General features: G+C 69.9%; 49 protein-coding genes and 1 riboswitch (1 of these 50 running past the window's edge). Of the genes, 19 read left to right on the forward strand and 30 right to left on the reverse strand.

Annotated elements, in window-relative coordinates; genetic code table 11:
- The coding region (locus tag GV790_RS21990) for a DNA polymerase IV (RefSeq protein WP_163815573.1) at window positions 1-910 on the reverse strand (910 nt) is incomplete at its 3' end.
- 456 nt (window positions 911-1,366) lie between these two features.
- Here GV790_RS21990 and GV790_RS21995 point away from each other — a divergent pair.
- Entirely contained in the window at window positions 1,367-2,242 is an 876-nt protein-coding gene (locus tag GV790_RS21995) for a UTP--glucose-1-phosphate uridylyltransferase (protein WP_036535374.1), read from the forward strand.
- Between the two features lies 1 nt (window position 2,243).
- On the opposite strand, the gene GV790_RS22000 is transcribed toward GV790_RS21995, so the two are convergent.
- The 23 genes from GV790_RS22000 to GV790_RS22110 form a co-directional block, all read right to left on the reverse strand.
- Window positions 2,244-2,789 (reverse strand): C40 family peptidase, encoded by a 546-nt coding sequence (locus GV790_RS22000; protein WP_375139413.1) that lies wholly within the window; start codon window positions 2,787-2,789, stop codon window positions 2,244-2,246.
- 427 nt (window positions 2,790-3,216) lie between these two features.
- Window positions 3,217-6,366 carry an isoleucine--tRNA ligase gene (ileS, locus tag GV790_RS22005; RefSeq protein ID WP_163815575.1) on the reverse strand — a complete coding sequence of 1,050 codons (3,150 nt, stop codon included), beginning with the start codon at window positions 6,364-6,366 and terminating at the stop codon, window positions 3,217-3,219.
- A 330-nt stretch (window positions 6,367-6,696) separates the two neighbouring features.
- Window positions 6,697-6,897: a DUF2207 domain-containing protein gene (locus GV790_RS22010; protein WP_163815577.1), complete on the reverse strand. Its 201-nt coding sequence runs from the start codon at window positions 6,895-6,897 to the stop codon at window positions 6,697-6,699.
- A gap of 48 nt (window positions 6,898-6,945) precedes the next feature.
- Window positions 6,946-7,794, reverse strand: a complete 849-nt coding sequence (wag31, locus tag GV790_RS22015; protein ID WP_163815579.1) for a DivIVA-like cell division protein Wag31 — start codon at window positions 7,792-7,794, stop codon at window positions 6,946-6,948.
- Window positions 7,795-7,863: 69 nt separating this feature from the next.
- Window positions 7,864-8,166 (reverse strand): YggT family protein, encoded by a 303-nt coding sequence (locus tag GV790_RS22020; protein WP_036535351.1) that lies wholly within the window; start codon window positions 8,164-8,166, stop codon window positions 7,864-7,866.
- Between the two features lie 89 nt (window positions 8,167-8,255).
- On the reverse strand, window positions 8,256-9,020 hold the full coding sequence (locus GV790_RS22025; protein WP_163815581.1) for a cell division protein SepF: 765 nt from the start codon (window positions 9,018-9,020) through the stop codon (window positions 8,256-8,258).
- A 253-nt stretch (window positions 9,021-9,273) separates the two neighbouring features.
- Window positions 9,274-10,020 (reverse strand): YggS family pyridoxal phosphate-dependent enzyme, encoded by a 747-nt coding sequence (locus GV790_RS22030; protein ID WP_163815583.1) that lies wholly within the window; start codon window positions 10,018-10,020, stop codon window positions 9,274-9,276.
- The gene (gene pgeF / locus GV790_RS22035) at window positions 10,017-10,754 is read right to left on the reverse strand and encodes a peptidoglycan editing factor PgeF (protein WP_163815585.1); all 738 of its coding nucleotides are present in this window, start codon (window positions 10,752-10,754) and stop codon (window positions 10,017-10,019) included. The genes GV790_RS22030 and pgeF overlap by 4 nt, the downstream gene beginning before the upstream one ends.
- 57 nt (window positions 10,755-10,811) lie before the next feature.
- Window positions 10,812-12,053, reverse strand: coding sequence for a cell division protein FtsZ (gene ftsZ, locus GV790_RS22040; protein ID WP_163815587.1), 1,242 nt, complete (start codon window positions 12,051-12,053; stop codon window positions 10,812-10,814).
- Window positions 12,054-12,417: 364 nt separating this feature from the next.
- A complete protein-coding gene (locus tag GV790_RS22045; RefSeq protein WP_163815590.1) occupies window positions 12,418-13,110 on the reverse strand; it encodes a cell division protein FtsQ/DivIB in 693 nt (230 codons plus the stop codon).
- Window positions 13,111-13,116: 6 nt separating this feature from the next.
- Window positions 13,117-14,622, reverse strand: a complete 1,506-nt coding sequence (gene murC, locus GV790_RS22050) for a UDP-N-acetylmuramate--L-alanine ligase (protein WP_163815592.1) — start codon at window positions 14,620-14,622, stop codon at window positions 13,117-13,119.
- Window positions 14,619-15,665: an undecaprenyldiphospho-muramoylpentapeptide beta-N-acetylglucosaminyltransferase gene (gene murG, locus GV790_RS22055; RefSeq protein ID WP_256673454.1), complete on the reverse strand. Its 1,047-nt coding sequence runs from the start codon at window positions 15,663-15,665 to the stop codon at window positions 14,619-14,621. Before murG ends, murC begins: the two co-directional genes overlap by 4 nt.
- A gap of 125 nt (window positions 15,666-15,790) precedes the next feature.
- Window positions 15,791-17,236, reverse strand: a complete 1,446-nt coding sequence (ftsW, locus tag GV790_RS22060; RefSeq protein ID WP_163815593.1) for a putative lipid II flippase FtsW — start codon at window positions 17,234-17,236, stop codon at window positions 15,791-15,793.
- Window positions 17,233-18,675, reverse strand: coding sequence for a UDP-N-acetylmuramoyl-L-alanine--D-glutamate ligase (murD, locus tag GV790_RS22065; RefSeq protein ID WP_163815657.1), 1,443 nt, complete (start codon window positions 18,673-18,675; stop codon window positions 17,233-17,235). Before murD ends, ftsW begins: the two co-directional genes overlap by 4 nt.
- A 49-nt stretch (window positions 18,676-18,724) precedes the next feature.
- Window positions 18,725-19,801 (reverse strand): phospho-N-acetylmuramoyl-pentapeptide-transferase, encoded by a 1,077-nt coding sequence (gene mraY / locus GV790_RS22070; protein ID WP_138446661.1) that lies wholly within the window; start codon window positions 19,799-19,801, stop codon window positions 18,725-18,727.
- A complete protein-coding gene (locus GV790_RS22075; protein WP_163815596.1) occupies window positions 19,798-21,312 on the reverse strand; it encodes a UDP-N-acetylmuramoyl-tripeptide--D-alanyl-D-alanine ligase in 1,515 nt (504 codons plus the stop codon). The genes mraY and GV790_RS22075 overlap by 4 nt, the downstream gene beginning before the upstream one ends.
- Window positions 21,309-22,895: a UDP-N-acetylmuramoyl-L-alanyl-D-glutamate--2,6-diaminopimelate ligase gene (locus tag GV790_RS22080; protein WP_163815598.1), complete on the reverse strand. Its 1,587-nt coding sequence runs from the start codon at window positions 22,893-22,895 to the stop codon at window positions 21,309-21,311. Before GV790_RS22080 ends, GV790_RS22075 begins: the two co-directional genes overlap by 4 nt.
- Before the next feature lie 168 nt (window positions 22,896-23,063).
- Window positions 23,064-24,941 (reverse strand): peptidoglycan D,D-transpeptidase FtsI family protein, encoded by a 1,878-nt coding sequence (locus GV790_RS22085; RefSeq protein ID WP_195021074.1) that lies wholly within the window; start codon window positions 24,939-24,941, stop codon window positions 23,064-23,066.
- Window positions 24,938-26,260 carry a hypothetical protein gene (locus GV790_RS30585; protein ID WP_175585975.1) on the reverse strand — a complete coding sequence of 441 codons (1,323 nt, stop codon included), beginning with the start codon at window positions 26,258-26,260 and terminating at the stop codon, window positions 24,938-24,940. Before GV790_RS30585 ends, GV790_RS22085 begins: the two co-directional genes overlap by 4 nt.
- A gap of 131 nt (window positions 26,261-26,391) precedes the next feature.
- Window positions 26,392-27,366 carry a 16S rRNA (cytosine(1402)-N(4))-methyltransferase RsmH gene (gene rsmH, locus GV790_RS22095; protein WP_163815662.1) on the reverse strand — a complete coding sequence of 325 codons (975 nt, stop codon included), beginning with the start codon at window positions 27,364-27,366 and terminating at the stop codon, window positions 26,392-26,394.
- A gap of 262 nt (window positions 27,367-27,628) precedes the next feature.
- Window positions 27,629-28,060, reverse strand: a complete 432-nt coding sequence (gene mraZ, locus GV790_RS22100; protein ID WP_036535307.1) for a division/cell wall cluster transcriptional repressor MraZ — start codon at window positions 28,058-28,060, stop codon at window positions 27,629-27,631.
- 473 nt (window positions 28,061-28,533) lie between these two features.
- On the reverse strand, window positions 28,534-28,959 hold the full coding sequence (locus GV790_RS22105) for a DUF3040 domain-containing protein (protein ID WP_163815600.1): 426 nt from the start codon (window positions 28,957-28,959) through the stop codon (window positions 28,534-28,536).
- A gap of 111 nt (window positions 28,960-29,070) precedes the next feature.
- The gene (locus GV790_RS22110) at window positions 29,071-29,526 is read right to left on the reverse strand and encodes an SAV_6107 family HEPN domain-containing protein (protein ID WP_228807086.1); all 456 of its coding nucleotides are present in this window, start codon (window positions 29,524-29,526) and stop codon (window positions 29,071-29,073) included.
- Window positions 29,527-29,698: 172 nt separating this feature from the next.
- Here GV790_RS22110 and GV790_RS22115 point away from each other — a divergent pair, with 172 nt between their 5' ends.
- The 12 genes from GV790_RS22115 (at window position 29,699) to GV790_RS22170 (ending at window position 43,740) form a co-directional block, all read left to right on the forward strand.
- Entirely contained in the window at window positions 29,699-30,310 is a 612-nt protein-coding gene (locus GV790_RS22115; protein ID WP_163815602.1) for a GNAT family N-acetyltransferase, read from the forward strand.
- A gap of 7 nt (window positions 30,311-30,317) precedes the next feature.
- Window positions 30,318-31,880 carry a phytoene desaturase family protein gene (locus tag GV790_RS22120; protein WP_163815604.1) on the forward strand — a complete coding sequence of 521 codons (1,563 nt, stop codon included), beginning with the start codon at window positions 30,318-30,320 and terminating at the stop codon, window positions 31,878-31,880.
- Between the two features lie 77 nt (window positions 31,881-31,957).
- Entirely contained in the window at window positions 31,958-32,740 is a 783-nt protein-coding gene (locus tag GV790_RS22125) for a carotenoid biosynthesis protein (RefSeq protein ID WP_309139027.1), read from the forward strand.
- A gap of 169 nt (window positions 32,741-32,909) precedes the next feature.
- The gene (locus GV790_RS22130; RefSeq protein ID WP_163815608.1) at window positions 32,910-34,106 is read left to right on the forward strand and encodes a TerC family protein; all 1,197 of its coding nucleotides are present in this window, start codon (window positions 32,910-32,912) and stop codon (window positions 34,104-34,106) included.
- Window positions 34,107-34,184: 78 nt separating this feature from the next.
- Window positions 34,185-34,952 carry an LppM family (lipo)protein gene (locus GV790_RS22135; RefSeq protein WP_416382007.1) on the forward strand — a complete coding sequence of 256 codons (768 nt, stop codon included), beginning with the start codon at window positions 34,185-34,187 and terminating at the stop codon, window positions 34,950-34,952.
- A 35-nt stretch (window positions 34,953-34,987) separates the two neighbouring features.
- Window positions 34,988-36,205 carry a glycosyltransferase gene (locus GV790_RS22140; RefSeq protein WP_163815610.1) on the forward strand — a complete coding sequence of 406 codons (1,218 nt, stop codon included), beginning with the start codon at window positions 34,988-34,990 and terminating at the stop codon, window positions 36,203-36,205.
- Window positions 36,206-36,393: 188 nt separating this feature from the next.
- Window positions 36,394-36,487, forward strand: a riboswitch (SAM riboswitch).
- A 77-nt stretch (window positions 36,488-36,564) separates the two neighbouring features.
- On the forward strand, window positions 36,565-38,193 hold the full coding sequence (locus GV790_RS22145; protein WP_163815612.1) for an ABC transporter substrate-binding protein: 1,629 nt from the start codon (window positions 36,565-36,567) through the stop codon (window positions 38,191-38,193).
- On the forward strand, window positions 38,190-39,170 hold the full coding sequence (locus GV790_RS22150) for an ABC transporter permease (protein WP_163815614.1): 981 nt from the start codon (window positions 38,190-38,192) through the stop codon (window positions 39,168-39,170). The genes GV790_RS22145 and GV790_RS22150 overlap by 4 nt, the downstream gene beginning before the upstream one ends.
- Window positions 39,160-40,050 carry an ABC transporter permease gene (locus GV790_RS22155; RefSeq protein ID WP_163815616.1) on the forward strand — a complete coding sequence of 297 codons (891 nt, stop codon included), beginning with the start codon at window positions 39,160-39,162 and terminating at the stop codon, window positions 40,048-40,050. Before GV790_RS22150 ends, GV790_RS22155 begins: the two co-directional genes overlap by 11 nt.
- Window positions 40,047-41,741 (forward strand): dipeptide ABC transporter ATP-binding protein, encoded by a 1,695-nt coding sequence (locus GV790_RS22160; RefSeq protein WP_163815618.1) that lies wholly within the window; start codon window positions 40,047-40,049, stop codon window positions 41,739-41,741. The genes GV790_RS22155 and GV790_RS22160 overlap by 4 nt, the downstream gene beginning before the upstream one ends.
- A gap of 38 nt (window positions 41,742-41,779) precedes the next feature.
- Complete coding sequence (locus GV790_RS22165; protein WP_163815620.1) at window positions 41,780-42,592, forward strand: DUF1684 domain-containing protein; 813 nt, start codon at window positions 41,780-41,782, stop codon at window positions 42,590-42,592.
- Window positions 42,589-43,740 carry an LLM class flavin-dependent oxidoreductase gene (locus tag GV790_RS22170; RefSeq protein ID WP_163815622.1) on the forward strand — a complete coding sequence of 384 codons (1,152 nt, stop codon included), beginning with the start codon at window positions 42,589-42,591 and terminating at the stop codon, window positions 43,738-43,740. The genes GV790_RS22165 and GV790_RS22170 overlap by 4 nt, the downstream gene beginning before the upstream one ends.
- Before the next feature lie 36 nt (window positions 43,741-43,776).
- Here GV790_RS22170 and GV790_RS22175 read toward each other — a convergent pair whose 3' ends face one another.
- Window positions 43,777-44,799, reverse strand: a complete 1,023-nt coding sequence (locus GV790_RS22175; protein WP_375139414.1) for a methylenetetrahydrofolate reductase — start codon at window positions 44,797-44,799, stop codon at window positions 43,777-43,779.
- 149 nt (window positions 44,800-44,948) lie between these two features.
- On the opposite strand from GV790_RS22175, the gene GV790_RS22180 reads away from it, so the two are divergent.
- From GV790_RS22180 to GV790_RS22195, 4 genes are all read left to right on the forward strand, one after another.
- On the forward strand, window positions 44,949-46,085 hold the full coding sequence (locus GV790_RS22180) for a polyprenyl synthetase family protein (RefSeq protein ID WP_163815625.1): 1,137 nt from the start codon (window positions 44,949-44,951) through the stop codon (window positions 46,083-46,085).
- Window positions 46,086-46,191: 106 nt separating this feature from the next.
- The gene (gene crtI, locus GV790_RS22185; RefSeq protein ID WP_163815627.1) at window positions 46,192-47,778 is read left to right on the forward strand and encodes a phytoene desaturase family protein; all 1,587 of its coding nucleotides are present in this window, start codon (window positions 46,192-46,194) and stop codon (window positions 47,776-47,778) included.
- 60 nt (window positions 47,779-47,838) lie between these two features.
- Window positions 47,839-49,527 carry an alpha-(1->6)-mannopyranosyltransferase A gene (locus tag GV790_RS22190; protein WP_375139415.1) on the forward strand — a complete coding sequence of 563 codons (1,689 nt, stop codon included), beginning with the start codon at window positions 47,839-47,841 and terminating at the stop codon, window positions 49,525-49,527.
- Window positions 49,514-50,560 carry a phytoene/squalene synthase family protein gene (locus tag GV790_RS22195; protein ID WP_163815629.1) on the forward strand — a complete coding sequence of 349 codons (1,047 nt, stop codon included), beginning with the start codon at window positions 49,514-49,516 and terminating at the stop codon, window positions 50,558-50,560. The genes GV790_RS22190 and GV790_RS22195 overlap by 14 nt, the downstream gene beginning before the upstream one ends.
- A 7-nt stretch (window positions 50,561-50,567) precedes the next feature.
- On the opposite strand, the gene GV790_RS22200 is transcribed toward GV790_RS22195, so the two are convergent.
- Window positions 50,568-50,768 carry a cold-shock protein gene (locus tag GV790_RS22200; protein ID WP_014350101.1) on the reverse strand — a complete coding sequence of 67 codons (201 nt, stop codon included), beginning with the start codon at window positions 50,766-50,768 and terminating at the stop codon, window positions 50,568-50,570.
- 101 nt (window positions 50,769-50,869) lie between these two features.
- Entirely contained in the window at window positions 50,870-52,804 is a 1,935-nt protein-coding gene (gene pknB, locus GV790_RS22205; RefSeq protein ID WP_163815631.1) for a Stk1 family PASTA domain-containing Ser/Thr kinase, read from the reverse strand.
- A 159-nt stretch (window positions 52,805-52,963) separates the two neighbouring features.
- On the opposite strand from pknB, the gene GV790_RS22210 reads away from it, so the two are divergent.
- Complete coding sequence (locus GV790_RS22210; RefSeq protein WP_163815633.1) at window positions 52,964-53,332, forward strand: Rv2175c family DNA-binding protein; 369 nt, start codon at window positions 52,964-52,966, stop codon at window positions 53,330-53,332.
- Between the two features lie 73 nt (window positions 53,333-53,405).
- On the opposite strand, the gene GV790_RS22215 is transcribed toward GV790_RS22210, so the two are convergent.
- On the reverse strand, window positions 53,406-54,794 hold the full coding sequence (locus GV790_RS22215) for a class II 3-deoxy-7-phosphoheptulonate synthase (protein ID WP_163815635.1): 1,389 nt from the start codon (window positions 54,792-54,794) through the stop codon (window positions 53,406-53,408).
- A 169-nt stretch (window positions 54,795-54,963) separates the two neighbouring features.
- Here GV790_RS22215 and GV790_RS22220 point away from each other — a divergent pair, with 169 nt between their 5' ends.
- Entirely contained in the window at window positions 54,964-55,452 is a 489-nt protein-coding gene (locus GV790_RS22220) for a polyadenylate-specific 3'-exoribonuclease AS (RefSeq protein ID WP_163815637.1), read from the forward strand.
- A gap of 96 nt (window positions 55,453-55,548) precedes the next feature.
- Here the strand turns inward: GV790_RS22220 and qcrB are convergent, their stop codons facing one another.
- Window positions 55,549-57,192, reverse strand: a complete 1,644-nt coding sequence (qcrB, locus tag GV790_RS22225) for a cytochrome bc1 complex cytochrome b subunit (protein ID WP_163815639.1) — start codon at window positions 57,190-57,192, stop codon at window positions 55,549-55,551.
- Window positions 57,189-57,671, reverse strand: partial view of a cytochrome bc1 complex Rieske iron-sulfur subunit gene (gene qcrA / locus GV790_RS22230; RefSeq protein WP_138458984.1) — the end only. The gene runs 699 nt beyond the window's last position; 483 of the gene's 1,182 nt are visible here — the last part of the coding sequence; its start codon lies off the right edge, out of view; its stop codon occupies window positions 57,189-57,191. The genes qcrB and qcrA overlap by 4 nt, the downstream gene beginning before the upstream one ends.

Below are 57,671 nucleotides of genomic sequence, written 5' to 3' on the forward strand. Positions count from 1 at the left end.
CGGTGCGGGCGGCGCGGCCGTCGCGGGCCAGGCGGCGATGCGCGGATGCGGCCATGTCGTCGATGGCCGGACGCAATCGATCCAGGGTGACGATGTCGTGTTCGAACGTGGTCTCGGCGCTGATCTGTTTGGCCTCGGCCCGCTCGGTGACCGGCCGGTCGTCGATGCCGCGCGCCAAGCGGTGCAGCGCCGCGCCGACACTGCTGCCGAGGATCGACACCGCCTCCGCCTCCGGTAGCGCCGCGAACGCGCCGACGGTCTCGATGCCGAGCGAGCGCAGTTTCGCATCGGCCACCGGGCCGATCCCCCAGAGTTTGCGCACCGGCAGGGCGGCGAGCAGCTGCTGTTGTTCGGCGGGCGAAACCACCCGGATGCCATCGGGTTTGGCCAGGCCGGAGGCGATCTTGGCGAGCTGTTTGCCGGTACCGGCGCCCACCGAGGCGACCAGCCCGGTGCGTTCGCGCACCAGCGCCCGCAGCTCGGCGCAGAATTCGTGCACCTGAGCAACGGATGCGCCGGCCAGTTCGGCGGGTTCGCCGAACGCTTCGTCGAACGACAACGTCTCGAGCACCGGGATGCGGCTGCGCAGCGCGTCGAACACCCGCCCGCTCATCACGCCGTAGACGGCGCCGCGCGGCGGCACGACCACCGCCGTCACCCCGACCAGCCGCCGCGCCTGATGCATCGGCATCGCCGAGCGCGCCCCGTACACCCTGGCCTCGTAGCTGGCGCCGGCGACCACGCCGCGACCGCCGGTGCCGCCGACGAGCACCGGCCTGCCGCGCAGGGTCGGCCTGGTCAGTTGTTCACAAGAGGCGAAGAAGGCGTCCATGTCGATGTGCAGTACCCAGCGGCGGGAAGTGACGGCGGCCGGATCGGCAGCGTGGGCCGGATGCTGCGGGCTCACCATCGGGTCGCCGGGCGTTGGCTGAGACGGTCCGGCAGCTGTCCCGGGCATTCCGATCATGAGCGCGCCCGGGTCGACCGGTCATCGGCACCGGTGCGGGTTTCGGACGCACCACGGTCTGCGTGCACCGCCCCGGAATCCAGCGGCCGACACCGGGCTGCTGCGCCGCTCCCCGCTCGAAGAAGAACGCCATACGCGGTGACGGTCCCAGGACTGGCGCACATGGGCAGGAACTTACGCGTGCGCACCGACAGGTTCGGCGCAGTCGCGCACCACCGGGCCCGGCGCGGCCCGGATGCCTGCTCGTCGCTGCCGGTTTGCCTGCGGATTCCTCCCCGGCCCAGCTACCGCCGCAACGGCGCTGACCTGCCATGATCAACCGGGCCCCGGCACCGGTGAACCGCCGATCCGGCCCGGGGATCGGACTCGGCGCGGCGCCGGATATGTGATGATCGGTCCATGATGATCCGCAAGGCTGTGATTCCCGCCGCCGGTATCGGTTCCCGCCTGCTGCCGCTGACCAAGGCGATCCCCAAGGAGATGCTTCCGGTCGGCGACAAGCCGGTGATCGAGCACACCGTGCGCGAACTGGTCGCCTCCGGCATCACCGATATCACCATCGTGGTCAGCGGCGGTAAATCGCTGATCCAGGACCACTTCCGCCCCAATCCGGCGCTGGTGGCGCAGCTGCGCGCGGACGGGAAGACCGCCTACGCCGATGCCGTCGAAGAGGTCGGCGAGCTGTCGCGGGCAGGCCACATCACCTACCTGGACCAGCACGGCCCCTACGGCAACGGCACCCCGGTGCTCAATGCCGCCCGCGCCCTGGGCGACGAGCCGATGCTGGTGCTGTGGCCCGATGACGTCTTCGTCGCCGAGACCCCGCGCGCCCAGCAGCTGATCACCGCCTACGAGACCACCGGCTGCCCGGTGCTGGCGCTGATGCCGATGGATCCGAACGAGTCCCAGCGCTACGGCGTGCCGATGGTGCACGAGGATCTCGACAACGGGTTGCTGCGCATCTCGGGGCTGATGGAGAAGCCGAAGCCCGAGGACGCCCCGTCGGCGTACGCGGCGATCGGTGGCTACGTGGTGACGCCCGGCATCATCGAGGAGCTGCGCAAGCAGACCGAACGCTGGTACACCCACCGCACCGGCGAGGTCTATCTCACCGATGCCATCAATGCCTTCGCCTCCGGGCACGCGGTGTACGGCCAGGTCATCAAGGGCCGCTGGTACGACACCGGTAATCCGGCCGACTACCTGGTCGCCCAGTTCGCCACGGCGCTGGCCCACCCGGATTACGGCCCGCGGCTGCGCCAGCTGATCGACTGAGTCAGAACCGCCGGATCGAGTAGATCTCGAACTGGTTCAACGGCGCGAGCCCGACCGGGACGCCGCGGCCGTAGGCGTTGAAGATCTGCCCGAACCCGGCGTAGATGCCGACGTGTGAGGCGTCGGCATTGAGGATCACCACATCGCCGGGCGAAAGGGCATAGCGCGGGACCTCGGCACCCACCTCGGCCTGTTCCCAGGTCGTGCGCGGCAGCCGCACCCCGACCTGCGCGTAGGCCCACTGGACCAGCGCCGAGCAGTCCCACGAATGCGGCCCCTCACTGCCCCATTCGTAGGGTTTGCCGGCCTGGGTGATGGCGGCGGCCAGCGCGCCGAGCCCGGCGGGGCTCGGCAGCGGCAGCGCGGCCGAACCGCTGGAACTTCCCGAGCCGGAACCGGATCCGGAACCCGAGGACGATCCCGAGTCTCCGCTACCGGACGAGCTGCCGGTGTCGGGTGCGGCGACGGCGGGGGTGGCCAGAGTGATTGCCGCGAGGGCGGCGAAGCAGAAGCCGGTGATGGTCCGGCGCAGTGGGGTTCTCGTCACGTGCTCGCCCTTCGGTCGGCCCGGCCGACGAGCCGTCCACCGGGACGCGTATCAGGTAGAACAATCCGTACCGATAGTCACTGCGGCACCGGCAGGAACTTCAGCCCCAGCAGCAACAGCCCGATTGTGCCGCGCCGTAAATGCGAGCACCGCGGATTCAGCTAATCCCCGGTGTGTGATTTACATCACAATTCAGGTCGTGGCGAAGCGCACGAACGCGGAGAGGACGAGGGGCCACACCGCCCGGCAGGACCGGAGGAACCGACCCGCATCCGGCACGACCGAGATTCGACGGCGCCGAGCTACCGGCCGAGCACACTCGCCCCTGCACCTCTGGCCAGCGCGGACGACGATCCGCAGCACGGACCGGCCCCCGAACGAACCGGTGTGGGCGGCGATCCGATCCCGCCGCCCACACCGGCCGCACTCACGCCTTCGCCACCGTGGCGCGGGCACCGCCGACCAACTCGGCCGCCTCGGCACCCGCCGCACCGAACGTCAGCTCGGTAGCCAGGATTTCGCCGGCGATCAGATCCCGATGGGTTTGCGCCCACGCCTGCCGGTCCTCGGGCACCTCGAGCACCACGGTGATCCGGTCGGAGACGTCGAGGCCGAGCGACTTACGGGTCTCCTGGAGATCGCGGATGAGGTCGCGAGCCCAGCCCTCGGCCTCCAACTCCTCGGTGACCACCGAGTTCAGCACGACCAGACCGGCATTGCCCGGCAGGGCCGCGGTGGACTCCGGCTCGGCCGCCACCAGCCGTTGGGTGTACTCCTCGGGCAGCAGCTCGATACCGGCCGCGCTCACCACGCCGTCGGCACTCTCCGACCACTCGCCGGCCTTGACCGCCTTGATCACCGTCTGCACGTCCTTGCCGAGGCGCGGGCCGGCCGCACGGGCATTGACGACCAGCTCGAACCGGCCGTGCGAGGCGACATCGGTGGTGAGATCCACCTTCTTGACGTTCACCTCGTCGGCGATGATGTCGGCGTAGGGCACCAGCCGCTCGGCGTCGGCCGCGGCGATGGTCACCTCGGCCAGCGGCAGCCGCACCCGCAGGTTCTGCGCCTTGCGCAGGCTCAGCACCGTCGAGCACACCGTGCGCGCCTCGTCCATCGCGGCGACCAGCTCGGGATCGTGCGGCAGCTCCTCGGCGGCCGGCCAATCGGTCAGATGCACCGAACGCCCGCCGGTGAGCCCGCGCCAGATCACCTCGGTGATCAGCGGCAGCAGCGGAGCGGCCAGCCGGGTGGTCACCTCCAGCACGGTGTGCAGGGTGTCGACGGCGTCGCGCTCCTCTTCCCAGAATCGCGAACGCGACCGGCGCACATACCAGTTGGTCAGCGCGTCGGCGAAGGTGCGCAGTTCATCGCAGGCGCCGGCGATGTCGTAGACCTCGAGCGCCTCGGTGATCGCGTCCCTGGTCACCGCGAGCTTGGCCAGGATGTAGCGGTCGAGCACATGCGCCGAATCCGTGCGCCACACACCCGGTTTCGAGGCGTAGAGCTGCAAGAAGGTCCACGCGTTCCACAGCGGGCGCAGTGCGTGGCTCACGCCCTCGCGGATGCCGCGCTCGGTGACGATGAGGTTGCCGCCGCGCAGGATCGGCGAGCTCATCAGGAACCAGCGCATCGCATCGGAGCCGTCGCGGTCGAACACCTCCTTCACGTCCGGGTAGTTGCCCTTGGACTTGCTCATCTTCAGCCCGTCGTCGCCCAGCACGATGCCGTGCGCGGCAACGGTTTTGAACGCCGGGCTGTCGAACAGCGCGGTGGCCAGCACGTGCAGGGTGTAGAACCAGCCGCGGGTCTGGCCGTTGTACTCGACGATGAAATCGCCCGGGAAGTGGCTGTCGAACCAGTCCTTGTTCTCGAACGGGTAGTGCACCTGGGCATAGGGCATCGAACCCGACTCGAACCAGCAGTCGAGCACCTCCGGCACCCGCCGCATGGTGGACTTTCCGGTCGGATCGTCCGGGTTCGGGCGGGTGAGCTCGTCGATCATCGGACGGTGCAGATCGGTCGGGCGCACACCGAAATCACGTTCGAGCTCATCGAGCGAGCCGTAGACGTCCACCCGCGGGTAGGCCGGATCATCGGAGACCCACACCGGGATCGGGCTGCCCCAGTAGCGGTTACGGCTGATGTTCCAGTCCCGCGCGCCCTCGAGCCACTTGCCGAACTGGCCGTCGCGGATGTGCTCGGGCACCCAGGTGATCTGCTTGTTCAGCTCGACCATCCGGTCACGGAACCGGGTCACCGCCACGAACCACGACGGCACCGCCATGTAGATCAGCGGCTGGCCCGAGCGCCAGCTGTGCGGGTAGGAGTGCTCGATGGTCTCGTGCCGCAGCAGCTTTCCGGCGGCCTTGAGGTCCTTGATGATCACCGGATTGGCGTCGAAGACCATCAGGCCCTCGTACGGCGGCACCATCGAGGTGAACTTGCCGCCAGGGTCCAGCGGCTGCACGATCGTGATGCCGTTGGCCGTGGCGACATCCATGTCCTCTTCACCGAACGCGGGCGCCAGGTGCACGACGCCGGTACCGGAGTCGGTGGTGACGTAGTCGGCCGACAGCACCCGGTGGGCGTTGGGGTGGCCGAGGAAGAAGTCGAACGGCGGCCGATACGTCAGCCCGACCAGTGCGGCGCCGTCGTATTCGGCGAGCACCTCGGGCTCCTCGCCGAACTCACGCGCGTAGTGCGACACCCGTTCGGCGGCGAGCACATAGCGCTTGCCGTCGGCGCCACGCAGATGCACGTAGCGCACATCGGGATGCACCGCGATCGCGAGGTTGGACGGCAGCGTCCACGGGGTGGTGGTCCAGATCAGGGCATTGGCGCCGTCGAGTTCGTGCAGCGGATGCTCGGCGGGCACCGTCAGCACCATGTCCACGGTGACCGCCGGGTCCTGACGCATCTTGTAGGCGTCGTCGAGGCGGGTCTCCTGATTCGACAGCGGGGTCTGCTCGTACCAGCTGTAGGGCAGCACCCGGAAACCCTGATAGATCAGGCCCTTGTCGTAGAGCGACTTGAACGCCCACATGACCGACTCCATGAAGTCGAGATCGAGGGTCTTGTAGTCGTTGTCGAAGTCGACCCAGCGCGCCTGCCGGGTGACATAGTCGCGCCATTCCCCGGTATACCGAAGGACCGACGTTTTACACGCGGCATTGAATTCCGCGAGCCCCATCGCATCGATCTGTGATTTGTCCGTGATACCGAGCTGCTTTTCCGCCTCGATTTCCGCGGGAAGTCCATGACAGTCCCAGCCGAATCGCCGATCGACGCGCTTACCGCGCATCGTCTGGAAACGCGGGATCAGATCCTTCACATATCCGGTGAGCAAATGACCGTAATGTGGCAGACCGTTGGCAAACGGCGGGCCATCGTAGAAGACGAACTCGCCTTCGCCCGAAGTGCCTGCCTGCGAGCGGTTTTCGATGCTGGCGCGGAAGGTGTCGTCGGCAGCCCAGGCGTCGAGTACGGCGCGTTCCAGGTCGGGGAACGACGCGCCCGGCCCGGCGCCGAGGTCGACGCGGGGATATGCGCTGCTACTGGAATTCTCGTCCGCCATCGCGGTGCGTCTCCTCGTGCCCGTGCGCCGTAGCGCACTCTCCTCGGCACGGGGACGACTCCGGCGCCCGGTGCGCCGAAACCGCGGTACCACCCCGCTTGTCCAGGCGCCCCCACCGGCGCCGGACCTCTCGTCCTGAGCTGTGACGGGCTCACCCGTTCGGTTCTAATGAGTGTGCGGCGGCCCTAGCTGGGCGAACACACCGTTCTTCCGAAGGCTCCCCGGTGATGGCCGGATCGACGCCGTATTCATGTTTGATTCTAACCAGTTCGGTCAAACCAGTATTTCGACGGCCACGCCGCCGCGACGGCCACGCGAACCGGCAAACGCTCAGCGCTTGGCATGCCTGCCCTGCGGGGGCCGGTCGTCACCTTCGGGTTTGCCCATCGACAACGCGCTCACCAGCAACAACACAGCTCCGATCACGCACACCACGATGCAGCCCCACGCCCAGACGACCGAGCCGGTGGTCAGCGCTGCGACCAGTAGGGCGAAGCCGATAGCGGCGAGGACAAGCGTCAAGACGAGCATGGTGACCCCCAGGGGATGCCAGGCGGCCCGACTGCGTCTGAGGTGTGACTATTTGCCACCCTTGGCGAACGACGCGGGCGCGAGGTTGTTCGAACCGGTGTCGAAGGCCTCGCCGCCGTCGACGGGCACCGCGGACCCGCGGTTCTCCAGCTCTTCGAGCTGCGATTCCAGGTAGGACTTCAGCCGCACGCGGTACTCGCGTTCGAAGGTCTTGAGCTGCTCGATCCGGCTTTCCAGCACCGTGCGCTGCTGGGTGATGGTCGCCATGATCTCGGTGTGCTTGCGCTCGGCGTCGGCCTGCAGGGCGTCGGCCTTTTCCTTGGCCTGGCGCAGCTGGTTGTCCGAACGGGTCTGCGCGTCCGACAGCATCGCTTCCGACTTCTGGCGGGCGTCGGCGATCATCGCCTCGGACCGGGTGCGGGCATCGCCGACGAGTCGCTCGGAATTCGCCCGGGCATTCGACAGCAAATTCTCAGCTTCGGACTTGGCATCGCTGGTGAGGCGATCGGCCATCTCCTGGGCGAGGCTGAGCACCTTGGCGGCCTGCAGATTGGAGTCGGCGCCCGCGGGATCCTTGGCGGCGGGCGCGGGCGCGGCAATCGGCGCCGGCGGCGCCGCGGGCACCGGTGGTTTCACCGGTTCGGGCGGAGGTGCCTGCTGGACCGGCTGTTTCGCGGTGGCGACGGCCGCATTGCCGCGGTTCTTCTTCGCATCGGCCAGCTCGGAATCGAGCTCGGCAACCCGCTGGCGCAGGTCTGCGTTCTCCTCGATCAGGCGCGAAAGCTCCTGCTCCACGAGATCCAGGAAGGCGTCTACTTCGTCTTCGTTGTAGCCGCGCTTCCCGATCGGCGGTTTGCTGAACGCGACGTTGTGCACATCGGCTGGGGTCAGCGGCATGGAAGGATCCCTTCACGCGTCTTTTGGAGATCTAGCAGATCTGGCGAGCTGTGTCCTCGGCCCATTCTGTCACACCGGGGCTACCGGCTGCCCGAGCCTGCTCACGATCGACATCAGGATGAAGACGATGAATAGCAGGACCATTATCGACAGATCGAGCCGAATTCCCCCCAATGACACCGGTGGTATCAACCGCCTCAGGAGTTTCACCGGAGGATCGGTGATCGTGAAGATCACCTCGAGGATGACGACCACGATGCCACTGGGGCGCCAGTCACGGGCGAAGCTACGGATGAACTCGACGATCACCCGGCTGATCAGCAACAGCCAGAAGATGAACAGCACGAAGTACAGCACCGCGAACAAGGCCACGACCTCACTCTGCCGCAAAATCGGCGTCGCGCAAAATGGCCGCGCCGACCAGTTCGACCCGCATCCGGCTCTCCCCCCGGTTCATGATGCTATTTCTGGTTGTAGAAGCCTGTTTCGGCGATCCGGCGGCGTTCCTCGGCCGATACGTCGACATCGGCAGGTGAGAGCAGGAACACCTTGGTGGCCACCTTGTCGAAGGAGCCGCGCAGCGCGAAGGCCAGGCCCGCGGCGAAGTCGACCAGCCGTTTCGCGTCGGCATTGCTGAGATCCACCAGGTCCATGATCACCGGGTTGCCCTCGCGGAACCGCTCGCCGATGATCCGGGCCTCGCTGTAATCGCGCGGGCGCAGCGTCGTGATCTTGGACAAGGGACCTCCGTCCTCGAAGATCGCGGGACGGCGGGCGACGACGGGATCGGGACGCATCCGCTCTTCCAGTCGCCGTTCCTCGGCCTCGGGATCGACGGCGAGCGCACCACGGGTGGTGCCACGCATGATCGGCGCGCCGGCGCCGGCCCGGAACCGGCCCGAAGCCGCGGCGTCGATGCGCGTGGGGCGGCGCGGCGCCTCGTAACGGTCCTCGCCGTAGCTCTCGGCGGTGTAATCGTCGCGCCGGGCGGGCGGGTAGCCGGCCTGGTACGGCGACTTGTAGGCCGGCTCGTCGAACTCGGCGTCGTCGTAGCGGTCGTCGGCGTACCGGTCGGCGCCGTAGCCGGGACGGTCGGCGTAGTCGCGAGGCCGGCGCGTGCCGCGTTCGTCCATCGGGCGAGGGCCACGATCGTCGACGTAGTCGTCTTCGTAATCCTCGAGCGGAACCATGCCGAAGTAGGCCTTGAATTTGTGCAGGGTACTCATCGTTCCACCTCGCTAACGCTCGCCTCGGGCATGGCCACGACGGCCCTGGTCCCACGCTCGCTCATTTCCTCCCCCTTGCCGACACCCGACTCCGCCGTGACCACGATGGTGGCGGTGTGTATCGCTCGCTCACTTCGCTCGCTCATCCTGGTCGACCTTCCTTCGGCCCCGGTGACGGCCGGGTGTTGAAGTCTTGCTCAGCCCCTCGTCGGTCCCAGCATATGTGTCGAATGTGACTGATGAGGTTTCTTTGCTACGCCGAGGTTATCGGTCGGGCGCCCATGAGAGCGGTACCGACACGCACACACGTGCTCCCGTGTTCGATCGCCGATTCCAGATCTCCCGACATTCCGGCCGACAATTCCGACGCGCCGGGATGAGCGGCGGTCAGCTCGGCGTGTACAGCCGCCAGCCGCGCGAAGGCGGCGGCCGGCTCCACCTCCAGCGGAGGTATCGCCATCAGGCCCGACAGCCGCAGCGCGGGCGCCTCGGCGATCCGATCCGCCAGTGCCGCAACGGCATCCGGCGCGACACCGCCGCGACCAGGATCCTCGTCCAGGCTCACCTGGATGAGCACGTTCAGCGGTGCGCCGCGCTCACCCACCTCGAGCGCCGCGGCGGCCGCGACGTCAAGGGCCGTTGCCAATCGTTCGCTGTCCACCGAATGCACCGTATGCGCCCAGCGGGCGACCGATTTGGCCTTGTTGCGTTGCAGCCGCCCGATCATGTGCCACTGGATATCCGGGTGCCGGGTGAGTTCGGACACTTTCGCGCTGGCTTCCTGCTCGCGTGATTCACCGAACTCCCTGCGGCCGAGGCTATAAAGGATTTCCACGTCCGCGGCGGGAAAGAATTTCGTCACCGGCAGCAGGCGGACACTGCCCGGGTCGCGGCCGGCGGCCGCGCAGGCGGCGTCGATGCGGTCGAGCAGCGCGGCCAGATTGGCGGCCAGTTCGGTGGTGCGGCGGTCGAGGGTCTGAGCGGTGCTCGTCGGACTCACGCCTGCGGCTCCCCTTCCTCCATCCAGATGACTCCGCCGAGCCGGCCGGTCGGTGCGCCGCGGCGGTGGCTGAACAACGTCTTGTCCTCGATCGTGCAACGCGGATCGACGGCGACGGCGCCGACGCCCGCGGTGGTGAGCTGACGGCGCAGCCCGGCCCGCAGATCCAGGCCGGGTGTGCCGCGTTCGGTGGTGGTGGCGCTGCCGGGCAGATGCCGTTCCACATCGGCGCGCATCTCGGCGGGCACCTCGTACTGCCGCCCGCTGGCGGCGGGCCCGAGGAAGGCGCCGATGCGGTCGATGCGAGCGCCGACCGAGACCATGGCATCCAGGACGCGGGGCACGATGCCGATGCGGGCGCCGATCCGGCCCGCGTGCACCGCGGCGATCACCCCGGCTTCGTCATCGGAGAGCAGGATCGGCACACAGTCGGCGGTGACGACCACCAAGGCCAGGCCGCCGACGGTGGTCACCAGCGCATCGGTGGCCGGTACCGGTTCGGTGCGCGGCCCGTCGACGATCTCGACGTTGCGGCCGTGGATCTGTTCCATCCAGACCAGCCGCTGCGGCGGCAGGCCGATGGTCTCGGCGAGCCGCTCGCGGTTGCGGCGCACGGCCTGCGGATCGTCACCGACATGGTCGCCGAGATTGAACGAGTCGTACGGTGCGGCGGAGTAGCCTCCGGCGCGCGTCGTGACCACGCGCCGGACTGTGCGAACCGAAACCGATGTCATGCCGACGAGCGTAGTCGGCTCTCGCCTATCCGCCGGTCAGCGCGGGTGCGCGGGTGATCAGCGTCGCATGAACGACGGGACGTCGACATCGTCGTCGTCATCGTCGCCGGTGTCCGGCGGCGGGGTGTGCGAACGGCCGGTGTGGCCTGCGATGGGATCGGCTGCCGGACGGGGCCGCTCGTCGCGGTAGCTCGGCGCCGGTCCCCTGCTCACGCTGCTGGAGGTGGCGGCGGCCGGGCTCTCCGCCGGACGCGCGCTCGACTCGGTGCTGCGGCTCTGGCCGATCTCGCCGGCCCGGCCCGCGCCGATGGTGCCGCGGGTGGTGGCCGGGTCGAAGGTGCGTCTGGCCGGTCCGCCGCCGTCGAAGCCCGCCGCGATGACGGTGACGCGCACTTCGTCGCCGAGCGAATCGTCGATGACGGTACCGAAGATGATGTTGGCCTCGATGTGCGCGGCCTCCTGCACCAGCGAGGCCGCCTCGTTGATCTCGAACAGACCCAGATCCGAGCCGCCGGCGATCGACAGCAGCACGCCGTGCGCACCGTCCATCGAGGCCTCCAGCAGCGGCGAGTTGATCGCCGCCTCGGCCGCCTTCACCGATCTGCCCTCGCCCCGCGAGGAGCCGATGCCCATCAGCGCGCTGCCCGCACCGGACATGACGCTCTTGACGTCGGCGAAGTCGACGTTGATCAGGCCGGGAGTGGTGATCAGGTCGGTGATGCCCTGGACACCGTTGAGCAGCACCTCGTCGGCGGAGCGGAAGGCGTCCATCAGGCTCACCGCCGCGTCGCCGAGCTGCAGCAGCCGGTCGTTCGGGATGACGATCAGCGTGTCGCAGGATTCGCGCAGCATATTGATGCCGACCTCGGCCTGGTTGCCGCGCCGCTTGCCCTCGAAGGAGAACGGGCGGGTGACCACACCGATGGTGAGCGCACCGAGCTTGCGCGCGATGCTGGCGACGACGGGGGCGCCACCGGTACCGGTGCCACCGCCCTCGCCTGCGGTGACGAAGACCATGTCGGCGCCCTTGAGCACCTCTTCGATCTCGTCCTTGTGATCCTCTGCGGCCTTGCGGCCGACTTCGGGATCGGCGCCGGCTCCGAGGCCGCGGGTGAGTTCGCGACCGACGTCGAGTTTGACGTCGGCATCACTCATCAGCAGCGCCTGGGCGTCGGTGTTGACCGCGATGAACTCGACTCCCTTGAGTCCCTGTTCGATCATCCGGTTGACGGCGTTCACGCCGCCGCCGCCGATACCGACGACCTTGATCACTGCAAGGTAGTTGTGCGGGGGCGTCATGGGCTCTCGCCTTCCTTCGATCCAAAGCCTGTCGTTTCCGGATGCTCGGCACCGATCCGCGTCGGCCGGGCCGTGTCTCCCAGCGGTCCGCGACTCGAGCAAACCCTAAACCTCAACCATAGGGTTGGCGTTATGTCAAGTATCCGACTGGTGCCGAACGCTATTCGCAGCCGACGCGATCCGCGCGCAGGCGCGCCGAGACGAGAATCAGAATCTTGTGTGATCCCGCTCGTGCGGACACGCCGGACGTCGTATCGTGGTCGGTTGCCCCCCGGCGGGAATCCCGTTGCGGGGACGCCTCCCGGACCGCCACCGAAAACTCGCCGGACACAAGGGGTATCACGCCGAGTTCGATGGACTTCGATCATTTTACCGTCACCAGATCGGGGCTCGACACGTCGAAGACCGTGCCGGGGCGGGTCAGCAGCGGGCCGACCACCGCCACCTTGCGTTCGGCATCGTCGGCCCCGCCCCACAATACTGTCCGGCCATCGCGCAGCCGCAGCGAAATATCCGAAATCGACCGCACCGCAACCTCGCCCACCTGCACTCTCAGCGCCGGTGGCAGCGCGGTGACCACCGCCACCGCGGCGCGGGTACCCGGGTCGGCGCTGCCGGGATGGTCGGCGGTCAATTCCGGCACTCCGATCGGCGGCGGCTCGATCGCGTACTCGACACTCTCGGCATCGAGCAGATGCGCACCGCGTTCGCTGGTATAGAACAGCACCGGTGCGCGCTCGGTGATCGTCACCCGCACCGTCGACGGGAACGAACGCTGCACCCGTACCGTGCTCACCTTCGGAATGCTCGCCACCCGTGCGGCCATGGCGGCGGTATCGATCCGCAGCATCGACTGGCCGTCCGGAATCTCGAGTAACTCCCGCACCTGCTCCTCCGGCACCGCCGACAGCCCCTGGATCTGCACCGTCCGCACCGACAGCAGCGGCGTGAACCAGGCCACGACGATCACGGTGATCAGCAGGCACACCGCGGGCAATCCCCACAGCCGGATCCGGCGCCATCCACGCGCACCGAACAGCTCGGCTCCGGACCGCACCCGCGCTCACCGCCCGAACTGCGGACGCGCGCGTAGGCCGTCGAGGATCTGGCTGCCGAGCATGGTGACATCGCCCGCGCCCATGGTGATGACCACGTCGCCGGGCAGTGCCAGACCCGCCACCTGCCGTCCGACCCGCGACATATCGGGTTGGTAGTGCACCGGTGTGGTGACCGACTGGGCCACCAGCGCGCCGTTGACACCGGGCAGCGGCTCCTCGCGGGCGCCGTAGACATCGAGCACCACCACCTCGTCGGCCAGGTCGAGGGCGGCGCCGAACTCCTTGGCGAAGGTCGCGGTGCGGCTGTAGAGATGCGGCTGGAACACCACGATCACCCGGCCGCGTCGCGAACGCGCGCCATCGGCGGCTTCCTGTTCGACCAGTGCCGCCGCGGCGCCGAGCACCGCACGCACCTCGGTGGGATGGTGGGCGTAATCGTCGAAGACCCGCACGCCGTTCTCCCGGCCGACGAACTGGAACCGGCGGTGCACCCCGCCGAAGCCCTCCAGGCCCTGGATGATCTCGTCGAGATCGGCGCCGGTGGCACGCGCGGCCAGCAGGGCGGCCAGCGCGTTGAGCGCCATATGCCTGCCGGGCACGGACAGCCGCAGGGTGCGCGGGGTCGACTCGCCCTCGAGCTGGAATTGCGCCAGGCCCCCCACATCGCGCGGTTCCCAGCTGTGCAGCCGGACTCCGACCGGTACCGGGGCATCGGCGAGATCGCCGGAGCCGTAGCCGAGCACCCGCACGCCCTTCTCGGCCAGCCGGTCACCGACGCGCTCGGCCAGCGCGCGCGAACCGGGATCGTCCAGGCACACCACCAGCAGGCCGCCGGGGGCGAGCCGGTCGGCGAAATCGTCGAAGACCTGGGTGTAGGCCTCGTCGGAGCCGAAGTAATCCAGGTGATCGGATTCGATATTGGTGACCACGGCGACGTCGGGGTCGTATTGCAGCAGCGAACCGTCGCTCTCGTCGGCCTCGGCGACGAAGATGTCACCGCTGCCGTGGTGGGCGTTGGTGCCCGCCTCGTTGAGTTCACCGCCCACCGCGAAGGACGGATCGACCCCGCAGTGCTGCAACGCCACGATCAGCATCGAGGTGGTGGAGGTCTTGCCGTGGGTGCCCGAGACCAGCAGCGTGCGATGCCCGCTCATCAGCGAGGCCAGCACGGCCGGGCGCAGCAGCACCGGGATATCGCGCCGATTCGCCTCGACCAGTTCGGGATTGGTCTTGGGGATCGCGGCGTAGGTGGTCACCACCACGGTCGGGCCGCCGGGCAGCAGATCCAGCGCACTGGCGTCATGGCCGATGCGCACCTGGGCGCCGCGGGCGCGCAACGCGAGCACACCGCGGCTCTCCTTGGCATCGGAGCCGGACACCGCACCACCGCGGGAGAGCAGGATCCGGGCGATACCGGACATTCCCGCGCCGCCGATGCCGACCATGTGCACCCGTTCGAGCAGGGGCGGCAGGGCGGCCCGCGCGTCGAGGCTGCTCGCTTCCCCGGTCATCGGCCCGCCACCCGGACAGCGATGCGGGCAACCTCGTCCGCGGCGTCGCGATGTCCGGCGCCTGCGGCGGCGCGGCCCATCTCGGTCAGCCGTGCGGGGTCCGTGAGCAGGGCAATCACCTCATCGATCACGTAGGAGGGCGTCAGCTGGGAATCGGCCACAATTGTGCCACCACCCGCGGCGACGACGGGGCGGGCGTTGAGCTCCTGCTCGCCGTTGCCGTGCGGCAGCGGCACGTACACCGCGGGCAGCCCGACCGCGGACACCTCGGCGACCGTCATCGCGCCCGAGCGGCAGACCACCGCGTCGGCGGCGGCGTAGGCCAGATCCATCCGGGAAAGATACGGCACCGCCACATAGGGCGCCGACGGCGTGCCCGGCGGCAACTCCAGGGTGTTCTTCGGGCCGTGCGCGTGCAGCACCGAGATACCGGCGGCGGCCAGCTCCTTCGCCGCGCCCGAGACCGCCTCGTTGAGCCTGCGCGCGCCCTGGGATCCACCGAACACCAGCAGCACCGGGCCCTCGGCGGGCAGGCCGAAATGGGCGCGGGCCTGCGCGCGCAGCGCGGCGCGGTCCAGTGTGGTGATGGCCGCGCGCACCGGGATGCCGATGACCTCGGCGCCGGCCAGCCCGGAATCCGGCACGGCGGCCAGCACCCGGGCCGCGACGCGCGCGCCGACCTTGTTCGCGATCCCGGCCTTGGCGTTGGCCTCGTGCACCACCACCGGCACCGCGCGCCTGCGCCGCAGGGCACCGCGACCGGCGGCCAGGTAGGCGGGCAGGGCCACGTAGCCGCCGAAACCGATGATCACATCGGCGTCGACCGCGTCGATGACGGCGCGGGCGGCGGCCACCGACGCGCGCACCCGGGCGGGCAGGCGCAGCAGATCGGCGCTGAGTTTGCGGGGCAGCGGCACCGGCGGGATCAGCTCCAGCGGATAGCCGCGCTCGGGCACCAGCGTCGTCTCGAGGCCGCGGGCGGTGCCGAGCGCGGTCACCCGGATCGACGGGTCGAGGCGGCGCAGGGCGTCGGCCACGGCCATGGCCGGTTCGATATGGCCGGCGGTGCCGCCGCCGGCGACCACCACCGAGAGTGCCTTCCCATGCGCGTCCGAGGTGCGGGTCGCCCCGCTCACCGCGGTGTTCTCGTTCGCGGACTGGCGTGCACTCACCTGGATCTTCCTCGTTCTCTCGCGTGTGTGACCGGATAGTTCGGCTCCCAGGCGCGGGTCGCGCGCGCGGAGCCGGTGCCGCGGCTGGTCGCCGAGCGTCGCCGTGGATCGGCGTCGCGTTGCCCGCCGGTGCGTGGCCTGCGCGCCGGTGGCGGCCCGCCACGTTGTCCCGGCTTGGCCCGCGCGGCCGACCGCGCCCTGGCCGCCTCCGCCTTCGCCGGTGCGTACACCTCCGGTTTAGGCAGTCGGAGCAATCTACTGAATCGGCCGTCCTGGCCCGCGTGCAAGGCCGCGACCGCCTCGGGTTCGTGCCTGGCGGCATTGGCGATGATGCCGAACATGAACAGCGTGATCGCCAGCGAGGACCCACCGGCCGAGACCAGCGGCAGCTGCAAGCCGGTGACCGGCAGCAATCCGACGACGTAGCCGATATTGATCAGCGCCTGCCCGGTGATCCAGGTGGTCGCGGTCGCGGTGAGCAGCCGCAGGAACGGATCGGCCGAGCGGGCGGCGATGCGCAGTCCGGTATAGACGAACAGCGCGAACAGGCCGAGCACCAGCGCACAGCCGAGGAAGCCGAGTTCCTCGCCGATGATGGCGAAGATGAAGTCGTTGTGGGAGTTGGGCAGATAGTTCCATTTGGCCCGGCTCTGGCCGAGCCCGCGGCCCCAGATGCCGCCGTCGGCGAGGGAGAACTTGGCCTGCATGGCCTGATAGTTGATGCCCTGCGGATCGTCGCCGGGGTTGAAGAAGGCGCGCATGCGGTCGGAGCGGTATCCGGCCGAGAGCGCGAGCACGCCCGCCGCGATCACGCCGGAGATCGCGATCGTCACGAACAGCCGCACCGGCAGCCCGCCGAACCACAGCAGTGCCGCGAGCACGATGCCGACGGCGATGGTGGTGGACAGGTTGGGCTGCAACACGATCAGCAGACACACCAGCAGTCCGGCGGGCACCAGCGGCACCAGGATGTCTTTGAGCGCGGCGTGCTCGGAGCGGCGCGAGGCCAGCAGATGCGCACCCCACACCACCAGCGTCACCTTGACGATCTCCGAGGGCTGCACCGAGAACGCGCCGAGATCGATCCAGCGGCGGGCACCGTTGACCTGCGCGCCGATGCCGGGAATCAGCACGAGCACCAGCGCGAGCACCGACAGCGCGAACACCGGGAACGACAGCTGCCGCAGCCGGCGCAACGGAATCCGCAACGCCAGATAGAACAGCACCGCACCGAGCGCGGCGTACACCGCCTGCTGGACGAACAGCGAATACGCCGACCCACCGTCGGCGTAGGCCTCCACGCTCGACGCCGACAGCACCATCACCAGCCCCAGCACGGTGAGCAGGGTGGCGATGGTGACGACGAGGTGGAACGAGGCCAGCGGACGCGCCAGCCAGGCGCCGAAGCGCGTGCCCGGCCGTGGAGCCCGCGCCGGGGTCACAGCCGCCGCCCGATGTCCCCGTCCTCCAGGGTGTGCACCGCGGCGGCGAAGCTACGGCCACGATGGGTGTAATCGGCGAACATGTCCAGCGAGGCCGCGGCCGGGGCCAGCAACACGGTGTCGCCGCGGCGGGCCAGTCCGGCCGCCGCGCGCACCGCCTGTGCCATCACCTCGTCGGCGGCGGCTCTGCCCGCATCATCGTCACCCATGCCTGCATAGTCTCCCGAGGCCAGCTCCACCACGGGGACTTCGGGCGCGTGTCGCGCCAATGCGGACGCGATGACCTCCGCGTCGGTGCCGATCAGCACGGCCCCCACCAGCCGGTCGGCGACCTCTTCGATCAGGTCCTCGACGCCGGCGCCCTTGAGTTGACCACCGGCCACCCACACCACCTGCGGATGCGCCAGGATCGACGACCGCGCGGCATGCGGATTGGTCGCCTTGGAATCGTCGATGAACTCGACGCCACCCACCTCGCGCACGAAGGCCGCCCGGTGCGGGCCGACCTTGTGCTCGACCAGCCCTTCCCGCACGAACTGCGGGGCCACGTCGATGGCCCTGGTCAGTGCGGCGGCGGCGAGGGCGTCGGCGACGCCGGCCGGGCCGGGCGGACTGATCTCCTTGGTTTCGGCCAGGATCGCGGCCTTGGTGAAGGCCCGGTCCAGCAGTTTGCCGTCGACCACGCCGAGTTCACCGTCGGCGGGGACACCGACCCGGAACCCGACGGTGCGTTTGGCCTTGGATTTGCGGGCCAGCGAGGCGGCCACCGGATCGTCGAGGCCGACCACACCGACGCGCCCGACCAGCGCCCGCGCCTTGGCAGCGGCGTAGGCGTCGAGCCCGCCGTGCCAGTCCAGATGATCCTCGGCGACATTGAGCACCACCCCGGCCTCCGGCCGCACCGACGGCGCCCAATGCAGCTGGAACGACGACAGTTCCACCGCGAGCACCTGCGGGCCCGGGTTGCGGCGCAGCGCGTCGAGGATCGGCAGCCCGATATTGCCACAGGCCACGCTGGCGATGCCGGCCGCGCGCAGGATCGAATGCACCATCTGGGTGGTGGTGGTCTTGCCGTTGGTTCCGGTCACCACCAGCCATTTGCGGACTTCGCCGTAGATGCGGGCCTGATCGACCCACCAGGCGAACTCCACATCACCCCAGACCGGGATGCCTTCCGACACCGCCGAGACCAGGACCGGTGAGTCGGGGCGCCAGCCGGGGCTGGTGATCACCAGCGCGAAACGGCTCCAGTCGGCGTGTTCGAGTTCGGCGCAGGTGGCGACCTCGAGGCCGAGTTCGGCGGCCTCGGCCAGGGCCTTGGCACCGCCGTCGGTGACGACCGGTTTGGCGCCGATGTCCTGCAGCGGCTCGATCAGCGAGCGCCCGGAGACACCCCAGCCCGCCACCAGCACCTCACGGCCACGCAGGAATTCGAGCATGGGGCCCGGCGACCGCAGGGCCCGCGGAGAATGTTCGACCATTGTCAGCTCACCCGACCGCGGAGAGGTATTCGCTGTAGAACAGGCCGAGTCCGACCGCGGAGGCCATCGCGGCCAGCAACCAGAACCGGATGATCACCGTCGTCTCCGCCCATTTACTCAATTCGAAATGGTGATGGAACGGCGCCATCTTGAACAACCGGTTGCGCGTGGTGCGGAACACCGCGACCTGCAACACCACCGACGCCGCCTCGGCGACGAACAGCGCGCCGATGACCACCATCAGCAGTTCGGTGCGGGTGGTGATGGACAGGCCGGCGAGCAGGCCACCCAGCGCCAGCGAGCCGGTATCGCCCATGAAGATCTTGGCCGGGGCCGCGTTCCACCACAGGAAACCCATGCACGCCGCGGCGCCCGCGGCGCACACCAGCGCCAGGTCCAGCGGGTCGCGCACGTTGTAGCAGCCGGTCTCCGGCTTGGTCTCGCAGGCGTGGTAGTACTGCCAGAACGTGATGATCACGTATCCGCCGAGCACCAGGCTCATCGATCCGGCGGCCAGGCCGTCGAGACCGTCGGTCAGGTTCACCGCGTTCGACCAGGCCACCACCAGCAGGCAGACGAAGGCGAGGAACACGATCACGCCCATCGACACCGTGGTGATGTCGCGGACGTAGGACAGATGCCTGCTGGCCGGGGTCAAGCCGCTGGCGCCGCGGAACTGCAAGGCCAGCACACCGAACACCACCGCGGCGGTGAGCTGGCCGATGTACTTACCGGCGGCCGTCAGGCCGAGATTGCGGCCTTTGCGGATCTTGATGAAATCGTCGACGAATCCGACCGCGCCCAGCGCCGTGGCCAGTCCGAGCACCAGCAGCGCCGAGGCCGACGGACCTTCGGCGTCGTAGCCGATGCCGATCAGGTGCGAGCCGAGGTACCCGGCCCACATACCGATGATGATGGCGACGCCACCCATGGTCGGCGTGCCGCGCTTGGCCTGATGGCTGGCCGGGCCATCGACCCGGATCTCCTGGCCGAACCCCTGCTTGGCGAACATCTTGATCAGTAGGGGCGTCAACAGAATCGACACCGCCAGCGCGATCCCCGCCGCGAACAGAATCTGTCTCATCGCACTGCCTCCGCGCTACCCCTGCGTCCATCCGGGCGAGCATCGCCGGTCAAATGCTCGGCGACGGCCCACAGGCCGACCGACTGCGACGCCTTGACCAGCACCACATCACCCGGCTCGACCGCGTCGTCGAGCAGCGCGATCGCCGCGCCGATATCGGGGACGAGGACCGATTCCTCGCCCCATGAGCCTTCCATCACCGCACCCTGATGCATCGCCCGGGAGGGCCGGCCGGTGCCGACCACGACGAGCCGGTCCACATCCAGCCGCACCGCGAGACGTCCGATGGCGTCGTGTTCGATCACCGACTCCGCGCCGAGTTCGGCCATCTCACCGAGCACCGCCCAGCTGCGGCGCGGGGTATCACCGGCCTTGGACATGGTGACCAGCGCCTTGAGCGCGGCCCGCACCGAATCCGGGTTGGCGTTGTAGGAGTCGTTGACGACGGTGACACCCTCGGAGGTGGTGCGCACGTCCATCCGGCGGGCCGAGGCCGCACGGGCTCCGGCCAGCGCCGCGACGATGGTGTCGAGGTCCGCGCCGCATTCGAGGGCCACGGCCACCGCCGACAACGCGTTGCCGACCTGATGTTCGCCGTGCACCGACAGCCGCACCTGCGCGCTCCCGGCCGGGGTGTGCACGGTGAACCGCGCCCTGGCCGCATCGTCGAGGACGACGTCGGTGGCCCGGATGTCGGCGCGTTCGGCCTGCCCCACCATGACCACCCTGGCCTCGGTGCGTGCGGTCATGGCCGCGACCTGTGAGTCGTCGGCATTGAGCACGGCGAGGCCGGTCGAGGGCAGTGCCTCGACCAGTTCGCCCTTGGCCTTGGCGATCGCCGCACGACTGCCGAACTCGCCGAGGTGGGCGGTGCCGACATTGAGCACGACGCCGATGTTCGGCGGGGCGATCTCGGTGAGCGCGGCGATATGGCCGACACCGCGCGCGGACAGCTCCAGCACCAGGAACCGGGTGGTCTCGTCGGCACGCAAGGCCGTCCACGGATGGCCGAGTTCGTTGTTGAACGAGCCGGGTGGGGCCACCACCGGGCCCAGCGGCGCCAGTACGGCGGCCAGCAGATCCTTGGTGGAGGTCTTGCCGGAGGAGCCGGTGACGCCGACGACGGTCAAACCGCCTGCGGCGACCAACCGTTCGACGCTGGCGCGCGCCAGCTTCGCCAGCGCCGACAGCACCGCCGCACCGGAGCCGTCGGTATCGCCTGCCACCACCGCCGAATTCGCGGGCAACGTGCCGGGGCTGGGCGCGACCACGATCGCGGGTACACCCACCGGACGCGCGGCCAGCACGGCGACCGCACCGGCCTCGACCGCCGCGGCCGCGTAATCGTGGCCGTCGGCGCGCTCACCCGGGAGGGCGAGGAAAACATCTCCGGGACCGATTCTGCGCGAGTCGAATTCGACCGAACCGGTCACCGTCACCTCCGGGTCCGCGACGTCGTGCAGCGTGCCGCCGACGACGTCCGCGATATCCCGCAGTGTCATCTCGATCATGAAACCGTCAAGTCCTCCGCGTCCGAACCCTGCGGACTTCGCTGCTGTATCGCGGCCGCGAGCACCTCGCGGTCGTCGAACGGGTGCTTCACCCCGTGGATCTCCTGCCCTGCCTCGTGTCCCTTGCCCGCGACCAGCACCACGTCACCGGCGCGGGCCCAGGCCACCGCCGTTTCGATGGCTGCGGCCCGGTCGCCGATCTCGCGGATCTCGCCGCGTTCGGATTCCGGCACACCGAGCGCGCCTGCGCGCAGGGCGGCCCGGATGGCCGCCGGATCCTCGGTGCGCGGATTGTCGTCGGTAATGATCAGTAGATCGGCGCCGCGCGCGCCGGCCGCGCCCATCAACGTCCGTTTGCCCGCATCGCGGTCGCCGCCCGCGCCGACCACCACCGCGAGCCTGCCGCCCGCGCCCGCTTCGGCCAGATGCGCACGCAGCGTGGCGATCACCGATTCGACCGCCGCCGGTTTGTGCGCATAGTCGACCAGCGCGAGGAAGTCCTGGCCGCGCTCCACTCGCTGCATCCGCCCCGGCACGTCGACGGTGGCAAGGGCAGGCGCGGCGACCGAGGGCTCGACACCCGCTGCCGCGCACAGCGCGAGCGCGAGCAGCCCGTTGGCGACGTTGTAGCGGCCCGGAAGCCGCAGGCGCACATCGGTTTCGCCGTGCGGGCCGACCGCGGTGAATTCCTGTTCGCCGCCGTGGGTGCGCACCGTGCCCGCGACCTGCCAGTCGGCGGGGCCGGTGGTGGCGACGGTGATCGGTGCGTCCAGCCCGTCGGCCAGGCGCCTGCCCCATTCGTCGTCGACGCAGATCACCGAGGTGCGCGCGGCCACCGGCGACTGCGGCTCGAACAGCCTGCGCTTGGCGGCGAAGTAATCCTCGAAGTCGGCGTGGAAATCCAGGTGGTCCTGGGACAGGTTGGTGAACCCGCCCACCGCGAACCGCACACCGTCGACCCGGCCGAGGGCCAGCGCATGGCTGGACACCTCCATCACCACCGCGTCCACGCCCTGTTCGACCATCAGCGCGAACATCGCGTGCAGCTGCGGCGCCTCGGGCGTGGTCAGCGCGCTCGGCACCCGGCGTCCGCCGATGCGGGTCTCGATGGTGCCGATCAGCGCGGTGGACAGTCCGGCGGCGGCCAGCCCGGCCTCCACCAGATAGGAGGTGGTGGTCTTCCCGGAGGTCCCGGTGATGCCGACGATGCGCAACCGATCGGAGGGATGGCCGTAGATCGCGGCCGACAGCTCGCCGAGCACCTCGCGCGGGCGTTCCCGCACCAGCACCGGCACCCCGAGCTCACCGGCGAGCCCGGCGCCTTCGGCATCGGTGAACACTGCCACCGCGCCACGCTCGACGGCGGCGCGGGCGAACCGTGCGCCGTGCGCCTTGGAGCCGGGTAGCGCGGCGAACAGATCGCCGGGGAGCACCGCGTCCGAACGCTGTTCGATACCGGTGATCACCAGGCCGGACGGCAGGTCCGAGCGCAGCTCGGCGCCGGTCAGATCCAGCAGGTCGGGCAGCGTCGACGACGTCGGCTCGGCCGGTCGTAGCGCGTGCTGGCTGGACTGCGCGGGCACAAGGTTCCTCTCTGCGATTTGTGGTGCGTACACCGACGACGAGTCAGGTTACCGACGCCTGCTTCGCGGCAGGCAACGCGGTTCACGGATTCGGGTCCGCCGCACCCGCGCCAGCCCACCGCGACACCGGTCGCGGCAGGTCCAGCGATGGCGGGCAGTGGCATGAACTCACGAGGCCTGCAGCACGAAACGCCTGGCAGGCTCGGTGGAGGGCGGGATGCGGTCGCGCTGCAACGCCCAGGACGCGATGTTGTGGAACAGCGGGGCCGCCGACTGTCCGCCGCTGCCGTCGGCGCTGCGGACCGGGGCGTCGAGCATCATGCCGATGACGTAGCGGGGGTCCTCGGCCGGGGCCATCCCGGCGAAGGTGATCCAATACGACGAGCTCGAATAGCAGCCGCAGGCCGGGTCGACCTTCTGCGCGGTGCCCGTCTTGCCCGCGATCCGATAGCCCTCGACCGCGGCGGGCACGCCGGTGCCCATCTGCACGCCCATCGGATCGCGCTGCACGACCGCCTGGAACATGGTGCGCAGGGTCTGCGCGGTCTGTGGGCTGACCACCCGCACGCCCTCGGGGGTGGGTTCCTCGGTGCGGGTGCCGTCGGGGGCGATCTTGGCACGGACGATGCGTGGCGGGATCCGCAGGCCGTCGTTGGCGATGGCCTGGTACATGCCGGTCATCTGCAGCGTCGTCATCGAAAGGCCCTGGCCGATCGGCAGGTTCGCGAAGGTGCCGCCGGACCACTGGTCGCGCGCGGGCAGCAGACCCGGGCTCTCACCGGGCAGGCCGACGCCGGTGCGCTGGCCGAGGCCGAACCGGGTGAGCATGTCGGCGAAGCGGTCCTCACCCACGCGCTGGGCGAGCATCAGCGTGCCGACGTTGGACGACTTCCCGAAGATCCCGGTGGTGGTGTAGGGCGCGACGCCGTGTTCCCAGGCATCGCCGACGGTGACGCCTGCCATATGGATCTGGCCGGGCACCTGATGGACCTCGTCCGGGTTGGTGAGTCCGTATTCGATGGCGGCCGCGGCGGTGACGATCTTGTTCACCGAGCCGGGCTCGAAGGCATGGGTCACCGACGGGTTGTCCAGCGCTTCCGGTTTCCAATGTTCCGGCCCGAGTGACGGATTGAAGGTGTTGTCGTTGGCCATCGCCAGCACCTGGCCGGTCTTGGCGTCCAGCACCACCGCCGACGCCGATTGCGCGCCGGAGAGGTCCTTGGCCTGCTGCACCTGCTGCTGGACGTAGTACTGCAGGTCCGAATCGAGGGTGAGTTCGACGCCGTAGCCGTTGACCGCGGGCACCCGGTCGCGCCAGCTGCCCGGGATCACCGCGCCGTCGGCGCCGCGGTCGTAGGTGTGCGAGCCGTCGGTGCCCGCGAGCACCGAATCCATCGACGATTCCAGCCCGATCTGGCCGTGGCCGTCCCAGCCGGTGGCACCGATGATATTGGCGGCCAGCGATCCGCCCGGGTACTCGCGCGGATTCTGCGAGTCGGCGCCGACCTCCTTGAACTCGACGACGATCTCGGCGGCGACGCGCGGATCGACATTGCGGGCCAGATACACGAACTGCTCGTCGCTGTTGAGCAGTTCCAGCAGCTTCTTCTCGCTGGGCCCCTTGTCGCCGAGTTTCTCGTGAATGGTGGCGGCGATATCGCGCAGCCGCTGCTCGGGATCGGGCGCGGAATCGTCCTTGGCCTTGGCCTCGGCCAGATCCTTGCGCACCTTCACGGGCTGGAAGTGCAGTTCCTTGGCGGTGACGGTGAACGCGAGCGCCTTGCCGTTACGGTCGGTGATGGGCCCGCGCATGGCCTCGTCCACCCAGTGCGCGGTGCGCTGGCTGGCCGCCTGCGCGGACAGTCCCGGCGCCGAAATGCTCTGCACCCACAGCAATTGGATCGCGACGACGGCGAGCGCGCCGAACATCGCGATCCGCCCAACCCCCAACCGCATCCGCACCGGCCGGTCCAGCTGCGGCGCCGCAGGCCTGCGTCTGTTCACCGGCCCGCGACGGGAACGCTTCGCGGGTCCGGGCCGCCTCATCGTGCGGCCTCGCCAGCGGTCGGCCGCACGGCGGGCGCGACGCCGGGTTGCCCCGGCGCGTTCTCGATGAGAGCCGGTGCGGCGGGGGCTGATTCGGCAGCCATGCCCTGCCCTTCGACGGGACCTGGATTCGACGGCGGAGCGGGGACGTTCGGCGCCGGGACCGGCACCTCGGCAGTGTCTTGCCGCTGATCCGCGGCAGGCCCGGCGACCGGGCCGGCGGCCGGGGCCGAAGCCGCGGACTGATCCGGCATCTGGGCGGGGGCCGGAGCCGCAGGCGCCGACGCGGTGGCCGCCGCCGGTGACTGCGCGATCGGCGCCGCGGCAGGTGCCGGTGTCGGTGCCGCGGCCGGTGCTCCTGCTGGGGCCGGAACCGTGGCAGGGTCCGGTGCGGCAGCGGGCGCTCCGTCTGCCGGGGCCGGTGCAGCGTCGGCCGGCGGGACCGGGGCGGCGGCCGGGACCGGTGCCGGGCCCGCGGCCGGGTCGACCGGAGCGGGTGCCGGGCCCGCGGCCGGATCCGCCGGAGCGGGTGGGGCACCTGCGGGAATGGGCGCTGGTGCGGGAGCACCGGCCGGAGCGGGCGCCGACGCCCCGGCCTGGCCCGGAGCTGCGCCTTCCGGTGCCGGAGCGCCGGCGGGCGCGGGGCTCGGCGCCGCAGGGCTCGGCGCGGCAGGCGTCAACCCGGCTCCCACCGGCGGGGCGGCGTTGATCTGGGCGCCGTCGGGACGCGCGGCCGGAGCGCGGGGCGTCGAGGTGACCGGGACAACTCGTTCGCCGTGGCTCTGCGGCGCCCCCGGGCGGTCCGCGGCGCGGGTGGGCGGCGGGTTCAGCGGCGGCACCGGTGCGCCCTCGGCGGGCTTCGGGTCACCGATGACGATGATGCTGCCATCGGGCCCGACCACCAGGCGCGCCGGGTCCTTGGCCGGGATCATGCCGAGTTCCCTGGCCCGCGCGGCGAGTTCGGGCGCCGAATCGGCGGCCTCCACTTCCCGTTGCAGTGCGGCCCGCTCGTCGGCGAGGGTCTGGTTCAGCTTCCTGGCATCGCTGAGCAGGTAGCTATCCTCCGCGGCACGGGTGGTGAGCAGCAGGGTCAGCGCGAGCCCGCAGCCGAGCAGGGCGAGAATCGCCGCGACGAACGGGATGCGGGTGGCCATGACCGAACCGCGCGGCAGCACCGCATCGAAGGCACCTGCCCCTTCGGCGCGCAGCTTGCGGCGGGCGTAGGCGCGTTGCGCCGCACCCGATTTCACCCGCTCGGCGGCCTGCACTCGGCGGGCGATCCGCCTGGGCTCGGCGACGGTCGGTGTCCGTACGCTCACGCTGTGCCCTCCTTTGGCCTGACCGGGCCGCTCTGCTCGCTCAGCCGAGCTGCCCGCGGGCACCGACCCGCTCGTGCGGACCGCCCCCCGTCTCCCCGTGGAAGGCTGCCCGAGCGTCGTCGTCGCCCTGCTCATGCACCCTCCTGAATCCGTTCTGCCGCGCGCATCCGTACCGGGGCGGCGCGCGGGTTCTCCTCGATCTCTGCTTCGGTGGCCTGCTCCGCGCCGCGGGTGAGCAACCGGAATTCCGGCCCCATGCCGGGCAGTTCCATCGGCAGGCCGACCGGCGTGCGCGAGGCCGCACGCTGGGCCAGTTCATGTTTGACGACGCGGTCCTCGAGTGACTGATACGACATGACCACGATCCGCCCGCCCACTCGCAGTGCGTTCAGCGCCGCGGGCAGTGCGGCGCGCAGCGATTCCAGCTCACCGTTGACCTCGATCCGCAGCGCCTGGAAGGTGCGTTTGGCCGGATGCCCGCCGGTGCGCCTGGTGGCGGCGGGGATCGCGTCGTAGAGCAGTTCCACCAGCTGCGCGCTGGTGGTGAACGGCCGCTGCTGCCTGCGTCGCACGATCTCGCTCGCGATGCGGCCCGCGAAACGTTCCTCGCCATAGGTTTTCAGGATCCGGGCCAGCTCGCCGTGGCTGTAGGTGTTGAGCACGTCGGCGGCGGTGGGGCCGGTGGTCGGATCCATCCGCATGTCCAGCGGGGCGTCCACCGAGTAGGCGAAGCCGCGGTCGGTCTCGTCCAGCTGCATGGACGAGACACCGAGGTCCATCAGGATGGCGCTGATCGAACCGGTGGCCGACAGCCCGGCCTCGGCGAGGGCATCGGGGATTCCGTCATAACGGGTGTGTACCAGGGTGATTCGGTCCTGGTATGGCCGCAGTCGCTCGCCCGCGAGCGCGAGGGCATCGGTGTCGCGGTCGAGCCCGACCAGCCGGATCCGCGGGTAGCTGCGCAGGAAATGTTCTGCGTGCCCGCCCAATCCGAGGGTGGCATCGAGGTAGACGGCGCCGGGTTCGCCGAGCGCGGGCCCGAGCAATTCGTCGGCGCGCTGGAGCAGGACCGGGACATGGCGCGGGCCGTGCTGTTCACGGTTCACCTCGACCTCCCGGATCTTGCCTCGCTTCGTCACGCACCGATATCGGGTCGCCTTGTTCCGCAGTGTTTTCGGCGAACACCGCGGGTAGATGGGTCGTGCTGTCGTGAGTGATTGCTCTGGATTGCGGAGCAGCGAATGCTGCGGGATTCGGACCGGATGTCGGTGACGAATGCCCCGTGGTCTCTGACCGAAGCGGCACCTGGCGTCGGGGAAGTACGTCAGGGTCCGCATCCGGGCAGAGGCCGCGTGGCACTCGTACGGGCTAGAAGATCCCGCCCAGCGACTCGTCTCTGGCTTGTGCGTAGTCCTCCTCGTGTTCGGCGAGGTAGGACTCCCACGCCTGCTTGTCCCATATTTCGAGGAAGTCGACCGAACCGATCACCACGCAATCCCGTGACAGGTTGGCGTAGCGACGATGATCCGCCGACAGCACGATCCGGCCCTGAGCGTCCGGACGCTGTTCGTCCGTGCCTGCCGCGAGAGCCCGGACGAACGCCCGTGCCTGCGGGTTGCTCCGAGACGCCGCCGCGGCTCGCCGCGCGAGCGCGGTGAACTCCTCTTTGGGGTACACGGCAAGGCTGTGGTCCTGCCCCTTCGTGACCATCAACCCTCCCGCCAGATCGTCTCGAAACTTCGCAGGCAACGTGAGTCGCCCTTTGTCGTCCAATCGAGGTGTGTAGGTACCGAGAAACAACTCGACACCTCCCTACCGGACCACCTCGATCACGCATGGCCGGAACTCGCTCCGGCCGAGCGCCTTACGGCCTCTCCTGTAGTGCGCGCTCCACATTACCCCACTTTCCCCCACTTTCAATCGAAACACGGGGTGATCTGGCTCCCCGCTTCGGCGATTCCGCAGGTCATCCCAGCTATCACTGTGTGGAAGAACTTTTCCGGCGCTTCACCTCCCCGCGCGCGTCCACATCGACCCACCCCGACAACAACCAGCAAACTCCCTGGTGTGCCCTCGGATCGAGGAGCGGTGGGGGAAGGTGGGGCGCGATCGTGGGGCGATGTGGGGCTCAGCGGGCCGAGCCGGCCCGTGCCGACCGGTCGGCTCGACACGCCGTGGACGCCGAGGGGTGTGGACAGACAGACGAACGGCGGTGCGGCACCGGGAATCCGGTACCGCACCGCCGTTCGGAGTAGAGCTCGGGCGAGCGGAGGTTACTCCTGCTCGAACCTTCTGCGGAAGCGATCTTCCATGCGCTCGGAGAAGCCGCCGGACCGGCGCTGACGTCCGCGTCCACCGGAGCCGGGGCCGGACGGACCACTCGACGGCGCGTCGCCACCGCGATCGCCGCCGCCGGCCTTCTTGGAGCCACCGAGCAGCAGCAGCACTCCGGCACCGAACATGACGATGAATCCGATCAGGCTGATGATCGGGAAGCCGCCCGGCTTCACCGGTGCGGCGATACCTGCGACGAGTAGAAACAGGCCGAGGACGAACAAGGCGGCGGCCTGAAGTCTGCGTCTACTCGAGGTCGTACGAAGGCGTCCGCCGCGGACGGACGAGGCGAACTTCGGATCCTCAGCATAGAGCGCGCTCTCGATCTGTTCGAGCATGCGCTGCTCGTGCTCGGAGAGTGGCACGGTACCTCCCCCGGCACTAGGACGTGGCTGTCGCCTCCGGGTAGGCGACAGATAGCCGACCTTGGCGGCTATCTGTCTCCAATGATACGAGTTCGATCAGGGCCGTACCACCTACTCGCCGATAACTCGCGGACCGATCCCGAAGTCGGGCTCCGCCGGGCCGCGCAAACGGGCGGCGGGCGCGATCAAATCCTCCACGTCGTGCAGGAACGCGCCGACCCGCGAGTAGAACTCGTCGGCCTGGGTGTGTCCGATCTCGCGCGGCAGGCCCGCCTCCAGCGCGGCCCGCGTCTCGGAATGGGCACTGAAGTAGTCGGCCCACATCACGAATTCCGGGGCCGCGCGTTGCAGCATCACCCAGGCATTGCGCGATCGCGCTCGCGGCGCGGCATCGGCGCCGGTGGCCGCGAGCACGGCGCCCGCACCGCGCAGGGCGGCCAGATAGGCGGTGCGGAAACGTTCGCGTGGATCGTGCTCCCCCGCCGCTTCCATCAACAGCCCGTCGGCGCGGCGCAGCAGCATGCCCGCGCGCCCGGGCCGGCCCGGATGAACGTTTCGACCAGACATCAGCCGTCCCTCCACCAGTCGCACACCCCGGCCCGAGACCGATGGCCGACCGGACGGTCGGCACCGCACGAACCGAACAGGTATTCGAACGTTTGAATTGAGCTTGAATATAGAGACGACCACCGACACGTTTCCCGCTCGCATTTTCGAGCGTCCCCACGACACGAGAGCCATGACCGCCGTCAAGCCACATCACACGCCCGCACCCGTCGTCGTCGACCTCTCGGTCACGGCGCTGCGTGCCCGGTTGCACGACGCGCTCGCGGTGTACGTCGCGGCGATGGACTACCCGCGCGGCACCGAACACCACCGCGCGCCCATGTGGACCGAACACACCTCCCGCGCGGGCTGGCAGGCCGTGGCCGCGGTGATCCCCGACGACTCCGGCTACTTCGATGTGCGCACCTCGCCGATCGTGGCCATCGGCTACGGGTACCGGGGCGCACCGCATCAGTGGTGGCAGCAGCAGGTCTATACGGGCATGCGGCGGTCGAGCTGGCCGGAGCATTCGGCACGGGAGCTGCTGTCGGACTATTTCGAGCTCACCGAACTGCATGTGCACCCGTCGGCGCAGGGTCGCGGCATCGGCTCGACGCTGCTGGAGCGGCTGCTGCGGGATCGGCCCGAGCGGGCGGTGCTGCTGTCGACCCCCGAGGTCGACGCCGAGGACAACCGGGCCTGGCGGCTGTACCGGCGCGCCGGGTTCGGCGATGTGGTGCGGCATTTCATCTTCGCCGGGGACACCAGGGAGTTCGCCATCCTGGGCCGGCGGCTGCCGCTGTGAGCTCGCGATGACGATCGTGGTCGTCGGTTCCGGCCACAACGCGTTGGTCGCGGCTTGCTATCTGGCGCGGGCCGGGCAGCGGGTCGAGGTGCTCGAGCGCGACGAGGTGCTCGGCGGTGCGGTCTCCACGGTCGAGCGATTCCCCGGGCATCTGGTCGATCGCGGGTCCTCGGCGCACATCATGATCCGACACACCGGCATCATCGAGGAGCTGGACCTGGCGCGCTTCGGGCTGCGCTACATCGATTGCGATCCATGGGGTTTCACGCCCGCGGGCCCGGACGGCCGCGCGCCCATCGTGTTCCATCGCGACCTCGACCGCACCTGTGCGTCCATCGCCGCGGCCTGCGGGGAACGCGAGGCCGATGCCTATCGCCGGTTCGTGCGGGACTGGGGTCCGCGCAGCGCGCGGGTGATGCGCGCGTTCGGCGGCGGCCCGACGCCCGGGCATCTGCTGCGCTCGTTCTGGGGGCTGGACGCGAGTGCCGGCGGCAGCGCGCTGTCACACGAATTCCTGCAATCCGGTGACGCGCTGCTGGACGGCCTGTTCGACGACGAGCGGCTCAAGGCATCGCTGGCCTGGTTCGGCGCGCAGTCCGGCCCGCCCATGTCGGAGCCGGGGACCGCGCCGATGGTGGGCTTCGCGGCACTGATGCACACGCTGCCGCCCGGGCGCGCTGTCGGCGGTAGTGGCGCGCTGACCTCGGCGTTGGTGGCGCGGCTGCGGTCCGACGGCGGGGTGGTGACCAGCGGTGACGCGGTGACCGAGATGCGCCGCGACGGCGAGGGCTGGCGGGTGCGCACCGCCTCCGGCCGGGAACTCACCGCGCGCGCCGTCATCGCGGGCACCCACATCCTGACCACGCTGGAGCTGCTAGGTGCGGGCGGTTTCGATGCCGCGACGCTGGCGGACTGGCGCCGCCGGATCCGGGTCGGGCCCGGCATCGGGATGGTGGTGCGTGCCGCGACCGACGCGCTGCCCGCCTACCCCGGTAGCTCGGCACGGGAATCGGCGCGCGGGCTGCAATTCCTGGTGTCCGAGCGCAGGCAGCTGCGGGCGGCGCACGGCGCGGCGCTGGCCGGTGCGCTGCCGCCGCGGCCGGTGGTGCTGGCGATGAGTTTCAGTGCGCTGGATCCGAGTATCGCCGCGCCGGGTGAGCATCAGCTGTCGCTGTGGTCGCAGTGGCATCCCTACCGGCTCGCCGACGGCGCCGACTGGGCCGCGCTCGCCGACGCCGAGGCCGACCGGATCATCGGCGAAGTCGATTCCTACGCACCCGGTTTCGCGGATTCGGTGCTGCGCCGATTCGTGCAGACCCCTGCCGATCTGGAGCGCGAACTCGGGTTGCTGGGTGGCAACGTCATGCATGTGGAGATGTCGCTGGACCAGATGATGCTGTGGCGGCCGCTGCCGGAGTTGTCGGGGCAGCGGGTGCCCGGCGCACCTGGGCTGTATCTGACCGGCGCCTCGACCCATCCCGGCGGCGGCGTGTCCGGGGCCAGCGGCCGCACCGCCGCGCGGCTGGTGCTGCGCGATCAGGGTCGGTTCGCGCGGCTGTTGCGACGATGAGCCGCGTCCGGCACGCCGCGACCGACCGAGGCCTCGGCCGGTTCTCGGCGGTCGCGTCCCGCGGCCACCGACCGGAGATCGGTGCGCTCGTTCCCGGCGCACTCGCCGTTGCGTGGGTGCTCAGCCAGATCGCCTACCCCCTGACCAGCGGCGCGGACCGCGACCGGGTGACGGTGACGGTGGTCGTGCTCGCGGCCGCGACCGCCCTGACCCACGCCGCCTACACCCGCGGCCCGCGCTACGCGCTCGGCGTCCTGATCGTCGTGTCCGGCAGCGGCCTGCTCGCCGAGATCATCGGCACCGCGACCGGGATACCGTTCGGCTGCTACGACTACGCCACCGATCGGCTGGGGCCTGCCATCGCCGGTGTTCCGCTGGTGGTCCCGCTGGCCTGGACCGGCGGGGTGTACCCGATCTGGGTGGTCGCGGGCCTGCTGACCGGCCGGACGTGGTGGCGGATCCCGGTTACCGCGGTCGGCGCGGTGGGCTGGGATCTGTTTCTCGACCCGCAGATGGTCGCCGACGGTCACTGGAGCTGGTGCGTCACCGACGCGGGGCTGCCGGGCATCGAACACATTCCGCTCACCAACTATCTGGGCTGGCTGCTGGTGGCGACGCTGATGGCGGTGCTGCTCACCGGCTGGGAACGCACGGCCCCGTGGCGGCGCGGCGGAAATGCGGTGCCGGTGGCGGCGTTCGGGTGGACCTGGCTCGGTTCGGCGCTGGCGCACGCCGTGTTCCTGGATCTGCCCGCCTCCGCCTGCTACGGCGTCGTCGGCATGGGGCTGCTCGGTGTGCCGCTGGCGGTGCGGCTGGTGCGCGCACGAGGTGCGGTGCCCGCGCCGCCCGCATCGCGCTGATCGGCGACCGGTTCCGGTCGGGTTCGCCCATGTCGCGACCCGGATCGAGTAGGTTCGGAGCAGTCGGCTGTGGCAGCGGGCGGGCCGGACCGCGGTAGCGCGAGCGGGCCGTCCCGGCGCCACACCCCCGACGCCCGATCGGCTTCGTCGTCCACGATCCGGAGGGAAGATGCAGGTATCGACCGCGGTATGGATCCCGACCCTGGTCCTGATCGCCGGATTACTGCTGTTCGACTACTTCTTCCACGTGCGCAAGGCGCACACCCCCACCTTGCGCGAGGCGGCGATCTGGTCGGCGATCTATGTGGGGATCGCGGTGGTGTTCGGGTTCGTGGTGCTGATCTTCGGCGGCGTGCAGATGGGCACCGAGTACTTCGCCGGCTATGTCACCGAGAAGGCGTTGTCGGTGGACAACCTGTTCGTCTTTCTCGTCATCATCGGCAGTTTCCGCGTTCCCCGCGAGTACCAGCAGAAGGTGCTGCTGGTCGGGATCGTGTTCTCGCTGATCGCGCGGACCGGGTTCATCTTCCTCGGCGCCTCGCTGATCAACGCCTTCGCCTGGGTGTTCTACATCTTCGGCCTGCTGCTGCTGGTCACCGCGGGCAATATGCTGGCTCCGGCGGAAACCGAGACCCGGTCGGCGGACAACATCGTGATCCGGGTGGCCAAGAGATGGTTTCGCACCACTCCCGATTACGACGGCGACAAGCTGTTCACCGTGCGCGGCGGCAAGCGCATGCTCACCCCGATGCTGCTGGTGATGGTGGCCATCGGCGGTACCGACGTGATGTTCGCGCTCGATTCGATTCCGGCGATCTTCGGGCTCACCCAGAACGTCTACGTGGTGTTCACCGTGACCGCGTTCTCGCTGATGGGGTTGCGGCAGCTGTATTTCCTGATCGACGGCCTGCTCGATCGGCTGATCTACCTGTCGTTCGGACTGGCGGCGATCCTCGGTTTCATCGGCGTCAAGCTGATCCTGCACGCGCTGCACGAGAACAATCTGCCGTTCATCAACAACGGCGATCCGGTGCATGTGGGCGAGATCAGTACCGGTGCGTCGCTGCTGGTGATCCTGCTGGTGCTGGTGGTCACCGTGGTGGTGTCGGTGATCAGTCCGCGCGGGCGCGCCCAGCAGGCCGTGGCCAATGCCCGCAGGCATGCCACCGACTACCTCGACCTCGGCTACACCGCCGATCAGGCCGAACGCGACCGGATCTTCGGGCTGTTGCGCAGCGAGGAGCAGCGGCTGCGCGCCCTGCCGGAGAAGTACCGGCGACGGATCCGGCAGGAGGACGAACTGATGGAGCTGCTGCACCGTGCCCATCGCCGCCACGACGAAGCGGTGGCCGCGCGCAGCCGGTAGCGAGACCCACCTGGGACTATCGCGCCGATGCGCGGTGTCGCGTGCGTGGCGCGGCGCGCGCCTGGCACGATGTCACCCGTGCAGCCGAGTCCCGACACCACGACACCCGACGTTCCGGCCCCCTCGCCGCGCGCGCCCCGCCCCGGGATCCGGGTGACGGCGGCCGTGTTGCTGGCTGCTCTGCTGGTGCCGGTGCTGGCCGGCTGCCTGCGGGTGCAGGCCTCGATGGGTGTCTCGTCCAACGACCGGGTCTCCGGCCGTATCGTCGCCGCGGTGATCCCGGCCAACCCCGAGGACAAGGGCCCGCAGTTGAAGGCGCCGGACGCGCTGGCCACCAAGATGCGGGTGGAGCCCTACAGCCAGGACGGCTACGTCGGCAGTCAGGTGTTCTTCGACGATCTGAACTTCGGTGAGGTGCAGCAGCTCGGTCAGCTGTCGGAGCAGACCCAGGGCATGTTCCAGTTGCAGTTCCAGCGCACCGGCGATCTGGTCAGCCTCAATGGCCGCGTCGACCTGAAATCGGTGCCGCCGCACGGCTCGGACGTGCAGTTCAGCATCGCGTTCCCGGCCCGCATCGCCAAGACGAACGGTAATCGTGAGGGCGATTCGGTGGTGTCGTGGAAGCTGCCGCCCGGCGACGTCACCAATATTCGCGCCGAGGTGAGTTACGCCGACCCGAACACCCGCTCGTTCGCCGGCTGGGCAGGCATCGTCGGCGGCATCACCCTGGCCGTGGCGGCCGTGGTGGCGGCGATGGCCTACGTCAATCGCAATCCGGCGCCGCCGAACGCCCCGGAACCGAGCTTCGACCTCGGCCGTTGGTGGCGCGAAGTGCGCAGTAAGTAGGTAAGGGTGTGCCGGCCCGGCGTGGTCGAGCGACGATGACCGGCGGGGCTGGTGGGTTGCGGCGTCGGCGCGCCGCTTCCGATGCGCGAGCGTGGCGCGAACCGCATCCGCTGGTCGCGCGGGCGGTGCGGGTGGGCGCCGGGATCGCGGTAGCGGGATGCGCTGTCGCGGTGGGGAATCTGCTGACGATGCGCCGGTTGCGCCCGGGCCCGCCGGTGCCCGAGCCCGTGGCCGTCTGTGTCCCCGCGCGCGACGAGGCCGAGCGGCTGCCGCGGCTGGTCGCGGATCTGCGCGCGCAGACGGGTGTGCCCGGGTTGCGGGTGCTGATCCTCGATGACGGCTCGACCGATGGCACCGAGACGGCGGCGCGGCACGCGGCCGGCGACGACCCGCGCATCACCGTGCTGCGCTGCGACGACGAACCCGAGCCGGGGTGGACCGGTAAGGCCGCCGCGTGCGCCGGGCTGGCCGAGGCGGCCGCCGCGACCGGCGCCACCGCGTTGATCTTCGTCGATGCCGACGTGCGGCTGGCACCCGCGGCGATCGCCGCGGCGGTGACCGAATTGCGGGCGCGGCGTTGCGCACTGGTCTCGCCCTGGCCGCGGCAACTCGCGCACTCGGCCGCCGAACAACTGGTACAGCCGCTGCTGTGCTGGTCGTGGGCCACGACGCTGCCGATCACGCTCGCGAACCGGGGTGCGCGCCCGTCGATGGCGGTGGCGTGCGGGCAGTTCCTGGCCTTCGACGCGGCGGCATACCGAGCCATCGGCGGGCATGCGGCGGTGGCGGGCAGCGTCACCGAGGATCTCGATATCGCCAGGGTGATGCGGCGTCAGGGCCTGCGCACCGAAGTGGTGGCTGCCGGATCGATGGCATGCACCCGCATGTACCGTGATGCGGCCGAACTGGAGGCCGGGTATACGCGGTGGCTCTGGTCGGCCTACGGCGGTTCGGCGGCAGGTGGTTTCGCGGTGGGCGCCGTTGCCGCGCTCGCCTACTGGGTGCCGCCGCTGGCCCTGGTCGCCGGGCACGGGCGGGTCCGGCGGATCGGCCTGATGGGCTATGTGGCCGCGGTCGCGGGACGCCTCGTGACCTGCCTCCTGGACAGCGGTGCGGCACCCGGTCGCGACGACATCCTCGCCGCGTGCGCCCATCCGGTATCGGTCGCGGCCTACCTCTATCTCTGGGCACGGTCACGCCGCGCCCGGCGGCGCCGGACACTGGTGTGGAAGGGCCGCTCGCTCACGCAGTGAGGCCGAGACCCGCGATCTCACACTCTCCGAGCAGGCGCCCGCGGCACCGATTCGCACCCCTACCCGACCGCGCACCGGCTCGCCGGACAAGGGCTCAACTCACCCTGATTACTACCATTGTGCTGCGGTTTCCCTGCGACGCATGATGATTCGGCCCGACCGGAGGCCCACCCGGTTCCGGTCCGGCGACACCATCCAGAGCGACCGAGAGACCTGGCTCGCCGACGTCGCAGCAACCCCCCGGGCAACGGGTGCGGGTGCTTCTGCCGGGACCGATGGAGGCACACATGGTCGAGTCCGCAGTCCGCACGTCGCGGCGACGCGCCGGGCTCGTCGGTCGTGTCAGAAAGGACGACGACATGGCCGTACCCGTCAAGGCGGCTTTCGCCGGCGCGGTGCTCACCGCCGCCGCCACCCTGGCCGCCTGCGGCTCCGGGACCACGACGCCGGGGGCCGACGCGGGCCCTCCGCAGCCGGGCGGGGTGTTGCGCTATGGCCTGTCACAGGCACCGACCTGCGCCGATCCCGCGCAGGCAGGCACCAACCAGACGATCTATGTGACGCGGCAGGTGGTCGATTCGCTGACCGACCAAGATCCCGAGACCGGCGAGTTGCGGCCGTGGCTGGCCACCAGCTGGGAGATCGCCCCGGACGCGAAGACGTTCACCTTCCACCTCGCCGACGGGGTGAGTTTCAGCGACGGCACACCCCTGACCGCCGACTCGGTGCGCAAGAGCTTCGATTCGATCGTGCGCACCCTCGGCGCCGTCAAGGCACCGCTGGGCAGCAGCTACCTCACCGGCTATGTCGGCACCACGGTGGTCGATCCGTTGACGGCGCGGGTGGAGTTCAGCGCGCCGAATACGCAATTCCTGCAAGCGTCCTCGACGCCGCAGCTCGGCATCCTCGCCGACGCCACCACCGCCTTGCCCGCCGAGGACCGCTGCGCGGGTACGGCGACGGTGGGCTCGGGTCCGTTCACCTACGCCGACTACCGCCAGGACGTCTCCGCCACGCTGGTGAAGCGCCCCGGCTACCGCTGGGGTTCGGCGGTGTTCGGCCATCGGGGTGAGGCCTACCTCGACCGCATCGAGTTCACCGTGGTGCCCGAATCCGGGGTGCGGACCGGTTCGCTGTCCTCGGATCAGCTCGATGCGGCCAGCGACGCGCTCCCCCAGGACGCGCCGCAGATCGAGGCCGGCGGCGGCCGGGTGCTCAGCACCCCCAATCCGGGTATCCCGTTCGGATTCCAGCCGAATGTGACCCGTGGACCGTTGCGTGATCCCGACGTGCGCCGTGCGCTGCTCACCGCGATCGACCGGCGCGAGCTCGTCGACACCGTGCTCGGGCCGCAGTTCCGTCCGGCGACCAGTGTGCTCGCTTCCAGAACGCCGGGATACCAGGATCTTTCCCGGACAGTGGGTTTCGATCCCGACGCCGCGCGGGCCACCCTCGATCGGGCGGGCTGGCTGCCCGGCGCGGACGGTATCCGGGTCAAGGATGGGCAGCGCCTGGGATTCGCGGTGACGTTCAGTCAGGTGTTCGCCGGCAATCAGGCGATCCTCGAACTGATCCAGCAGCAGCTGCGGTCGGTGGGCGTGGACCTCACGCTGGACCTGGTGTCCATCGCCGAGTACACCGCACGGCAGAACAGCAAGGATTTCGACGCGCTGTACTACAACAGCACCCGCGCCGACGGCGACATCCTGCGCACCGGATTCGGCCTGGACGGCCGCAATTTCAATGTCCGCCCGCCGATCCAGGCTCTCGACGACGTGCTCAGCGCACAACTCGGTGCGGTGGACCCACAGGCACGGGCGGCGCTGATCGGGCAGGCCCAGCAGCAGATCCTCGATCAGGGACTGTGGATCCCGACCGTCGAGTTGTCGCAGGCCATCGGTGCGGGCCCGGCCGTGCAGGACCTGAAGTTCGACGCCTCGGCACGGTTGCAGTTCTTCGACACCTGGCTGAGCGGACGCCGGCCATGACCCGGTATGTGCTGCTGCGGTGCGTGGCCGCGGTCTGGGTGCTGTGGGCGGCGTTCACCATCTCCTTCGTCGTGCTGTACCTGCTGCCGTCGGATCCGGTGGCCATCGCGGCCGACGGTGGTGGCGGCGGCACCCCGGTGGACGCGGCCGCCCTCGCCGAGATGCGCGCCAGGTACGGCCTGGATCAACCGCTGTGGGAGCAGTACCTGAGTTCGCTGTCGCATGCGGTGCGCGGCGATCTGGGCCGCTCCATCGCCACCGGGCAGCCGGTCACCGAGGCGATCGTCGACGCCCTGCCCTCGACTCTCGCCCTCACCGGGCTTGCCCTGCTGTTCGCCGCGGCCGGCGGCACCGCGCTGGCCTTCGCCGCCACCTACACCCGCACACCGTGGCTGCGTTCGGCCCTGGCCGCGCTGCCGCCGGTCGGGGTATCGATGCCGACGTTCTGGACCGCGCTGATCCTGTTGCAGCTGTTCTCCTTTCGCTGGCAACTGGCGCCCGCGTTCGGTGGGCTGGTGCTGCCGGCAGTGACGCTGGCCATCCCGATCGGGGCGGTGATCGCGCAGGTGCTGGCCGCCGGGCTGGAATCGACGTGGCGGCAGCCGTTCACCGAAGTCGCGCTGGCCAAGGGCGCCTCGCGCTGGTGGGTGCAGCGCAGGCATGTGGCGCGATTGGCGAGCGTGCCCGCGTTCACCATCGCCGGTGTGCTGGTGGGCACCATGCTCGCCGGTTCGGTGGTGGTGGAGACGGTGTTCGCCCGGCCGGGGCTCGGACGGCTCACTCAGACGTCGGTGCTGGCCCAGGACATTCCGGTGGTGCAGGGCATCGTGCTGGTGAGCGCGCTGGCCTTCGTCGTCGTCAACCTCGCGGTGGATCTGCTGTATCCCGTGCTGGATCCGCGAATCGCCGGCAGCTCGGGTCATGCCGGGCACTCGGTGCGCCCGAGCGAGCGCAGGGAGGTCACCGATGTCGCTTGAGCTGCTCGAACGGCCCGCGACGACGACCGCTGCGGCCGAGGAACGGAAGCAGCCGCCGCGCCGGCGCCGGGCGTGGCACCTGGTGCGCGGCAACGCGGCCCTGATTCCGGCGAGCGCGGTGCTCGTGCTGGTTATCGGCTGGGCGCTGGCGCCGGCGGTGTTCGCCGGCGGCGACCCGTTGAAAGGTGTTCCGGCACAGAAATTCCAGCCGCCCAGCGCCGAGCACTGGTTCGGTACCGACAATCTCGGCCGCGACCTGTACACGCGGATGGTGCACGGAGCGGGCCTGTCGCTCACCGCGACCCTGACGGCGGTCGCCATCGCCCTGGTGGCCGGCACGCTGCTCGGCCTGCTCGCCGGTGCGCTCGGCGGTGTGGTGGACATGGTCGTGATGCGGGTTGTGGATGTGCTGCTGTCGGTTCCGGCGCTGCTGCTGTCGCTGGCGCTGGTGACCGCGCTCGGTTTCGGCACCCGGAATGTGGCCATCGCCGTGGGCGTTTCGCTGATCGCCAACTTCGCCAGGGTGATGCGCTCGGAGGTGCTTCGGGTGCGCCGGGCGGCCTATGTGGAGGCGGCACGGGCGTCGGGAGTGCGCTGGTACACGGTGCTGGCCCGGCACATCCTGCCCAATTCCTATCCCCCGGTGCTCGCGCTGGCCGCGGTCGAGTTCGGCATGGCGGTGCTCGCGGTGTCGGCGCTGAGCTTCCTCGGGTACGGCACCGCACCGCCCACCCCCGAATGGGGATCGCTGATCTCGGAGGGCCGCAACTACCTGGCCACCGCCTGGTGGCTGACGACGCTGCCCGGCCTGGTGATCATCGCCGTCGTCCTGTCCGCCCAGCGCGTGGGTCGCGCCGTCACGAGGAGTGCACACCGATGAGCGACAACACCGCCGTCGACGTCCTGTCCCCCGCCGACGACCACGAGGCGCCCACCGACGCCGAGGAACTCCTACGGGTCCGGCAGTTGCGGGTGCGTTACCGCACCGGCGACGGGCCGGTCACCGCCCTCGACGGCGTCTCGCTCGCGGTGCGCCGGGGTGAGGTGCTCGCGCTCGTGGGCGAATCCGGTTCGGGCAAGTCGACGCTGGCACATGCGGTGATCGGCTTGCTCGGCGAGACCGCCGATATCGCCGCCGGCTCCGTCACCTTCGCCGGAGAGCCGGTGGACTTCCAATCCGAGCAGGCCCTGCGCCGGTTGCGCGGGCTCCGGGTCGGGTTCGTGCCGCAGGATCCGGGCCTGTCGCTCAATCCGGTGCGCCGCATCGGCGATCAGGTGGCCGAGGCATTGCGGGTGCACCGGCTCGACGACCGGCACGGTGCGCTGGAGCGGGCCACGGCCCTGCTGGCCGAGGTGGGGCTGGATCGGCCGCAGTTGCGGGCCACCCAGTACCCGCACGAACTGTCCGGCGGGCAACGCCAGCGGGTGCTGATCGCCATCGCGCTGGCCTGCGGCCCGGATCTGATCATCGCCGACGAACCGACCAGCGCGCTGGACGCCACCGTCGCGCGCCGGGTGCTCGACCGGCTGGCCGAGCGCATCGCCGCGCGCGGGACAGCGGTGCTGTTGATCACCCACGATCTCGCGATGGCCGCCGAACGCGCGGACCGGCTGGTGGTGCTGCGCAACGGCACCGTCGTCGAATCCGGCCGCACCGCAGAGATTCTCGGCAATCCGCGCCATCCTTACACGCGGCAACTGCTGGCCGCCGCACCCGCCCTGACCGCCGATCAGGTGGCGCGCCCGGCCGCGGTGCTCGACGGCGGCCCGCTGCTCACCGTCCGCGAGGTGCACAAGGTGTTCCGCGCCGGGGCGGGCAGCACCGTCACCGCGGTGGCCGGGGTCGGCTTCGAACTCGGTCGCGGCGAAACACTGGCGCTGGTCGGCGAATCGGGCTCGGGTAAATCGACCACCGCGCGCATCGCGGTCCGGCTGACCGAACCCGACCGTGGCGAGGTCGTCTTCGACGGTGAGCCGTTGACCCGCGCCCGCGCCGGGCAGCTGCGGGCGCTGCGACGGCGGTTCCAGATCGTCTACCAGAACCCGTACTCGTCGCTGGACCCGCGGCTGCGCGTGGGTTCGGTGATCGAGGAGCCGTTGCGCGCCTACGGCATCGGCAACCGCAAGGCCAGGGCACAGCGGGTGGCCGAGCTGCTCGAACAGGTGGCACTGCCCGCCGGATACGCGCGGCGGCGACCGGCCGAACTCTCGGGCGGGCAACGTCAGCGGGTGGCGATCGCCCGTGCCCTTGCGCTGCGGCCGGAGCTGCTGGTGCTCGACGAACCGGTCTCCGCGCTCGATGCCTCGGTACAGGCCCAGATCCTGGAACTACTCGACGATCTGCAACAGCGGCTGCGGCTGAGCTACCTGTTCATCTCCCACGACCTGGCCGTCGTGCGCCGCATCAGCGACCGGGTGGCGGTGATGCGGTACGGGCGCATCGTCGAAACCGGCACCACCGACGAGATTTTCGGCAATCCGCGGCACGACTACACCCGCGAGCTGCTCGCCGCCATCCCGAAACCGTCGGTCACGCTGCGCCTGCCCGCACCACCCGACGACCCGTCCTGACGACGCTCGACCCACCCACCACACCGAGGAGACCTCCGATGACCACCAGCCTCACCTCCTTCGCCACCGACTGGACCGCGTGGCACGCCGAACGCGAAGACGCCCTGCGCGACCCGCTCGGCTTCCTGAGCCTCACCGCGCTGCACTGGCTCACCGACCGGCCCGAACAACTACCCGGCGTGCCGGGCACCTGGTGGGTGATCGAGGACCGGGTGTTCGTCACCGCCAAACCCGCCGACCGGCTCGAGCACGACGGCGAGCGGATCGCGGGCGTGCACATCGTCGTCGCCGAGGAAGGGGCGCCCGGAGTGCTCATCCGGCACGAGAGCCGGGTACTCGAGGTGATCCGGCGCACCGGGCAGTCCGCCGTGCGCGTGCACGATCCGGCCGCACCCACCCTGGCCGCATTCACCGGGGTGCCTGCCTACGCACCCGACGAACGGTGGGTGCTGCGGGGCCGGTTCGAGGCATTCGGCGAGCCGACCACCGTCACCACGGGCGCGGTGGTGGCCGGCCTCGAACACCATCATCGCGGGGCCGGCGTCATCGAGTTCGGCGTCGGTGAGGTGACCGAACGGGTCGTCGCCTTCGGCACCCCGGATGCGCTGCGGGTGCTGTTCACCGACGCCACCAACGGCATCACCACCTACCCGGCGGCCCGCCTGCTGGATGTCGGCGCGGCCGACGACGACGGCACCGTGCTGCTCGACTTCAATCGCGCGATCAACCTGCCGTGCGCGTTCACCGACTACGCGACGTGCCCGGTGGCGCCCGCGCAGAACCGGTTGCGGGTGGCGATCGAGGCGGGCGAACAGGATCCACGGCTCGCCACCTCGGAGCGCCGGGCATGACGGTTCCGCTATCGATCCTCGATCTGGCGCCCATCAGCGCCGGATCGAGCCCGCAGCAGGCGCTGCGCAATACCGTCGAGCTGGCCCGGCGCGCCGAGGAGTGGGGCTATCACCGGTTCTGGCTGGCCGAACATCATTTCGCGCGAGTGGCCAGTTCGGCCTCGATCACCCTGATCGGGCAGGTCGCGGCCGCCACCTCGCGGATCCGAGTCGGCTCGGCGGCGGTCCAGATCGGCTATCACACCTCGATCTCCATCGTCGAAGCGTTCGGCACCATCGATGCGCTGCATCCGGGACGGCTCGACCTCGGGCTCGGCCGCTCCGGGCACCGCGCGCGGCAATTCGGCGCCGAATCGGTGCGGGCCCGCAATGTCCGGCCGCTGGACGACACTGTGCGCGGCCGCACCGAAGTGCGTGACGGCGTGGTGATCCCGCCGCCCTTCGATCCGCTGCGCATCGCCGACCCGTCGATCTTCCTCGCCGGTCAACGTGCCCTGTACCAGCAGGGTGCCCGACCGGCGGAGTTCGCCGACCAGGTGGCCGAGATCAGGGCCCTGCTCGACGGCAGCTACGTCGACGCCGAGGGCATCGCCCTGCACGCGGTGCCGGGTGAGGGCGCGCAGGTGCAACTGTGGGTGTTCGGCAGCACGGCCGGCGCCAGTGCGGAGCTGGCGGGCAGGCTCGGGTTGCCGTTCGCGGCCGCCTATCACGTCTCCCCCGGCACCGCGCTGGACGCGGTGGCGGCCTACCGCGCGGCCTTCCGGCCCTCGGAGGTACTGGCCGAACCGTATGTGGTGGTGTCGGCGGATGTGGTGGTCGCCGCCGACGACGCCACCGCCGAACGGCTGGCAGCACCCTACGGGCACTGGGTGCACAGCATCCGCAGCGGGGCGGGCGCCGCCGATTTCGCCGATCCCGCGACGCTGACCCCGCTCACCCCCGATCAGCGCAGGCTGGTCGAGGACCGGCTGGCCACCCAGCTGGTCGGCGCGCCGGAGACCGTGGTGCGGCGGCTGGCGGCGCTGCAACGAGTCAGCGGCGCGAACGAACTGCTGATCACCGGGATCACTCACGATCATCGCGACCGGCTGGAATCGCATCGGTTGCTCGCCGAAGCGTGGGGGCTGCGGCAGGCGCGCGCCGCCTGACCCGGCGCCGGCCGGATCCGCACCCGGCGGCCGGACTCAGGCGCTGATCGGTGCGGCCGTGACGCCGTAGCCGAGGTTGGTGAGCACCTCGCCGGTCGCCTTGGCGAAGTTCAGGGTGATGAAATGCAGGCAGGGCGCGCCCTCGTCGATGAGCCGCTGGGCCATCTCGGTGGCGATCTCGATGCCCACCGCGCGCACCGCCGCCGCGTCTTCCTCGGGGCCACTGCCCGCCGCGCGCTCCAACCGGTCGATCACCGAACGCGGCAGCGGCCTGCCGCACAGTTCCTCGGCCCGCTTGACGGTGCGCAGCGAGGTGATCGGCATCAGCTCGGGAATGATCGGCTTGGCGCCCTCGATCGGGTCCATGGCGACCAGGCGATCGCGTAGCCGCAGATAGTGCTCGACGTCGAAGAACATCTGGGTGATCGAATACTCCGCGCCCGCACGCAGTTTCGCGGCCAGGAACCGGGTGTCGTGGTCCAGGTCGGGCGAGCGGTGGTGGCCCTGCGGGAACGAGGCGACCCCGACATGGAAATCACCGAGATCGCGCACGATGCGCACCAGCTCCTCGGCGTATTCGACGCCCTCGGGATGCCTGTGCCATTCCCCGAGCGGATCGCCCGGCGGATCGCCGCGCAGCACCAGGATGTTGCGGATACCGGAATCGGCGTAGGCGCCGACCAGCGAACGCAGCTCCGCCACGCTGTGCCCGACCGCGGTGAGATGGGCCACCGGCAGCAGTGTGGTCTCGCCGGCCAGCTCGCCGGTCACGCGCACGGTGCGGTCCTTGGTGGACCCGCCCGCGCCATAGGTCATCGACACGAACGCCGGATGCATGCGTTCGAAGGTGCGCACCGCACGCCACAGCCTGGCCTCACCCGCGGCGTCGCGGGGCGGGTTGAACTCGACGGAGAAGGGCACCGCCCGGCTCGAGTGCAGCCGCAAACTCTGCACGACCGACGGCGTCCCCGAGACGATCGGTGGGGTTTGCGGCGGCCGACCACGGGTCGAGGACGGCCGGCCAGGGGTCGAACGTCCCCGCACGTTGTCGAAAGTCACCGGTTCAGTGTAGAGGTGAGCGGCCCGCGGGCCGGAGTGTCGTCGGACCGGACGCGTATTGTTCGAGCCATGAGCGGGTGCACCGCCGTGCACGCCGGCAGCGGCGCGCCCGGCGTCATCCGCCGAGCCGACCCCTTCCCCGGACATCCTTGGAGGTCATCCTGTCCGCCGGACCCGGTACCCCGACCAAGCCGAGCCCGACCTCGGCGATCCCAGGGACGCCCGCCTTCGCCGCCGCCGTGGAACAGGCGCTGACCTCGTTCTTCGCCACCCGCCGCGATACCGTCGGCGAGCTGGGGCCGATCTTCGTCGACGCCGCCGAAGCGCTGGAATCGTTCGTGCTGCGCGGCGGCAAACGCACCAGGCCCGGCTTCGCCTGGACCGGCTGGCTCGGCGCGGGCGGCGACCCCGAGGGCCCGGACGCGCCCGCCGTGCTCACCGCCTGCGCCGCGCTGGAGCTGGTGCAGGCGTGCGCGCTCATCCACGACGACATCATCGACGCCTCCCGCACCCGGCGCCGCTTCCCCACCGTGCACGTCGACTTCGAGCAGCGCCACCGCGAGCGCGGCTGGGCGGGCGACGCGCCCCGCTTCGGCACCGGCGTGGCCATCCTCATCGGCGATCTGGCGCTGGCCTGGGCCGATGACATGGTGCACGCCTCCGGGCTGGCCCCGCAGGCCGTCGCCCGCTTCGCCACCGTCTGGGCGAAGATGCGCACCGAGGTGCTCGGCGGGCAGCTGCTCGACATCCACGGCGAGGCCAGCGGCGACGAATCGGTGGCCGCAGCGCTCCGGATCAACCGGTACAAGACCGCCGCCTACACCGTCGAACGACCGCTGCACCTGGGCGCCGCCCTCGCCGACGCGGGCCCCGAGCTGGTGCGTTCCTATCGCGATTTCGGCACCGACATCGGTATCGCGTTCCAGCTGCGCGATGACCTGCTCGGCGTCTTCGGCGATCCCTCGGTCACCGGTAAACCTTCCGGCGACGACCTGCGCGAGGGCAAACGGACGGTGCTCATCGCCGAGGCGCTGGCCCGTGCCGATCAGGCCGATCCGGCCGCCGCCGAGCTGCTGCGCGGCAAGGTCGGCACCGATCTCAGCGGCGCGGACGTCGACGAGCTGCGTGCGGTGCTGGTGCGCGTCGGCGCCGTCGACGCGGTCGAAGCCCGCATCGCCGAGCTCACCGAGCGCGCGCTGGCCGCCATCGACACCAGCTCGGCCACCCCCGCCGCCAAGGACCAGCTGCACGCCATGGCGCTGGCCGCCACCCGCCGCACGGCATGAGCGAATACGGCCACGGCGGAGGCAGCGTGCGTAACCACGGAGAGGTCGCTCGCTCCTGTCCACACCGCGTGAGCGCAGCCACGGCACGTCCGATGCGGGGCCTGCGATGAGGTCGGTGGCGGGGCCCGCCGACCGGGTGATCGTCATCGGCGCGGGATTGTCGGGCCTGGCCGCCGCGCTGTACCTCACCGGCGCCGGACGCCGGGTCACCGTGCTGGAGCGGGCCGATCACGTCGGCGGGCGGGTCGGCCGCTACCGCTTCGACGACTACGAGATCGACTCGGGGGCAACGGTGTTGACGCTGCCCGAGCTGATCGACGACGCGCTGGCGGCGGTCGGACACGACCGCGAGTCGCTCACCGCGCCGCTGCGCATCCACCGGCTCGCGCCGTCGTATCACGCGCGCTTCGCCGACGGCTCCGATATCCGGGTGTTCGCCGACCCGGATGAGATGGCGGCGGAAGTGGCACGGACCTGCGGTCCCGACGAAGCCGGGCGTTATCGACGGCTGCGCGAATGGCTGGCCCGGATCTACCGCGCCGAATTCGGCGAGTTCATGGACACCAACTTCGACTCGCCGCTGGACATGGTGCGGTTGCCGCGTAAACGCGCGGCGCTGCTGGAGCTGGTGCGCCTCGGCGGATTCGGGCGGCTCGGGCCACGGGTCCGCGGCTTCCTCCGCGATCCGCGGCTGACCAGGCTGTTCACCTTCCAGGCGCTGTACGCGGGGATGCCGCCGAACCGGGCACTGGCCGTCTACGGGGCGATCCCGCATATGGACACCTCGCTCGGAGTGTACTTCCCCGAGGGCGGTATGCGCGCGGTCGCCGACGCCATGGCCGAGGCGCTGGTCGCCGCCGGTGCGCGGCTGGAACTCGGCGCCGAGGTCACCGGCATCGACTACGACCGCCGCCGGGCGCGCCGGGTCCGGCTGGCGGACGGCACGGCCCACGACTGCGACGCCGTGGTCGTCACCGCCGACCTCGGCGATATCGAACGCTTCGGGCTGCGCCGCAGGCGCGGGCTGCGGGCCTCTCCATCGGCGGTGGTCGCGCACGGCACCATTCCGGCCGACATCGCCGCGGGCTGGCCGATCCAGGCCCATCACACCATCGATTTCGGCGCCGCCTGGGAACGCACCTTCACCGAGATCGCCGCACCGCGCGGTGGCCGGTTGATGAGCGACCCTTCCCTACTGCTGACCAGGCCCGCGCTCTCGGATCCCGGCCTGTATCTCGACCGCGCCGACGGCCGCCACGAGCCGTTCTCGCTGCTGGCGCCCTGCCCGAACCTGGATTCGGCGGCACTGGACTGGGCGAGCCTGGGCCCGGCGTACCTGCGCGAGCTGCTCGGCGTCCTCGAGCAGCGCGGCTACCACGGCATCGCCGAACACTTCCGGCTCGACCACCTCGACACCCCGCAGACCTGGCTGGAGCAGGGCATGCTCAGTGGCACGCCGTTCTCCGCCGCCCATCTTTTCCGCCAGACCGGCCCGTTCCGGCCACGGAATCTGCCGCGCGGCAGCGACAACGTGGTTATCGCCGGTTGCGGCACTACGCCGGGCGTCGGTGTACCGACCGCCCTGCTGTCGGGGAAACTCGCGGCAAACCGGATAATCGGGACACCGGAACGGCTCGGAAACGAAACCCCGCGCACCATCGGGACAGCCCCGCGCGAACAAGCCGTAAACTAAGCGCCGACCTATCAGCTCGCGGTTGCGACCGCCGACCACACCCGGGGGGAACGACACCACATGCCACCCCCGGAAACGACTGCCCACGTGACTACCCCGGCGCAGGCCACCGTGTCTCCGACACCCGCGGCTCGATCCCGAAAACCAGCATCCGCACCCGCCCCGGGCAGCCCGCAGACGCTGCTGACGTGGCTACGCACCGCCGCCGACTTCGCGCGCAGCCCCGAGGGCCATGCGGCACTGCTCGGCCTGGTCGGCGCGATCATGATCACCTTCGGCGGTTTCGGCGCGGGCGCGGTGCGCAAACGCGATCCGCTGCTGGAAGCGATGCACCTGTCGTGGCTGCGTTTCGGGCACGGCTACGCGCTCTCGACGATCTTCGTCTGGATCGGCGTGCTGATGATGATCACCGCCTGGGTGCGGCTCGGCCGGGCCACGCTCGGCCGCGGCAGCTACTCCGGCGCGGGCGTCACGCTCAACGAGCTGCGCGCGATCGTCTGCATCTGGGTCGCGCCCATGCTGTTCGCGGTGCCGATGTTCAGCCAGGACGCCTACTCCTATCTGGCGCAGGGTGCGCTGCTGCGCGACGGCTTCGACCCGTACAAGGTCGGCCCCGTCGCCAATCCCGGTGTGCTGCTGGACAACGTCAGCACCGTGTGGACCACCACCACCGCGCCCTACGGCCCGATCTTCCTGCTGCTCGGGCGCGCGATCACCACCATCACCGACGACAACGTCGTGGCGGGGACCATCGCGCTGCGGCTGGTGATGCTGCCCGGCCTGGCATTGATGATGTGGGCCATCCCGTACCTGACCAAGCATCTCGGCGGCAAGCCCACCGTCGCGCTGTGGCTGGCGGTGCTCAACCCGCTGGTGCTGATCCACCTCATCGGCGGCGTGCACAACGAACTGCTGATGGTCGGCCTGATGTGCGCCGGTATCGCCCTGGTGCTCGAGCGCAGGCATGTACTCGGCATCGTCGTCGTCGCGGTCGCGGTCGCCATCAAGGCCACCGCCGGTATCGCCCTGCCGTTCCTGGTGTGGATCTGGATGTTGCACGAACGCGAACGACGCGCCGCCCAGGACAAGGAGTCCGGCGGCACGCTGCCGCATCCGGCGCTGCTGTTCGCCAAGATCGCCGGGCTCGGGTTGTCCGTGTTCGCGGTGGTGTTCGCGCTCGCGTCCGCGGCGGCCGGCGTCGGCATCGGCTGGCTGACGGCGCTGTCGGGCTCGAAGAAGATCATCAACTGGCTGTCGCTGCCGACCATCATGGCGCACGGCATGACCTGGATCGGCCCGCTGCCCTTCGACCCGGTGCTCACCGTCACGCGTGCGCTGTGCGCCGCGGCACTGGTGGCGATCCTGGCCTGGACTTGGTGGCGGTTCCGGCACAGCGAACGCGAGGCCGTGCTCGGCATCCTCATCGCGTTCGTCGCCATCGTCATCCTCTCGCCTGCCGCGCTGCCTTGGTACTACTCGTGGCCGCTGGCGCTGGCCGCCGCCTTCGCGCTGTCCACCAGGACGCTCATGGTGCTGGTGGGGTTGTGCACCTGGTTGATGCTGGTGTTCCAGCCCGGCGGTTCGATCGGGCTGTACAACTTCTGGCATGTGGCCGCGGCGACCTTCGCCGCGGTGGTGGCGGCGCTGTCGCTGCGCACGGTCGACCCGCTTCGGCTGCGCAGCACGCGCACGGTCACGGGCCCGGCGATCCCCTCGCCGGCCGATCCCGTCATCCATGACCGGCGCTGAGCGCGGCCTCGACCTCACCGCCGGACCTGCCGGGCGCACGACCGAACGGCTGCGACCCGCCGACGCCACGGAACTCGCCGAGGCGTATCGGCTGTGCCGCCGTATCGCCGCCGAACACGGCCGCACCTATTTCCTGGCGACTCGGCTGCTGACGGCCTCGCAGCGGCCCGCCGTGCACGCGCTGTACGCGTTCGCGCGGATGGTGGACGATATCGTCGACTGCGCGCCGCACGATGCTCCGACCGGCGCGCGGCGACCGGCGCACCACCTCCCCGTCACCGGCGCCGCGCTCGCCGCTCGGATCGATCTCATCGAAGAACAGCTCAGGGCGGCACTGGATCCCGCCGCCGCGGCACGACCGGCAACCGCCGTCACCACCGACCAGCTCCGCGACGCGATCCTGCTCGCGCTCACCGACACCATCCGCCGTTACGGGATTGCGGCCGAACACTTCTGGACCTTCCTGCACTCCATGCGGATGGATATCCCCGGCACACCGCAGTTCCGGAACCGGTACGCCGATATGGCCGAACTGAACGAGTACATGCGCGGTTCGGCGGCGGCGATCGGGCTGCAACTGCTGCCGGTGCTCGGCACCGCCGTCCCGGTCGCCGAGGCCGAACCGGCGGCGGCCGCCCTGGGCAACGCCTTCCAGCTCACCAATTTCCTGCGCGATATCGGCGAGGACCTGGATCGCGGCCGGATCTATCTGCCCGCCGCCGAACTCGCCGCCTTCGGCGTGGATGACGACCTGCTGGCCGAATGCCGCCGCACCGGCCGCACCGATCGACGGATGCGGCGGGCGCTGGCGCACCTCATCGCCGTCAACCGGGATCTCTACCGCACCGCCGCACCTGGCATCGAACTGCTCGCACCGCGAGTACGTCCGGCGATCCGCACCGCCGCGACCCTGTACGGCGCGATCTTGGAGCAGATCGAGGAGGCCGACTACCCGGTCTTCGACCGGCGCGCCGTGGTGCCGATGCACCGCAAGCTGCGCGTCGCCGCCGGAGCGTACCTGAGCGCCCGCTGAACCGGCTCTACACCGGCCGCACCGCGCGCGCTTCGGGCCCTCGGCGCGCCTCCTCCACGTCGAATTCGACTTCCTGACCAGCCTCCAGTGACCGGAAGCCCTCGCCGAGGATCACCGAGTACTCGACGAACACATCCGCGCCACCCGGACGGGCGATGAACCCGAACCCTTTCTCCCGGTCGAACCATCGCACGGTGCCACGCACCATCGGCCATTTCCTCCTCGAACACCTTCCCCGGCCCTACTCGGTACATCACAATGCGCCTGCACCGCGTTTCGGGCAAGGCCGGAGTGCGCGGATCGACGGACTCAGGGCAGGGCGACGATGGTGACGGTGGCTCCCGCTTGGACGTTGGCGTTCATCGCCGGAGTCTGGGAGACCACCACCGAGGAATCCAGTGGGGCCAGCTGGCGCACCTGCACCGACAGGCCAAGTCCTTCGAGCACGTTACGGGCTTCGGCGACCGACTTGCCCAGCACCTCGGGCATCTTCACCGCATCGGAGACCAGCAGCACCACCGACGAGCCGGCCTCGACCGTCGTCCCGGCCCCGGGATCGGTGCCGACGACCTGTCCGGCGGCCACGCTGCGATCGAAGCGGGGCCGGTTCTCGCTCACCGTGATGCCCAGGTCGGTGAGCATCTGCTGGGCTTCCGCGGTGGTCTTGCCGCGCAGGTCCGGCAGCGTCACCGGCTGCGAACCCTTGCTGCTGTACACCTTCACGTGCGCGCCCATCGGCAGCACCGTGCCCGGCGCCGGGTCGACCTTGGCGAGCGTGCCCTCGGGAGCCGCACTCGGCGCCTCACCGGCGTCCACCGGCTGCAGGCCCTGATCGCGGATGAGCTGGTTCACCTCGGCGATGTCCGCACCGGGCGCCACGTCCGGCACCTGCGGCTTACCGCTGGAGATCAGCACCGCGACAGTGGAGCCCTTCGTGACGCGGGAACCGGCCGAGGGATCGCTGCCGACCACGCCCCCCACCGGAATGGTGTCGGAGGCCTTCTGCCGCGTCGTGGTCTCGAATCCGGCGCTGCTGAGCACCGCCGTGGCCTTCTCCACGTCCATCCCGGCGATGCTGGGCACCGCCTCGAACCGGCCCACCCCGAGCCACCATCCGCCGACACCGACCAGCAGGGTCAGCACCACCACAATGGCGATCCAGACCGCTGCGGTGCGGCGAGAATTGCCGCGATCGCCGGCGAAGGCCGGTGCCGGCCCCGGATGTGGGCGCACATGTTGCTGCGGCGGCGGTGGCGCGGCGGCGAACTCGGTGCGCGGCCGCTGCGCCGTGACCACCCTGGTGTGCTGGGGCTGTGCCACCGGGTGCGGGCGCGGCTCGGGCGGACGCGGACCGTCCGCACCGGGCACGGCCCGGTAGGACGAGCTCAGATGTTCGGCCGATTCCTGCGGCGCGGGCACCCGATAGGCGGGCAGTTCCAGCGACGCGCTGATCGCGCGCAGTTCGGCGACCATCTCGTTGGCGTCGGCGAACCGATGCGCGGGTTCGCGGGCGGTGGCGCGGGCGATGAGCGCGTCGAACTCCGGCGGCACACCGGCGATGAACTGGCTCGGGCTCGGCACATCCTTCTCGATGCGCTGATAGGCCACCGACAGGGAGGTGTCGCCGGTGAACGGCACCCGCCCGGTGAGCAGTTCGAAGATCAGGATGCCGAAGGAATACACATCGCTGCGTGCGTCGGCGGTGCCGGAGGTGACCTGCTCCGGGGACAGATACGCGGCGGTGCCGAGGATGACGCTGGCGGAGGTGGTGTTGGCCGCGGCCACCGCGCGTACCAGGCCGAAGTCGGCGATCTTCACCTCGCCGGAATCGGAGATCAGCACGTTCTCCGGCTTGATATCGCGGTGCACCAGCCCCGCCGCATGCGCCACCCCGATGGCCGCGAGCACCGGCTCGGCCACCGCGCGCACCGCGTGCGGCGGCATCGGACCGCGTTCGCGCAGCAGCTCACGCAGCGTGCCGCCCTCGACCAGCTCCATGATCAGGAACGGATGATCGCCGTCGACGCCCTGGTCGTACACTGCGACCAGCGACGGATGTTTCAGCTTGGCGACGGCACGGGCCTCGAATTCGAAACGGGACAGGAACTGCGGATCACCGGCGAATTTGGGATCCATCACCTTGATCGCGACCGGGCGATCCAGACGGGTGTCCTCGCCGCGGAACACCATGGACATCCCACCCCGAGCGATCGGCGCATCGATGCGGTAACGCCCTTCCAGCATGTGGCCGATCAATTGATGTCCTCCGGCTTTCACAAACCCTCTCCACCCCTCGCTGCGCGCGACAAGAGCAGCCGCGCCCTGCGGCCCCCACGATGGTATCCACCGAACGTCCCCGGGTGTCTCACGACGTGGTCGGCGCCAACGTCTACCGTTATCCGGGTGAGCGCATTTCCCTGCAGTGACGATGTTCTGCCCGCCTCGGTGACCCTGTTGTCACTTCCCGAAGTGGCAGAACGGCTCGGCATCGTGGTGACCAGGGTGCATCAGATGCTGCGCGACCATCAACTCCTGGCCGTCCGCCGGGACGGCGTGGCCGGCGTGCCGGAGATCTTCTTCGACGAGGACGGCAACGTCATCCGGTTCCTGCCCGGCCTGATCACCGTCATGCGTGATGCCAAATACACCGATGAGGAGATCCTGGAATGGATCTTCACCGACGACGATTCGCTGCCGGGTAAACCGGTCGAGGCGCTGCACGGCCCGCTGGCCCGCGAGGTGCTGCGCCGCGCCGCCGCCGAACCCTTCTGATCGACCCCCGATAGATCCCGCGCTCACCCGGTCGACGCTCGCGTCGGCCGGGTGAGCGGACTGTCCGGTCAGCTCAGCGCAGCATCTCCGCGACCAGGAACGCCAGCTCCAGCGACTGCTGGGTGTTCAGGCGCGGATCGCAAGCGGTTTCGTAGCGGCCGGACAGATCCAGATCGGAGATGTCCTGGGCACCGCCGAGGCATTCGGTGACGTCCTCACCGGTCAGCTCGATGTGCAGGCCGCCGGGGTGGGTGCCGAGGGCATGGTGCACCTCGAAGAAGCCCTGCACCTCGTCGACCACCCGGTCGAAGTGGCGGGTCTTGAACCCGGTGGACGATTCGTGGGTGTTGCCGTGCATCGGATCGCACTGCCAGATCACCTGGTGCCCGGTGGCCTGCACCTTCTCGATGATCGGCGGCAGCACCTCGCGGACCTTGCCGTTGCCCATGCGCGAGACGATCGTCAGCCGGCCGGGCTCGTTGTTCGGATCCAGGCGCTCCACGTACTCCACGGCCTGATCCGGGGTGGTGGTCGGGCCGATCTTGAGGCCGATCGGGTTGGCCAGTAGCTCGGCGAACGCGATGTGCGCGCCCTCGAGCTGACGGGTGCGCTCACCGATCCACAGGAAGTGCGCCGACAGGTCGTAGAGCACCGGCTCACCGGTGGCCGGGGACTCCCCCAGCCGCAGCATGGCCCGCTCGTAGTCGAGCACCAGCGCCTCGTGGCTGGCGTAGATGCGCGCCGATTGCAGGCTCGGATCGTTGACCCGGCAGGCGGTCATGAACCGCAGGCCGCGGTCGATCTCCTCGGCCAGCGCCTCGTAGCGGGCACCGGCCGGGGACTGGGCGACGAAATCGCGGTTCCAGTCGTGCACGCGGTGCAGATCGGCCATGCCCGCCCCGGTGAGCGCGCGCACCAGGTTCATCGCCGCGCTGGCGTTGGCGTAGGCGCGCACCAGCCGTGACGGGTCGTGTTCGCGCAGCGCGGCGTCCGGGGCAAGCGAGTTGATCATGTCGCCCCGGTAGGACTTCAAGCCCAGCGCGTCGGTGTCGGAGGAGCGTGGCTTCGCGTACTGGCCCGCGATCCGCGCCACCTTCACCACCGGCAGGCTGGCGCCGTAGGTGAGCACCACCGCCATCTGCAGCAGGGTGCGGATATTGCCGCGAATATGGGGCTCGGTGTTGTCGGCAAAGGTCTCCGCGCAGTCACCGCCCTGGAGCAGGAAGGCCTCACCGCGCGCCACCTCGGCGAGCCGCTCGCGCAGCTCTTCCACCTCGGCGGGCACACAGACCGGCGGGACGCTCTCCAGCACGGTCCGCATCATCGCCGCCTGCCCGGGATCCCAGGACGGCTGCTGCAGCGCGGGACGGGCCAGCGCGTCGTCCAGCCGTTGCCGCAGCTGCGTGGGCAGCGGCGGCAGCTCGGGCAAACGATCGATGGGTACGTCGACGGTCCAGTTCACCCACTCAGAATACGGACCCGCGCGCGGCGGCGAGCATCCGCGCGGCCAACTCCAGGTGCGGCGACCGCTCCGCGAGCCGTCGCGGCGGCGTTCGGGCGGACCGTCGTGCGGCGGGTATACCACCAGGCCGTACCCTCGAGCGGACAAGTTTCGGGAGGAGACCGGCTTTGTGAAGTACTTCTATGACGCGGAGTTCATCGAGGACGGGAAGGTGATCGACCTCGTCTCGATCGCGGTGGTCTGCGAGGACGGCCGCGAATACTACGCCGTATCCACCGAATTCGATCCCGAGCGGGCCGGGCCATGGGTGCGCAAGAACGTGCTGCCCAAGCTGCCCTCGCCGGCGTCGCCGCTGTGGCGCAGCCGCAGGCAGATCCGCGACGAGCTGTACAAGTTCTTGGTGCCGCGCCCCACGGTGCAGCCGGAGCTGTGGGCGTGGGTGGGCGCCTACGACCATGTGGTGCTGTGCCAGCTGTGGGGGTCGATGGTGGATCTGCCGCCCGCGCTGCCCCGCTACACCAACGAGCTGCGCCAGCATTGGGACGCGCACGGGCGCCCGGATCTGCCGCCGATCCCGGCCGACGCCCACGACGCGCTCGCCGACGCCCGGCACAACCTGGCCAAGTACGAGGCCATCGAGGCCGCGCGGCGCCGCTGAGGCCGTGCCGGTTCTGGCCGGTCCCCACGATCGCCCGCCCGACGAACAGCAGGCCCCGAGTCGAATCCGACTCGGGGCCTGCTGCGGTGTCAGCGGTCAGTGGCTGTGCTTGCCACCATTGCCGTTGGCGTTCTCCTGTGCCTTCTTCAGCACGGCGAGCTGCTTGTGCTCCTCCTCCAGCTCGGTGGCGAAGTGCTGCTCGCTCTCCTGCCACGGATCCGGGAAAAGGAAGCTGCCGGTACCGGGCTGGCCGGCCGAACCCAGCTGGTTCATCTTCTTGGGCACCGGGGCGCCCTGGTACTCCAGCGGGATCGGGTGGCCGTGCTCGTCCACCGGGCCCAGCGGCTGGTGCACCTCGATGTACTCACCATGCGGCAGCCGCTTGATCACACCGGTCTCGATGCCGTGCTCGAGCACCGCCCGGTCGCTGCGCTGCAGACCGATGCAGAACCGGTAGGTCAGGAAGTAGGCGATCGGCGGACCGAGCAGCAGGCCGATCCGACCGACCCAGGTGGTGGCGTTCAGCGAGATGTCGAACTTCAACGAGATGATGTCGTTGACGCAGGCCAGGGTCAGGATCAGGTAGAACGTGATCGCCATGGCACCGATCGCGGTACGCACCGGCACATCGCGCGGACGCTGCAACAGGTTGTGGTTGGCGGTGTCCTTGGTGAGCCGCTTCTCGATCCACGGGTAGGCGATCAGCAGGGTGAACACCAAGCCCATCACCAGCGCGACCCAGAACACCGCCGGAACGGTGTAACGGCCCAGGTACAACTCCCACGGTGGCATCAGGCGCGCCATACCGTCGGTCCACATCATGTAGAAGTCGGGCTGCGAACCGGCCGAGACCTGCGAGGGGTTGTACGGACCGAGGTTCCAGATCGGGTTGATCTGGAGCACGCCGCCCATGATGCCGACGAAGCCGAGGGTGAAGGCGAAGAACGCGCCCTGGTCCGCGGCGAACACCGGCACGATGCGGGCACCGACGACGTTGTTCTCGGTGCGGCCCGGTCCGGGGAACTGGGTGTGCTTCTGGTACCAGACGATGGCCACGTGTGCGGCGATCAGCGCGAGCATGATGCCGGGGAACAGGAGCACGTGCGCGATGTAGAGGCGCGGGATGATGATCTCGCCGGGGAAGTCGCCGCCGAACATCAGCCAGTGCAGCCAGGTACCCACCACCGGCACACCGATGGTGATACCGGAGAACGCGGCGCGCAGACCGGTGCCGGAGAGCAGGTCGTCGGGCAGCGAGTAGCCGAAGAAGCCTTCGAACATCGCCATGATCAGCAGCAGCGAACCGATCACCCAGTTCGCCTCACGCGGCTTGCGGAACGCGCCGGTGAAGAAGATGCGCAGCAGGTGCACGATGATCGAGGCCGCGAACAGCAGCGCCGCCCAGTGATGCACCTGGCGCACGAACAGGCCACCGCGCACCTCGAAGGAGATGTTCAGCGCCGTCTCGTACGCCCGCGACATGCCCACACCACGCAGCGGCTGGTAGGCACCGTCGTAGACGACGTGGCTCATCGACGGGTCGAAGTACAGCGTCAGGTACACACCCGACAGCAGCAGGATGATGAACGCGTAGAGGGCGATCTCACCCAGCAGGAACGACCAGTGGGTCGGGAAGACCTTGTTGATCGACCGGCGCATGAACGCGGCGGCGCGGTAGCGCTCGTCCACGGCGTCGGCGTGGGCACCGACCTTCCGGCCGATTGCTGTTGGAGAACTCATGAACGACGCTCCCAGAAGGCCGGGCCGAGCGGCTCGATGAAGTCGCCGTTGGCGACCAGGAAGCCCTCGGAGTTGACGGTGATCGGCAGCTGCGGCAGCGCACGGGCGGCCGGACCGAAGACCGGCTTACCCCATTCGGTCGCCGAGAACTGCGACTGGTGGCAGGGGCACAGAATCCGGTTGGTCTGCTGCTCGTAGAGCGAGGTCGGGCAACCGAGGTGGGTGCAGATCTTCGAGTAGGCGAAGTAGTCGCCGAAGTTGAAGCTCTCCTGGCCCTTACGCTTGATCGCCTTCTGCGCGTCCTCGGTGCGCAGCCGGATCAGCATGACGGCGTTGCGGATACCGCGCAGCGACTGCAGGGTCGCGTGCTCGTCACCGCGCCAGACTTCCTTCCACGGGAACACCGTCTCCATGCCGCCCGCGTCCAGATCCTCCGGACGCACCAGCACGATGTCCTCCGGACGGCCGGTGTCGCGGCG

This window comes from Nocardia cyriacigeorgica, from assembly GCF_010858045.1.
Classification (GTDB): Bacteria; Actinomycetota; Actinomycetes; order Mycobacteriales; family Mycobacteriaceae; genus Nocardia; species Nocardia cyriacigeorgica_E.

Coding starts and splice junctions, on each gene's coding strand:
- GV790_RS22145 (WP_163815612.1), top strand. CDS start 36,565: ATGGCCGTACCCGTCAAGGCGGCTTTCGCCGGCGCGGTGCTCACCGCC.
- GV790_RS22110 (WP_228807086.1), bottom strand. CDS start 29,526: ATGTCTGGTCGAAACGTTCATCCGGGCCGGCCCGGGCGCGCGGGCATG.
- GV790_RS22190 (WP_375139415.1), top strand. CDS start 47,839: ATGCCACCCCCGGAAACGACTGCCCACGTGACTACCCCGGCGCAGGCC.
- pknB (WP_163815631.1), bottom strand. CDS start 52,804: ATGCTGGAAGGGCGTTACCGCATCGATGCGCCGATCGCTCGGGGTGGG.
- GV790_RS22075 (WP_163815596.1), bottom strand. CDS start 21,312: ATGATCGAGATGACACTGCGGGATATCGCGGACGTCGTCGGCGGCACG.
- ileS (WP_163815575.1), bottom strand. CDS start 6,366: ATGGCGGACGAGAATTCCAGTAGCAGCGCATATCCCCGCGTCGACCTC.
- wag31 (WP_163815579.1), bottom strand. CDS start 7,794: ATGCCGCTGACCCCAGCCGATGTGCACAACGTCGCGTTCAGCAAACCG.
- murC (WP_163815592.1), bottom strand. CDS start 14,622: ATGACCGGGGAAGCGAGCAGCCTCGACGCGCGGGCCGCCCTGCCGCCC.
- GV790_RS22120 (WP_163815604.1), top strand. CDS start 30,318: ATGACGATCGTGGTCGTCGGTTCCGGCCACAACGCGTTGGTCGCGGCT.
- crtI (WP_163815627.1), top strand. CDS start 46,192: ATGAGGTCGGTGGCGGGGCCCGCCGACCGGGTGATCGTCATCGGCGCG.
- GV790_RS22195 (WP_163815629.1), top strand. CDS start 49,514: ATGACCGGCGCTGAGCGCGGCCTCGACCTCACCGCCGGACCTGCCGGG.
- GV790_RS22160 (WP_163815618.1), top strand. CDS start 40,047: ATGAGCGACAACACCGCCGTCGACGTCCTGTCCCCCGCCGACGACCAC.
- GV790_RS22200 (WP_014350101.1), bottom strand. CDS start 50,768: ATGGTGCGTGGCACCGTGCGATGGTTCGACCGGGAGAAAGGGTTCGGG.
- ftsZ (WP_163815587.1), bottom strand. CDS start 12,053: ATGACGCCCCCGCACAACTACCTTGCAGTGATCAAGGTCGTCGGTATC.
- murG (WP_256673454.1), bottom strand. CDS start 15,665: ATGGCCGTGGCCGACGCCCTGCGCCGCCTCGACCCGTCGATCCGGGTG.
- GV790_RS22150 (WP_163815614.1), top strand. CDS start 38,190: ATGACCCGGTATGTGCTGCTGCGGTGCGTGGCCGCGGTCTGGGTGCTG.
- murD (WP_163815657.1), bottom strand. CDS start 18,675: ATGCTCGAATTCCTGCGTGGCCGTGAGGTGCTGGTGGCGGGCTGGGGT.
- GV790_RS22155 (WP_163815616.1), top strand. CDS start 39,160: ATGTCGCTTGAGCTGCTCGAACGGCCCGCGACGACGACCGCTGCGGCC.
- GV790_RS22170 (WP_163815622.1), top strand. CDS start 42,589: ATGACGGTTCCGCTATCGATCCTCGATCTGGCGCCCATCAGCGCCGGA.
- GV790_RS22010 (WP_163815577.1), bottom strand. CDS start 6,897: ATGCTCGTCTTGACGCTTGTCCTCGCCGCTATCGGCTTCGCCCTACTG.
- GV790_RS22140 (WP_163815610.1), top strand. CDS start 34,988: ATGACCGGCGGGGCTGGTGGGTTGCGGCGTCGGCGCGCCGCTTCCGAT.
- pgeF (WP_163815585.1), bottom strand. CDS start 10,754: ATGACATCGGTTTCGGTTCGCACAGTCCGGCGCGTGGTCACGACGCGC.
- mraY (WP_138446661.1), bottom strand. CDS start 19,801: ATGAGACAGATTCTGTTCGCGGCGGGGATCGCGCTGGCGGTGTCGATT.
- GV790_RS22115 (WP_163815602.1), top strand. CDS start 29,699: ATGACCGCCGTCAAGCCACATCACACGCCCGCACCCGTCGTCGTCGAC.
- GV790_RS21995 (WP_036535374.1), top strand. CDS start 1,367: ATGATGATCCGCAAGGCTGTGATTCCCGCCGCCGGTATCGGTTCCCGC.
- GV790_RS22085 (WP_195021074.1), bottom strand. CDS start 24,941: ATGAGGCGGCCCGGACCCGCGAAGCGTTCCCGTCGCGGGCCGGTGAAC.
- GV790_RS22130 (WP_163815608.1), top strand. CDS start 32,910: ATGCAGGTATCGACCGCGGTATGGATCCCGACCCTGGTCCTGATCGCC.
- GV790_RS22165 (WP_163815620.1), top strand. CDS start 41,780: ATGACCACCAGCCTCACCTCCTTCGCCACCGACTGGACCGCGTGGCAC.
- GV790_RS22025 (WP_163815581.1), bottom strand. CDS start 9,020: ATGAGTACCCTGCACAAATTCAAGGCCTACTTCGGCATGGTTCCGCTC.
- qcrB (WP_163815639.1), bottom strand. CDS start 57,192: ATGAGTTCTCCAACAGCAATCGGCCGGAAGGTCGGTGCCCACGCCGAC.